Genomic DNA, 56,824 nt, shown 5'->3' with positions numbered 1-56,824 from the left:
GATGCGCCTGCTAAGCGTGGAAAAAACCCACCCCGGCGGCGAGATGGATATTCGCACCGAGGCGCTGGGCGTATTTCGGGTGCAGAAATTCTTTCGCCAGGCGCCGGGCAAGCTCTACGCCGCCGGCCAGGTCGAGGAGGTGGTGCAGGATGAGGAAGCGGACCCGGCGCTGCGCGCGGTTATTACCGGGCAGGTGCGCCAACTCTACGAAGCGCTAGGCCTGCGGAAGCTGCTGCTCCAGCTGGACCCCGCCTTTCGAATTTTCGACGTGGCTCACCACATTGGCCTCAGCACCGAGCAGGAGTACCAGCTGCTGGGCACTACGGCCGAGCTGGAGCGCCAGGAGATGGTGCGCGAGCACCTCGAGCGCCTGCTGCCCGCCGTGCTCGAAGCCGAGCGCCTCAAGGAGCGCGTGCGTCTGAACGGGCACTTTAAAAATCTGCTACCCCCGCAGTTTTAGGAGCCGCCTACTGCTAAGCGATTACTTTTATCATCCCAATCAGGGGCTTACTCGTATCTTGGGTTACCTTAGCCACAGTATCTCTTCCCACTCACTTTTACGCAGTTACTTTATGAAGAATCTCTTCTCAACAACGCCTCACGTACGCCGGCTAGCCTTAGTGCTGGGGGGCCTGCTGGCCGGCCCGGTCGGGGCGGCGGCTCAAACGCCCCCTATGACGATTTTCGCGCTGGGCACGGTAACACAGACTTATTATACGCTGCAACCCGGCACTCAGATTATCGCTCAGTTAAATCCCGCCAACCTGAGCAATACCAATTCTTTGCTCGCGGTTCAGCCCGTGCCAGTGACGGGGGTAATCGCTGGCCAGCAGCTGGTGGGGCTAGATGAGCGGCCCAGTACCGGGCAGCTCTACGCCCTGGGTTACAATACTGCCACCCAGGCGGCCCAGCTTTATGTGCTGGACGGCACGACGGGCGTGGCAACGGCCGTGGGCGCCCCCGTGACCGGCCTGAACCTGCAGGATAACGACCGCAACAACACGCGCGGCATTGTGCCCAACGTGGGCTTCGACTTTAATCCGCGCCTTGACCGCGTGCGCATCGTGGCGCCCAATGGCACTAACTACCGCGTGAATCCCAACCTGGGGGGCGCGGCCGTGGCCGATGCCACGCTGGCCTACGCCAGCGGCAGCACCGTGGGCCACGCGCCCTACATCGGCACGGCAGCCTATACCAATTCGGCGCTGGGCGTGACGGGCACTACTCTCTACGACATCGACGTGACGAATACCAACGCGCTGCTCTCTATTCAGGCGCCGCCCAACGCGGGGGTGCTGAATCCGGTGAGCAGCGTCACGTTTATGACCAACGGCAACGGCAATTTCTACCCGCTGACTTCACCTACCGTTGGCCTGGACGTGGATGTTTTTTATGACCGCAGCAGTCGTACTAACCTCGCATACCTCATCGAGGCGCGCTACACGGATATTAATAACCAGGACATTAATAACGGGGGCACGACCAACCAGTTTTCCTCTAACCTGTGGGCGCTCAACCTAGCCAACGGCCAAGCCACGGGCAAGAATATCTTCGGCCGGATTCCGGTTTTTCTGTCCAACATCGCGGCCATGACGCCCGTGCCCAAGACCTGGACCGGTGCCGTGAGCACGGCCTGGGGCACTGCCAATAACTGGTATCCGGTGGGCGTGCCCACCGCAGCCGACGACGTGGTAATTCCGGGCAATGGCTTTTTCGTAACCGCAGCCAACGTGACGGTGACCAACCAGCCTACCGTGAGCGATGCCCAGCAAGCCGCCTCAGTCAACCTTATCAGCGGTGCCGTGCTGACGACGGCCAACGGCGGCACACTCAATGTGAACGGCGACTTTGTGAACAACGATAGCCAGGTAGCGGGGAGCGGCACCGGCACGGTGGCGCTGGTAGGCAGCGCCGCGCAAGACATCAGCGGCAATAGGGCCACCACGTTTCAGAATCTAAGCGTGAGCACGGCCAGCGCAACTACCAGCCAGGCGGTTTCAATAGTGCGCGCCCTTACCGCGACGGGCAACCTGGCCATTGGGTCGGGCCAGCCCTTCACGCTGCTCTCCAACAGTGCGGGCACGGCCTACGTAGTGAACAATGGCGGCGGCGCCGTGACGGGCACGGCCACGGTGCAACGCTACATCACACCTACCAACGCCGGGGCCGGCTACCGCCACTACAGCACGCCGGTGAGTGGCAATACGGTAGCCGACTTTGCTACCACGGGCTACTCGCCGGTAGTGAACCCGGCTTATAACTCCAGCGCCACGCCGCCCGCCGTCACACCCTTCCCCAACATTTATACCTACGACCAGGCGCGCCTGAGCCTCACCAACTCGTCGCCCGAGTTCGACAAGGGCTTCCAGTCGCCCGCCACGACCGCCGACCCGCTTACGGTGGGCCTCGGCTACACAGTGAACATCGGCGCGGCAGAACTGGTCGATTTTATGGGCACGCTCAACAACGGCAACTACTCGCGCACCGGTTTGGCTCGGGGGCCGCAGGCTACGGCCGGCTGGCAGCTGCTCGGCAACCCCTACCCCGGCGCCATTAGTTTCACGACCTTATTCGGCGCCTCATCGGGCATTGAAAACGGCTTGTACGTGTTTAAAAGCAACGGCCAGTACACGGGTGCCTACGCAGCCTACGTGAATGGCACCGGCACAAACGGGGGCAGCGACAACGTGCCGCTGGCGCAGGGCTTCTTCGTGCGGGTAGCCGCCGGGCAAACCGGCACCGTCAACTTCACCAACGCGGCCCGCACCAACGTGCCCGAAACGGCGCTTTTCCAGCGCACGGCCGCCGACCCCCGCCCGGCCCTGGCCCTTACGCTGCGCAACGCCAGTGCGGCCAACCAGACGCGGGTGTATTTTGAGCAGGGTGCCACACCGGCGTTCGACGTGAAGTACGACGCGCACTACCTGCCCGCCACCCACGGCCTCGACCTGGCCAGCGACATCAGCACCGAGGCCCTGGCCATCAATGGCCTGCCCAAGCTGACCGGCGCCGTGACGGTGCCCCTGCGCGTGCACGCCCCCGCCGCCGGCACCTACACCCTGGCCGTGGATGAGCTCAATAACCTGCCCACCGGCTACCACGCTTACCTGAGCGACGCCACTACCGGCACCTACACCGACCTGGCGACCACGCCCAGCCTCAGCCTGAACCTCAGCTCGACTGACCCGGCCACCGGCCGCTACGCCATCGTGTTCAGCGCCAACGCGCCGCTGGCTACGGCTTCGGCTGCCCTGTCGGCCCAGGCCAGTCTGTACCCCAGCCCAGCCCACGGCACCGCCACGCTGGTGCTGCCGCAGGCCCTGCGTGGCACTAGTGCCAGCACGGTGCAGCTACTCAACGCCCTAGGTCAGGTGGTACTGACCAGGACGATGGCGGCCGGCGCCGCCCCCAGCCTGGAGCTGCCCCTGTCGGGCCTGGCGGCCGGCATCTACACCGTGCGGGCCACTACGGCCGCCGGCCTGGTAGCCAAGCGATTGGTGGTACAATAATTTAACTTGCCAGGCTAGCCTGTTCTGCCTTAAAAAAGCACCCCGTCGAAAATTTTCGGCTGGGTGCTTTTTTGTATTACCTATTCTATTCTTCTAGCTTAAGTCAGTCGAAAAACCGCCGGGTGCCAGGCCAGAGCACTGGCAATAAAATCATAACCGGCAGCGGCGACACGATAAAATCGATGATGCGCCGCCCCAGGTTATACACTCCGGATGCATTGCCACCCAGCCGCCCCACCAGCATCAGGATGATGTAGAGCCCCAGCAGCCCCAAGTAGACCTGCGCGGCCCAGCGGGTGCGCTGGCCGTCGCGCAGCAGCACGTGCAGCAGCAGCAGGCACAGGCCCACGTAGAGCAGGCTATAGGTGACCACAGCCGGCAGGCTGCGCGTGGTAACCAGGCTACTGGTGCCGTGCTGCATGCGCGCCAGCCAGCTTCCCAGGCCTGCCAGTTCGAATAGAGTCTGCCAGGCGCGCGTGAGCGCCGCAAAGACGGTATCGGATTCTATCCCCAACAGAAACAAAACCAGAACCAGCGCCGCCGCCAGCAGCCAGCGAGCGGGCGTGAGGGACTGGCCGGCACGCGAAAACTGCGGGCTCATGCGTCGGTGGCAGCGGGCAAGCCATACCAGCGCACCCACTGCACCCAGAGCAGGCAAATAAAGGCATACACCACGAAGCTGAACGTATAGTGGTGGTTGAAATCAACTGACCGGTGGGCGTAGTGCTGATTGAGGGCCAGGGCTCCTACCCGCACGATATTAAGCAGATACAGCGCCAGGACACCCAGCGGAATAAACCACAGCTTGGGCCGCGGCGGACCTGGAAATGCCACGATAAACCCCGCAAACAAGGCGTAGAGCACCAGCCCATCGCAGGGCGCGCCCACTATCACGGCGGGGCGACCATCCATCAGCAGCAGCGAGTTGGGTGCCGTGCTGGCGGTGAAACCTAACAAGCGCAGCAGCCCCGCGCTGGCCGCTGCAATATTGGTCGATAGCCAGGTGTCGAGCCGGCCGTCGGGTCCGATAAAGCCTTCGTAGCCAATCAGCCAGACCAGGTATAAGCCAGCGGCTACGAGCAAAAATTGCCAGCGCGGGGCTAGCCGGTCCCAGCGGGATGGGGCATTGGGCGTGAGGTGAGGAAGCATAGGCACAAATATATCCGGCCCGCGCCAAGCTGCCGCTAGCCCACTACGGCTTCAGGCCGCCCGGAATACCCTGAGGATAAACTTCCTGAATGTCTTTTTGCAGCTCTTCGATGCGGTTGCCGGGGTTGGGGTGCGTGCTCAGAAACTCGGGCGGGTTGCTGCCGCCGGCCTGTTTTTCGAGCATCTGCATCACGTTTATCATGGCGCGGGGGTCGAAGCCAGCCTGGGGCGTGAATTTAACGGCAAACTTATCGGCCTCCAGCTCGTCGTTGCGGCTGAAGCGCAGGCTCACGAGCTTGGCCACCATCGCGGCGGCGGCGGCGCGGGCGGCGCTGCTGCCGGGGCTATTAGGGTCGTAGGCCGCAATGGCGGCGGCGCCGGTGAGGCCCTGCGTAAGCTGGCTCTGGGCTACCTGCTCGGCCGAGTGGCGGGCCACGACGTGGCCTACCTCGTGGGCCAGCACGCCGGCTAGCTGGGCTTCGCTGGTCAGGTTTTTAAGCAAGCCCTGCGTAATAAATACCTGCCCGCCGGGCAGGGCAAAGGCATTGATAGTCTGGTCGTCGGCCAGCAGGTGGAAGCGGTACTGGTACTGGGTTTTTTGGGTCAGGCCGTTGGCCTCGACAATGCGCTGGCCCACCTGCTGCACGGCGGCCGTGGCGCGGGGGTCGCGGCTTTCGCCGCCGTATTGCTGCTCCATTTGGGGGGCAGCCTGCACACCCAGGGCTATTTCCTGGTCGGCCGTCATGTTCACGTGCTGCTTCTGGCCCGTGACGGGATTAGTCGAGGTATTGAAGAAATAGCCCAGCAGCGTAACGACTGCGATAACAAGGCCAATAATAACGCGAAGATTTAGGCGCATGGTCAGAAAGAAGGGAAGAGTGAAGAAAACCGGGCACCAGCCCTCTGCAAGCCAGGCCCGGCCGAATGGGGTCTGTAACGGGGCCGGGCGGGCTAGGTTATACCGGGGCGCCAGGGCCACCCGGTCGATGTCCTTTTTCCGCCCTAGCTTCGTTCCCGCTGGCCCGGCCATCCGCGCCGGGCAGCTGCTTCCCATGACTTTGCTCGCACCTTATTTCTTGCGCCCGCGCTGGCTGCTGCTGGCGGCCCCGCTGCTGGCCGGCTGCGGCCACGCGCTGCCCGATATTCCGGGTTTTGCAGCGCCCGCCTGGCGCGCCGACCGCTATGCCTGCGCCGGGCGCCGAGCGGCCCTGCTGCCGCCGCTGCTGGCCGCCCGCCCCCGCCTCTACGAGGCCCGTGCCAACGACGTCACCACCCTGCTAGGCCCGCCCGACGAGGAAGAATTGCTCGCCAACACGGAGAAAGCTTACCACTACTACCTGATGCCCGGCCCGCAGTGCGGCCCGCGTCGCCCCCACTCCGCCGGCCCGCGCCTGAGCATTCACTTCGGGCCGCTCGGCACCGTCACGGAAGTACAATCCGACCCCGTGCCGCAGCGCTGACTACCTTAAAAAAGCCGGCCGGAATACTTCCGGCCGGCTTTTTTAAGGTAGTCAGCGCTGAATGAGGCTAGCCGCCGCCCGCAGTAGTACTTTGGTTTTCATCTTGCTGCAGCTGGCTTAGCTGCGAGGGCGACATAATACGGCCGCACTCCAGCTCGTACTGCGATTGTAGCTCGGCGAGCTGGCCGCTGCGGGCCGTCAGGTCGCTTTTGGTGGCCTGCTCAATCTCTTGCTGGCGCAGCTGCCGGGTGCGGTTCAGCGTCAGAAGCTTCACAAACTGGCCTTCGTTGAGCTGCAGGCGGCTGCTCATTTCGCGGGTCAGCTCAGTGGGAGTTTGGGGCGGCGTGGTTTGCGCCTTGCCCGAAAACGCCAGCAGCAGGGCTAGCGGTAGCAGGCGGAAAGAAGTTGTGTTCATAGGGTGATGAAGAGAATGTGCAGGTAGTTCTTGAAATTCTACCAGTTTGTAGGCCAAACCTAGCTTCGCGGCTCGATAGTTCCAATTTGGCTTATTTTCCTGCCTCGGCAGCCGCCCTACCTTCGCGGCCCGCTTCGCCCTCCTATGCTCACCTGCTTCGCCCCCGACCTGCGCCCCGACCAGCCCACCTACCTGCTCTCCGAGGAGGAAAGCAAGCACGCCGTGCGCGTGCTGCGGCTAGCCCTCGGCGCCCCCGTGCTGCTCGTCGATGGCCACGGCACCCTGGCCACCACCGTGGTCGAAGATGCCAACCCCAAGCGCTGCACCCTGCGCCTCACCGGCCACGAGCTGCGGCCCCCGCGCCCCACCTACACCCACGTGGCCGTGGCGCCCACCAAAAACCTCGACCGCATGGAGTGGCTCGTCGAAAAAGCCGTGGAAGTCGGCATCGAGCGCCTCAGCTTCCTGCGCTGCGCCCGCTCCGAGCGCCGCGACCTTAAGCTCGAGCGCCTGGAGAAAATCGCCGTCAGCGCCCTCAAGCAGAGCGGCCAGGCCTATCTGCCGCAGCTTGATGAATTAATCGACTTCGACAAGTTTATCGCCGAAATCGACCCCGCCACCACCTTCATCGCCCACCTCGAAGCCGGCGAGCGCACGGCCCTGGCCCAGGTTATCGGGGCCGCGCCGCGCTGCTGCGTGCTCATCGGCCCCGAGGGCGACTTCTCCCCCGCCGAAATTGAGCTGGCGCTGAGCCGGGGCGTGCGGCCCGTCACGCTCGGCAGCGCGCGCCTGCGCACCGAAACGGCCGCGCTGGCCGCCGTGTTCACGGCGCAGGTCGTGCGGGAGCTTTAGCAATTCCTACTATTTCAGGTAAGCGTAGAGCCTTAGGTTTTCCTCAGTTAATTCCAACTGGAATTGACCCACTTTACTGAGCAGCAACTCAATGGCTTCTAAATCTTGGGAGACAGGTTCAGCCTTCCCTTTCGTCGTTATAAAGCGAGGGAAATCCAGCCATTCTATCTCTTTGTAAGCATACCAGCCTCTCGGGTTTCCAGATACCATCGACTCCATTGCGCTAGCATAGTAGTCAAAGTCATAGTAGGTATTCTCATCAAATAGCAAGTGCCTAGTGGGCTCTTGCTCTTCCCATATTGGCTTAACCAAGCATTCTCTGATAATAGCTGCGTTAGCAACTAGCGTAGCAAGGAGTTTCACCCACTTGCTGTCGCTCATTAAAAATGAGGAAAATTTCTGCTGGATTAGCTTATCCAAGTAGAAATCTTGGCGCTGATGAATAGGCACGACGTATTTCATATCTTCTTCTCCTGCCGCTTCTTCACGCGCCAGGGGGCGTTTTTCTCCCAGTCGCCGGCCATGATGCAGCCGTAGGGCCGAATCTCGTCCACGGTGCGGGCTAGCCGGAACTCGGCAATCTGCTGCTGCACCTGGACGGCGTTTTTGTAGGCGCTGGGCAGCTCCGAAATGTCGATTTCGTTGAAGAAAAAGCGAGCGTCGATGCCCCGCGTTTCTTCGTCAAACCACTGCTGCTGGGTTTTGCTGGCCTTGCTGTACTTGTGGCGGGTGCGGCTGAGGTTGCGGCCCGCGCCGTGCGGGGCAAAGCCCAGGTTGTTGGCGGTAGTTTCGCCCTCCACGATGAGAATCGGCTCGGCCATGTTCAGCGGAATGATGCGCGGGCCGGTGATGTCGGGCATAAATTGCGGGTCGAGCGGCGTGGCGCCCTTGGCGTGGTAATACAGCTCGCCAGCCCGAAACACGAAGTTGTGCTCGTTCCAGAAGCGCTGCTGCACCGGCGCTTGCAGGCGCTGGGCCACATCGTCGTGCAGGCAGAGGTGGTTGAGCTTGGTCCACTGGCGCACGAGCTGGAGCGCCGCCCAGTACGCTTCGCCCTCGGGCGAGTCGGCGGGCAGCCAGGCATTGGCCGGGGCGGTTTCGGGCGAGAGCTGCTGGCGGAAGCGCTCGGCCACCTTCATGCCCTCGGTGTAGAGGCGCGCGCCCACGCCCCGCGAGCCGTGGTGCGTCACGAGCACCGTGTCGCCGGTGGCGGCCGAGGTGCCCACGTACAGGAAGTGGTTGCCGTCGCCCTGCGTGCCCAGGTGCTCCTGCGCCAGGCTCAGGGTTTTCTCGGAGCTTAGAAATGGGTTAGCGGCAAACTCGGCTCGCAACGCAGCGGGCAGCGCGTACTGGCGCTCGGGCAGCCGCCCGCCCGGCCCGAAGTGCGTCACCTGCTGGGCCACGTCGAGCACCGTTTTGGGGTCGAGGCGGCCCAGGTTGGTCAGCATCACCGAGCAGCAGATGTCGGCCGAGTGCATACCGGGGTGAATGGCCTGGCGCGCCACCACCACGCCACCCACCGGAATGGTGCCCACCGGCCCGGCCGGGCAGGCATCGGGCATCACGGCGCCCGTCACCACGGTGGGCGTGCGCATGAGTTGCTGCATCGAGAGCCGCACGGCGTCGATGTTCTGCTGCTCCACGGCCGTTTCGGCCCGGATATTCTCGAAGTAGGGCAGCGGCGCGGGCCGCAGCGGCAGCTCGGCCGGCGGCTTCACGGTGTCGAGGTAGGCTAGCCGGACCGCGCCTTCCAGCCCGTGGGCGTTGATATGCGCCAGGGCGTCTTTAAACCACTTGCCCGATTTGAAGCCGAGGTCGAGGAGGTCTTTGCCGGTGGTCATGTTGGTTTAAGTGCTTCTGTAAAGTCAAACCCTTCCAAGTAGGTAATTCTCCATTCCCCGTTTTCTTTTACCGCTCTAAATTTATAGGAAAAGTCTTTCCAGCCCGGGTCGGCGTCTACTGGCAGTTTCCCCCAGTGCCACGTTGCCTCTACCGTGTTCGGGCCTTTGCTAAGCACGTTTACTTCTACAAAATCATAGGGATTTGGCTTATCATAAGGCACATCCTGGCACCCGCACCACGCATTAACATCTCTAGAAAAGCCAAAGTCTGGCTGGTCGCCATCTAACCATCGCTGCGTGCCATTTCTAAGTCGCTTGTCAATCGTCAAAATAACCTTGTTGTAATTTTCTATAAACTCGGCCGCAAACAAACCGCTTGTGCGAAGTTTGGCCAGGTCTAGCCTGTGCGTGCTAAGGTTTAAGCTGGTAATGGCCTTCTTTTTAGTATCGACTACCCCAGGGAGCAACCCAACCTGTAGCGAGTCGCCCCACTTAAGAACTTTCCTGATGAGGGTTTGAATTTGTTCTTTATCATCCGCCGGCTTTGCTGCTTTTTTCGCTGTTGCCAAGGTTGCCTTCGTAGTGGCCGAATTCGTGTCGCTCTTTGCACCCGCGTCCCTTTTCTCTGTTACCAAAACTGGCTTCGTACCAGTTTGATTGCAGCCGAAAAGCAGCAATCCAGATAGTAGCGATACTGATTTAATCCGCTTCATTTTTTTGCTTTTCTCTCGTTGCTTTTATGCCCTACCGCATCGAGAGTTGCACGGCGTCGATGTTCTGCTGCTTCACCGTGTCGAGGTAGGCTAGCCGGGCCGCGCCCTCCAGCCCGTGGGCGTTGAGGTGCGCCAGGGCGTCTTTAAACCATTCGCCCGATTTGAAGCCGAGGGCGAGCAGGTCTTTACCGGTGGTCATGGGTAGTATTTGATGAATGTTTCGCCCGCAAGGTCTTTAAAGTAAAAGATATCAAAGGTGATGCGGGCTAGCTTATGCTGAAGTGCCTGCACGTCTTCTAAGGTCGAATACGGTGCAAATAGCATCAGTTTATCTTTATCGTCACACAACTTAAAGCCCAGCCGCATGAAAGCTTTGATTTGTCGCTTCTCTAGCGTGCACTCTTGCTTATGGCGGCGAACCTCCGGAATTGTCAGCATGAGTGTTTTTCTAACCAGTCTGATGTAGCAGTTAAGGCGCTGCGAATCCTGAAGCACCAGTATAAAACTTGTAATTTCTCCGGCTAGCACCTTGCCCAAAACATTACGCACTGAATAACCAGTTGTTTGCTTGGAAACAGCGGCAAGAGTGAACTTCGCTAACTGCTCTTTTTCTTCGGCTAGGCGCTCAGCAAGGTAGCGGCGCATATATTCCTTCTCACCAATTATTTTTTCTTCCAGAAATTTAATCGAATGTCTTAGCTGCTCTTTCTCATCGTGCCCACTATCCTGAAGGTTGTATAGCGTTTGCAGCTGTTGATTTACTCTAGCCAGAGTCTTGAAGAATAAACGAGCTTTTCCATAGTCCATCTCGGCCACGCATTCTTCCATTTCAGTGGTAAGGCTAGCGCGCTCCGCTTCATAGGCAGCTAGCAGCTTTTTGAGTTTCGTACTCATCAGGCACAAGTGGGCTTAGCTAGAAGTCTGACGCGGCTGAACCACCATTTTCGGCAAGATGTCTTTGCTCTACCTGGTAGCTTTGGTCTCTGCCACCGCTTTCTTGCAAACCTAATTAGCAATTCCTAGAATACATAAGCTTCGGCCCGCAATTATGCTAAAATCCTTATTACTGACGCTCGCCGCTAGCCTCCTGCTCACCACCACTGCCGCCGTGCCGCCCGCCGCGCCCAGCTACCAAATCGCCAAGCTGCACTACGGCGGCGGGGGCGACTGGTACGCCAACAAAACGAGCCTGCCCAACCTCATCGGTTTCTGCAACCAGGCGCTGCACACCAACATCGCCCCCGACGAGGCCACCGTGGAGCTCGACGCGCCCGAGCTGCCCAGCTACCCCTTCCTGCACATGACCGGCCACGGCAACGTGAGCTTCACCCAGGCCGAGGCCCAGAACCTGCGCAAGTACCTGCTCGGCGGCGGCTTCCTGCACATCGACGACAACTACGGCCTCGACAAGTTCATCCGCCCCCAGATGAAGAAGGTCTTCCCCGAGCTGGAGTTCGTGGAGCTGCCCTTCTCCCACCCCATCTACCACCAGAAATATCAGTTCCCGCGCGGCCTGCCCAAGGTGCACGAGCACGATGGCAAGCGCCCCCAGGGCTTCGGCCTCGTGTATAAAGGCCGCCTGGTGTGCTTCTACACCTACGAGTGCGACCTCGGCAACGGCTGGGAAGACGTGGGCACCTATCCCGAAGACACCCCTGCCGTGCACGACGCGGCCCTGCGCATGGGCGCCAATCTGGTGGCTTACGCCCTCACGCAGGACTAATTTTTTCATCTTAAATAGAAAATAAAAACGTCTGTCATGCTGAGCTTGCCGAAGCATCTCTATCGCACCGCTAGGGTGTCGTTCAGTAGAGATGCTTCGGCAAGCTCAGCATGACAGACGTTTTTTGTTTTGAATTTGCGGCTAGCCCTACCGCACGCCCTTCTCCGGGAAGCGGCCTTTTTTAGTGCGGTAAAAGGCTTTAATTTCTTCTAAGTCCTTCTCATAGTCGCCGGTGGGCCAGAACACCGGCCCCACGCCGGCCTCGCGCTTAGAGTAGTCGAGGAAGCCTAGCACGATGGGTACGCCGGCCTCCAGCGCCGCGTAGTAGAAGCCCTTGCGCCACTTGGGCTGGTAGGCGCGGGTGCCTTCGGGCGTGATGAGGATAACGAGCTCATTGTGCTGGTTAAAGAGCTGCACCATGCCATCGACGAGGCTGTTGTTGCGGCTGCGGTTGACGGGCAGCGCGCCGATGGCCTTTACCAGCCAGCCTAGCACGGGGTTTTCGGTCCACTCGCTCTTTACCGTGAAGCGCACGTCCACGTCCATAATGTAGAAGGCGGCGCGGGCCATGATGAGGTCCCAGTTGCTGGTGTGCGGGGCCGCAATCATCATGCACTTCTTGATTTCGGGCGGAATCTGGCCGGTTTGCTTCCAGCCGGCCACGCCTAAAATTGCCTTAGCGATGTAGTACCAGAACGTAGAGGTTTTGCGCGCAGCCATAAACGATAAAAGGGCGGAAAGACCGCAAAGCTAGCCAGAAACGGCGGCCGATGCCGCACCCGCCGCGGGCAGCAGCGCCCGCAGCGCGGCCCCCTGACTCAGCGTGTAGCGGTAGCCAATGTCAAATAGTTCGACGGATTTGCGGTAGTCGAGCGGGCGGTAATTGAGCAGCGCGGGCGGCTCCAGCAGCAGGTCGCACTGCGCCTGCCGGGCCAGAGTGTTGGAGTTGATGGCTAGCTGCAAGGTGCGCTCCAGCACCCGGCGCAGGGTGGGCAGGGTAGCCTCCCGGTTGAGCGGGTTGCAGTGCACGCCCACCACCGGCGCGCCGCCGGGCCTAGTGAGCAGCGGCTCCACGGGCAGGTTATTGAGCAGGCCGCCATCTACAAGCAGCTTGCCCTGATACTCGACCGGCCGGTAGATAATCGGCACTGCCGACGAAGCCAGCAGCGGCGGCAACAGTGGCCCCTGGCTGAAGTACACCGTTTCGCCCGCCACCAGGTCGGTGGCCGCCAGGGTCAGCGGCAGGCGCAGGTCTTCAAACCGCAACCCTGGCCCCAGGTGCCGGGCCAGCAATTGCTCCACGGCCTCTAGCCCCAGCAGGCCGCGCTGGCCGAATATCGGCCGCGTGAGCCGCACCACGTTCACGGCCTGAAACAGCTTCAGTACTTCGCGGGGTGCCACGCCCGCCGCGTAAAACGCGCTCGCGATGGCCCCCGAGCTCACGCCCGCCAGCCGGCCCACCGGCAAACCCAGCTCATCGAGCGCCGCCAGCACGCCCAGGTGCGCAATGCCCCGCGCCCCGCCGCCCGATAGGGCTAGCGATAAGGTAATGGGGAGCGACTCAGCAACTGGCGGCATAGGCATGGCTGGCAAATCAGCTTATAGCTCGCTGAGGCGCAGTGTTTCGCTCAGGCGGATGCCCTTGTCGGTGAGCTGCACCGTGCAGGCTTCGTGGTTAGGGTCATGCTCCAGCAGCAGCACCCAGTTTTCCTCGGCGGCGCGGCGCAGCACGGCTTCCTTCTCGCCTAGCGTGAGCAGCGGGCGCACGTCGTAGCTCATCACGTAGGGCAGCGGAATGTGCGCCGCGCTCGGCAGCAGGTCGGCCATGTAGGCCAGCGTGCGGCCTTTATACTGCATCAGCGGCACCATCATTTTTTCGGTGTGGCCGTCGGCAAACAGAATGTCGCTGAACTGCGGCAGCGCATCGGGCACCCCGGCGCCAGGGTCAATGAACTTCAGCTGGCCACTTTCTTGAATGGGCAAAATATTCTCGCGCAAAAAGCTAGCCTTTTCGCGGGCGTTGGGCTGCACGGCCCACTGCCAGTGCGCCTCGTTGCTCCAATAGGTAGCGTTAGCAAAGGCCGTTTGCAGCGCGCCATCGGGCCGGCGCACCACCGAGCCGCCGCAGTGGTCGAAGTGCAGGTGGGTAAGGAAAACGTCCGTCACGTCGGCGCTCGTCAAGCTCAGCTTTTGCAGCGACCTCTCCAGCGAGTCATCGCCGTGCAGGTAGAAATGGCCTCGAAATTTCTCGTCCTGCTTCTCCCCAATGCCGTTGTCGATGAGCACCAGCCGGTTGCCATCCTCAATGAGCAGACAGCGCATGGCCCAGGCACACATATTGTTGGCGTCGGGCGGGTTCAGCTTTTGCCACATGCTCTTGGGCACCACGCCAAACATGGCGCCGCCGTCGAGCTTAAATAAACCGGTATCAATCGGGTGGATTTTCATACGTGACTGTCATGCGGCGCCTGCGAAGCATCTTATCAAGCTAGCGCCGCAAGTTTTAGTAAATCTGAGGAAAACAGCCAAGAGCAGATGCTTCCTTCGGGTCGCAAAGTGCGCATGACCGACGTTATTCCACCACCACGCCCATCGCCGAAAACTTGTCGATGCGCTGCGAGATGCGCTCCTCGGCGGGCAGCGCGGCCAGCTCCCTGAGCGTGTCAATGAGCGTTTGCTTCAGAGTAGCAATCATTTGCTCGGGGTTGGTGTGGGCACCCCGAGCGGCTCCTCGATAATGCCATCGACCAGGCCGGCCTGCTGCATGTCGGTGGCCGTGAGCTTAAGCGCCTCAGCGGCCTGCTCCTTGTAATCCCAGGAGCGCCACAAAATGCTGCTGCACGACTCAGGCGAAATCACCGAGTACCAAGTATTTTCCAGCATCAGCACGCGGTCACCGATGGCGATGCCCAGCGCCCCGCCGCTAGCTCCTTCGCCGATGATGACGCACACCACCGGCACTTTCAGCATAAACATCTCCTTCAGGTTGCGGGCAATGGCCTCGCCCTGCCCGCGCTCCTCGGCCTCCAGGCCCGGAAACGCGCCGGGCGTGTCGATGAGCGTCACCACGGGCACGTTGAATTTCTCGGCTAGCTTCATCAGGCGCAGGGCCTTGCGGTAGCCCTCGGGGTTGGGCATGCCGAAGTTGCGAAACTGCCGCTGCTTGGTATTATGGCCCTTTTGCTGGCCGATAAACATCACCGGCTGTCCGTCGAGCTCGCCAAAACCGCCCACCATCGCCTTGTCGTCGGCCACGGTGCGGTCGCCGTGCAGCTCCACAAATTTGTCGGCCATGCCGCCGATGTAGTCGAGGGTGTAAGGCCGCTCGGGGTGGCGCGAAAGCTGCACCCGCTGCCAGCGGGTGAGGTTGGCGTAGGTTTCCTTTTTGAGGGAATTGATTTTGGCCTCCAGGGCCACTACCGCCTCCGTTACATCAACGTCGCTCTCGGCCGCCAGCTTCTGCATTTCCTGCAATTTGCCTTCCAGCGCGGCGATGGGTTGTTCAAAGTCAAGCAGCATAAGTCAGGTCTGAGGTTCCTGTTTTCTGAAGAATAATTGGGTAGACATAGCAGGAAGCAACCCGCCAACTGGCGCCCGCTGCCGGTCCGCTAAATGCCGGGCGGCAAAGGTAAACCCAAACTCCGGCAGCTAGCCCGCCCCAAAATAATGAGCCTGAAAAACAACCTACAACGTTTGCCGGGAGCGCCAAAAGCCGCTTTTTTGCTCCCTCGGCTTGTATGAGGCTTTTGGCTAGCCCTACCTTTGCAGCACCAAAGCGGAAAACGGTGACGTTTTCTGGTAAGGCAAAACGGTTTGGTAGTTCAGTTGGTTAGAATGCCGCCCTGTCACGGCGGAGGTCGCGGGTTCGAGTCCCGTCCAGACCGCTCCGTTTAAAAAAGGCCCCTCCTGCTCCCGGGAAGGGCCTTTTGCTTTGCCGGCTACTGCCGGGATGATGCTGCCCGATTAAGTACTTTTTTCAACTCCGGCTTGTGAAAGCCAATTTTATTTCCTTACCTTTGCAGCACCAAAGCGGAAAACGGTGACGTTTTCTGGTAAGGCAAAACGGTTTGGTAGTTCAGTTGGTTAGAATGCCGCCCTGTCACGGCGGAGGTCGCGGGTTCGAGTCCCGTCCAGACCGCTCCGTTTAAAAAAGGCCCCTCCTGCCCCCAGGAAGGGCCTTTTGCTTTGCTACCCGGTGCTAAGTTTCTGCAAAGGTGCCTGGCCTAGAGTCGTTTCTAAGGCGGTGTACAGGGTGGCCAAAAGCCGACCACACCGGAGAAGCTGTATCCTGAGTTGGAAACCGCCTTAAATAGCGGCTGGCTCCAAGTGCATAAATACTTGTTTGCCAAGCAAAAAAGCGCATTGGCCTGGCTTTTTTGTTTATTGGACGAAAAAAAGGAAGCTGAACTGCACGCCATGCCCTAACTTTAGGGCATGAACTATCCCACCCCCGCTCTTCAACCGCTCCCCGTTTCTTCGCTTGTTACGGAGCAAAGCCGCCAGCGCTTAATAACGGCCATTATTTCCGTCACCAACGGCATAGCCTATTATATCGAGCCCTACCAGCAGCAATTGCTTGACCGCTATACGCGTGGTCGCATGACGCTCGATGAAGTTGTATATTCCCTGGAAGCGGCTGCATCTTTCCGGACTACTGCCAGGTAGATAGCCCCCTATTAGGGCGTGTTTTTTTTACAATCTACCTGCTGCCAGCCAGCAACAATAGCGCAGTCGCCTCTAACGCTAGTAGGCAGCTGCGCTATTGTTACTCTGGGGTATTTTATATATTAATTTATTATATTATTTATCGATAATTTTTATTAAATTGCAAACGGTACAAGATGCAGTAAAAATCCCCCTTGGGCACCCGGGCTACGGCTGGGCAGCGACAACTGGAAGGGCTTTGCGAAACACGACTTTGTCGGTACCCACCGCGTAGAACTCGCGGATGCGCGCTTCCTGCTCGTAACCAGCGTGGCGGTACAGGGCGCGGGCTGGCTCCTGGTCCTCATCGCCCGAGGTTTCAATCAAGAGCAGCCGTCCGTTGCGAGCGGCTAGGGCAGCTTCCACAACTTGCAGCAAGGCCATCGCCTGCCCCTGCCGGCGGTGGTCGGGATGCACCCCGATAAAATACAGGTTCCAGGTGCCCTGCGCCATCCGCTCAGGCGCGTAATAGACAGCGCCGGCCAGTTCGGTGGCGCTTTCTGCGACCAGCCAATGGTCGTCGGGACCGGCCGCTCCCGCAACGTAACGGGTAAGCAGCGCGTGCATTTCTCTCAGCCCCTCCGGGTCAAACAGGCCCACGGCTTGGAGCAGCGCCAGCAGCGCCGGCAAATCGGCGGGCCCGACTGGCCGAATGGTCGCGCCAGGAGTATAAACCGGCGGGGTATGGCTGGGCGTGTCTGCGGCTTGGGACTTAGCGGGGAGGATATCGTCCTGCATCGTGGTTTAGGGAAAAAAATTAAGGCATTGACGAGCAAGTGCTACTCGCCTGCCACCGCCAGACTATCCGGCACCTGCCCAAGCAGGCGGCGTAGCGCTGCCCCTAAAAAAGTAGGGGCAGATTTTAGGGGCAGATTGGCTTCTGACCTGGCCTGACCTGTCGAAGCGAAACCGCTCTAGCACTAGCGGGAAGGCAGGTAAGCCCAGTTAGAAAAGCATAGGCACAAAAAAAGGCCGCGCCACCCGGCACGACCCTTTCCAAACCCGGACGCAGCGAGAATTCCCACCCAGCGCTGGTCCGTGGCTCCAACCCAGTGGCTAGTGCCGGAACAAAAGTTCGCGGTACTTCACCAAGGGCCAGTCCTCATCGGCCACAAGCAGTTCGAGCTTGTCGGTCGCGCGGCGGATAGCCGCGAATTTTTCCTTTACCGTGTCGCAATACAGGATGGCGCGCTCACGGGCATCTTCTACTCTATTGGCCACTTTGCGGGCTTCTACCATCGCATCGACCGTCGTTTTAATAGTCGACACGTAGCGCGAGATAGACTTAATCATTTCTACCGTCACCTCGCTGTTTTCGTCGAGGCCCAGCTCACGCAGGCCGCGCACGTTCTGCACCAGCTTATTCTGGTAAGCTAGCGCGGTCGGGATGACGTGGTTAACGGCCAGGTCGCCGAGCACGCGGCTCTCAATCTGAATCTTTTTGGTATAGTCTTCGAGCAGGATTTCGTGGCGGGCGTGCAGCTCGGTGTGCGACAAGATGCCGTGGCGGGCAAACAGTTCGGCGGCGTTGTCGCGCACCATCGCGTCGAGGGCTAGCGGCGTAGTGGGCACGTTGGCCAGGCCGCGGCGGGCGGCTTCGTCCTTCCACTCATCCGAGTAGCCGTTGCCTTCAAAACGGATGTCTTTCGACGAGATTACGTAGCTGCGCAGCACGTCTACGATGGCGACTTCCTTCTTCTTGCCCTGGGCGATGAGCTCGTCTACTTCGGTTTTGAAATCGATGAGCTGGTCGGCCACGATGGCGTTGAGCGTGGTCATGGCCGATGAGCAGTTGGCCGACGAGCCCACGGCGCGCAGCTCAAACTTATTGCCGGTGAAGGCGAACGGCGAAGTACGGTTGCGGTCGGTATTATCGAGGATAATGGCCGGAATCTTATCGATACCCAGCTTGAGGTAAATGTTGTCGCCTTTGTCGAGCGGCAGCTTGGCGGTGCGCTCCAGCTCATCGAGCACGCCGTCGAGCATCGAGCCCAGGAACACCGACATGATGGCCGGCGGCGCTTCGTTGGCGCCGAGGCGGTGGTCGTTGCTAGCCGAGGCGATGCTGGCGCGCAGCAAGTCGGCGTAGCGGTGCACGGCCTTTACCGTGGTGATAAAGAAGGCCAGGAACTGGAGGTTCTCCTTGGGCCGGCGGCCGGGGGCTAGCAGGTTCACCCCGGTGTCGGTGCTCATTGCCCAGTTGTTGTGCTTGCCCGAGCCGTTGACGCCCGCGAAGGGCTTTTCGTGCAGCAGCACTTTGAAGTTGTGCTTCAGGGCCACGCGCTCCATCACATCCATCAGCAGTTGGTTGTGGTCGATGGCCAAGTTGGCATCCTCGAAAGTGGGGGCGCACTCGTACTGGTTGGGGGCTACCTCGTTGTGGCGGGTGCGCAGCGGAATGCCGAGCGCGTTGGCTTCTTCCTCAAACTCAAGCATGAAGCCGTGCACGCGGGGCGGAATCGAGCCGAAATAATGGTCTTCGAGCTGCTGGCCCTTGGCTGGTGCGTGGCCGAAGAGCGTGCGGCCGGTCATCACGAGGTCGGGGCGGGCGTCGTAGAGCGCCTTGTCAACCAGAAAATACTCCTGCTCAATGCCGAGCGTGGTATTCACGCGCTGCACGTCCTTATCGAAGTACTGGCACACGTCGACGGCGGCTTTTTCGAGCACGGCCAGCGACTTAAGCAGCGGGGCTTTGTAGTCGAGGGCTTCGCCGGTGTAAGCCACAAAAATTGTGGGAATGCAGAGCGTCTTGGCGCCTACCGTTTCGATGATGAACGCGGGCGAAGTGGGGTCCCAGGCGGTGTAACCGCGGGCCTCGAAGGTGTTGCGGATGCCGCCGTTGGGGAATGACGACGCATCGGGCTCCTGCTGCACGAGAGCCGAGCCTTTGAAGTTCTCAATCGGCCGGCCGTCCGAGTTCAGGTCGAAAAACGAGTCGTGCTTTTCGGCAGTGGCGCCGGTGAGAGGCTGAAACCAGTGGGTGTAGTGGGTAGCCCCCTTAGCCATGGCCCAGGTTTTCATGGCCGAAGCCACGGCGTCGGCTACGTTGCGCTCAACGGGCGTGCCGTGCTTGATGGCCGCTTGCAGCTTTTTGAAATACTCGCCGGGCATATTCGCCCGCATTGCCTCGAGATTAAATACATTTTGCCCAAACGAGTCGGACCGGCGGGCCGCGAAGGGCTTTACAGTCAGCGCCTGGCGCTGGTCAACGAGTTCGAGAGCTTTAAAGCGGAGAATGGCCATGAAATTGAGGATGGGTATCTGATTTCAAGGCAAAAATACGGAGGAGCGGATGATTTTCCGCAGCTGCCCCCTTCAGTTTGCAGATTTCCTGGGTAAATAGCCCTAATTAATCGGCTAAAGGGGTAAAATTGCCAGTCAGGATTTTTACCGGTTTTCGCCGATTACGCACCTAAAGTACTAAGCATCTAAGCACTAGTCGGCAAGCACAATTGAAATAGCTGGCGGCTACTATTTGGCAACCAGCAGCCTGAATTTATTACCCTAACTCAGGCGACGAGTGCAATTTGGCGTAGCCCGTAACTTTGCGGCCATGCTTGGCACTTTGCTCGCCCGCTTTCGCCAGTTTCGCCGCCAGCGTCGGCAGCAGCGCCACCTGCATCAGTTGAGCCGCCTTGATGCGGCGGCCCTCGCCAGCCAGGCGCCGCCCGATGCCAGCCACGTATTGGTAGTGCGCAACGACTCCATTGGCGACTACCTATTATATCGGCCCTGGCTGCGCCGCCTGAGCGCCGAGGCGCACCGCCGGGGCCAGCGCCTCACGCTGGTGGCCCATGCGCTGTGGGCGCCGCTGGCCCGCGCCTGGGATGCCGACTTATTTGCGGAAGTACTCGCCGTTGATTTTAAGCGCTTTACTACCGACCTGGCTTATCGGGCCGAAACAGTGCGGGCGGTTGGCGCGCTCGGTGCGGGCGAAGTCATTTATCCGGTGCATGTGCGCGAGGCAACGGCCGAAAACTTTATTCGCTTCCTGCAGGCGCCGGTGCGGGTGGCTTGCCAGGGTGAGCACCACAAGGGGCCGTGGTTTGCCGCGCTCGACGCGGGCTACACCCGGCTGCTGCCCAGCACCCCCGCGGTACTGTTTGAGTACGACCGCAACCGCGAGTTTTTCGAGCACTGGCTAGGGGCCGGCACTACGCCCGTCGCTGAAGCGCCGCTAGGCTTGCCTGCTTCCGTGGCCAGCGCGGCGGCAGCCATGCAGGCGGCGGGGCCGTATATCGTGCTTTTTCCGGGGGCCAGCGCCCGGCAAAAGCGCTGGCCCACCGGGCGTTTTGCGCAGCTAGCCAAGCGCCTGCAGCAGCACTATGGCCCTCAGTATAGACTAGTAGTGGCCGGCAGCCCCGCCGATGGCCACCTGGCCCGGCAGATTCAGCAGGCGGCCGGGCCAACGGTACCCCTGGAAAACTGCTGCGGGCAGACCGACCTGCCGGGCTTGGCGGCGCTGGTGGCGGGGGCTAGCCTGCTCGTTAGTAATGACACCGTGGCCGCCCACCTAGCGGCGCAGGCCGGCACGCCCTGCTTGGTGCTGCTGATGGGCGAGAACTACGGCAAGTTTTTTCCTTATCCGCCGGCTCTTTTGCGGGCGCCGTGCCAGTGCTTGTTTCCGCCCAGCCAGGAGGCGCGGTTTGCGCACGGTGATTTCAGCCCGCCCGCGCAGGACCCCGACATCAGCCAGATTGCACCGGCGCGGGTGCTGGCGGCAGTTGTCGAGCTGGTAGGCCCTGCTGCGCGCTAGGCGCCGGAGCAGCCGTATCTTTGCAGGCTCATGACTCCCCAAACCGTTGCTTTTTATACGCTGGGCTGCAAGCTCAATTTCTCCGAATCGTCGGCTCTGGGCCGGCAGTTTGAGGAGCGCGGCGTGCGCCGCGTCGAGTTTGAGCAGGGCGCCGATGTGTACGTGGTGAATACCTGCTCCGTCACCGACCACGCCGACCGCAAGTGTCGGCGCGTGGTGCAGCAGGCGCTCAAGCACAATCCGCAGGCCTTCGTGGCCATTGTGGGCTGCTACGCCCAGCTCAAGCCCGCGGAAATTGCTAACATTCCCGGCGTGGGCGCCGTGCTGGGCGCAGCCGAGAAATTCCGGCTGGCCGAGATTCTAACCGAGCTGGAATTGCCAGAGGCTGGTGCCACCGGGCCGGGTCGGGTATTTGCCTCGCCCATCAGCGCGGCGCACGAGTTTCACCCGGCGCAGTCGCTGGGCGAGCGCACGCGCACCTTTTTGAAGGTGCAGGATGGCTGCGACTATTCGTGCTCATTCTGCACCATTCCGCTGGCGCGGGGAGCTAGCCGCTCGGGTAGCGTGGCCTCGGTGGTCGAGCGCGTGGAAAAGCTGGCTGGCCAGGGCGTGCAGGAAGTAGTGCTCACGGGGGTAAACCTGGGCGACTTTGGCCTGCAAGGCCCCGAGCGCGAGCGCCGCGAAAACTTTACCCAACTGGTGCAGGCACTAGAGAAGGTGGAGAATATGCGCCGCTACCGCATCAGCTCGTGCGAGCCTAACCTGCTGACTGACGAGGTTATCCAGACCGTGGCGGCGTCGCGGCGCTTTATGCCGCACTTCCACCTGCCGCTGCAAAGCGGGTCGGATAAGATTTTGGGCCTGATGCGCCGCCGCTACCGCCGCGCGCTCTACGCCGACCGCGTGGCCCGCATCAAGGAATTAATGCCGCACGCCGGCATCGGGGTCGATGTAATTGTAGGCTTTCCGGGCGAAACGGAGGCCGACTTTCTGGAAACCTACCAGTTTCTCAACGAGCTGCCCATCAGCTACCTGCACGTTTTCCCCTACTCGGAGCGGGCTAATACGCTGGCCCCCACCCTGCCCGGCCGCGTGCCCGAGCGCGTGCGCACCGAGCGCACCACCCAGCTGCGCAGCCTGTTGGAAAAGAAGAAGCGGGCTTTCTACGAGCAGCACACCGGCCTCGAAACCGAGGTATTGTTTGAAGATGACGTGACCGATGGCCGCGTGGAAGGCTACACACCCAACTACATCCGCGTGGCGGCCAAGTACGACCCGCTGCTGGTGGGCGAAATCCGGCCGCTGCGCCTCACCCAGGTGAATGCGCTAGGACTGATGGAGGCCGAGGAAGTAGGTCTGTTTGCCTAAATCACGTATTTAGCTAATTATTAAATAATTACACGAATTTTGAAGCCATCCTAAACCAACAAGGCCACCCCCACGGGTGGCCTTGTTGGTTTAGGATGGTTATTTGCCTTCACTGGCGGGGGCTAGCCAATGACACAAAAATAATTGTCTCTAAAATCCGCTGAATCCGAAGCATCCGCGGTTCAGACATTTCGTTGCAGCACCGCTACGAGCTGCTGCATGAGAGCTTGCTGTTCGAGCAGGTGCTGGTTGCGCTGCTCGGCCAAGGCTAGCTGGTGCTGGAGATACTGGGTTTGGAGCGCAACCGTGAGGTAGGCCGGGTCGGGTGCCGGCGCTGTCGGCGCGGGGCTAGCCACTGGCATCGGCGGCGCTACGGGGGTTGCCGCCGCTGAGGGCGCCGGGGCCACCGGCGTGGGCGTCGGCGCTTCGGCTGCTACGGGGGGCACAGCGGCTGATGCAATTGCTGGCTGGGGAGGGGCAAACAAGTCGGCGGCCGGGGGCGTGGAAGCAGGCGTAGCAACGGGGCTAGCCGGCTCAGCAGGGGCTCTCTCCGTCACCAACATTGGTCCTTGGCCGAGCAGCAGCCAGTCTTTCGACACATTTGGGTACGTTTCGAACACCTTACACAGTAGGTCATAGCCGGGCTTGTTGCGCTCGTCTACCAGGTGTTGAATAACAGTGGCTGTCTTATCCAGCGACTGCGCAAAGGCATTTTTACTCATTCCCAGCTGTTGAATGAGCTGGGTAAAACGTTGGCCGATGGACTCAGGAGCAGGCATTTGCACAAATGGTAAGTTGCACAAATGTAAAAGCTAAACGCTTCCCGACTTAACTCCTTCCTTCTTACTGGCTAGCATTCGCATACCGGCGGCGCAGGTCGCGGGCCAGATTGTTGAACACGTATTCGTGCTCTTGCCTGATGCCTAGCACTTCGAGCGGCTGCCAGTACCGACGCGGCCTAAGAACCGAGGTGTAGATGGTAATGCGCGTGAGCTTGCAGCTATTGCTACCCAGGCTATCAAAGTAGTAATTGGCGGCGCGGAAGCCGAGCCATTTACGGCCGACCAGATTATAATCTATTACTTTCATCTCCAGAACCTTGCCTTTTTTCAGGGCTGTTATCTGCTCGGTAATGGTGCCACCGCCAAAATCGCGGTTGCTTAGGTTGCCTCCCTTAAAATAACAGGTGCGCCGCCCGCCAACCGCTTCTTTTTCCAGCACGCACCGGGTGGGAATAGGCAGGTCGAGGTGCATGAGTAGCGGCTTCGGGGCATCGAGGGTGTCCACGGCTTTGATGCACTCATAGACCTGCCGGGGCGAGTAGGCAAATACCTGTTCGGTTCTGACGGCCACGGTAGCTGTCGCGTCTTTGGTGAAGTAGGTTTCGGTGGGCGCGGCTACCAGAAACAGGCCAAGCGGCAGCACCAGTACCGGCAGCCTGCTAGTGCCCTGCAGCTGCCGATAACGCCGTGCCAAATGCGAGACGACGTAACCCAAAAAGATGAGCGGCACCATAAGGGGTAGCACCATAACGATGCAGAGCAGGCCCGATAGCCCGGGCACGAACGAGGCCAGCAGGGTAAGCAGGGTGGCGGCCAGGGCACCCCCCAGCGTGTATTTTGCTTTTGGCATAGCTCCGAGGGCTACCCCTAGCACGATGGGCAACAGTACGAATAATACTATCCCATACTGCGCCAGCCCCCCGAACAAAAAAATAATTCCGGTTCCGAAAAAGAAAAAGGTTAGGCCAATGGCCAGTCGAAAGCTCTTATCACGTAATACTTCGTTCATGGCCGGGCGTTACCAAAGGCTTGGAAAAAGGAAACGGATAAGCTACTCGTAGCGCAGGCTATCAATCGGGTCGAGCGCGGCGGCTTTGCCGGCCGGATACGAGCCGGCCAGCAAACCCACCGTTACGCAGATGGTGAGCCCCAACCCTACCCAGCCCCAGGGCACGAAAAAGGTCTTGCTGCCCGCCAGCACCGCCACGCCATTGCCGGCGCCCACCCCTAGCAGAATGCCAAACAGGCCGCCCAGCACGCAGATAACGATGGCTTCGAGCAGAAACTGCAGCCGCACCTGCCGCGCGGTAGCCCCCAGCGCCTTGCGGATGCCGATTTCGCGGGTGCGCTCGGTCACCGACACCAGCATGATGTTCATGAGCGCGATGCTGGCCCCGAGCAGCGCCAGAAAGGCGATGATGCCGCCGGCTAGCTGCATCTTGCCGGTGAGCGAGTCGAGCGTGCCGGTGAGCGACTCGGGGCTTTCGATGTCGAATGAGTCTTCCTGGCCCAGGCGGTCGTTGCGCACGGCGCGCATCACGCCGGTGGCCTGGCTTTGCAGAAAGGCGAGCGAGCCGGCCGTGGGCGTGGCCGTTTTCACGTCGTAGGTGAGGGCGCCGGTGCGGGGTAGCTGGTTGCCGGTTTCGAGCGGCACCAGCAGCAGGCGGTCGGCCCCGCCCGAGCCGCCCATCGTGCTGCCGCTCTTTTCGAGCAGGCCCACTACCTGAAAGCGCTTGCCCAGGGCGTAGATATACTTGCCGACAGGGCTAGCCTGCGGAAAGAGCTTCTCCTTCATTTCCTGGCCGATGACGGCCACGTTGGCCCCGGTGCTTAGCTCGGCCGGCGAGAAGGTGCGGCCCTGCGTGAGGGCGTAGCTCTGGATGCGCAGGTAGTTTTCGTCGCCGGCTACCACCTGCATGTTGGGGTTGGTTTTCTGGCCGTTGGCCTTGATTTCGGTGGCTCCGCTGATGAAGGCCGACACGCCTACCACCGTGCCCGGCTCGCGGCGGGTCAGCTCTTTTTTATAAAGCGTGGCTTGCAGGTAGCTCAGCGGCGGGTACTGCTTGCCCTGCACGCCGCCGCGCCGAAAGCGGTTATTATAGCCTTTGGCCTTGATTTCAAAGGCATTAGCCCCGAGGCTAGCGAAGGTATCGCCCAGCGAATGGCGCATGGCGTCAATGGCCGTGAGAATACCCACCAAGGCCATTAGCCCAATGCTCACGATGAGCGCCGTGAGAATGGTGCGCAGCAGATTGCCGGAGATGGAGCGCAGCGCCTCGCGGATATTTTCCAGAAAACTCATAAAATCGCAGATTGGGCAGATTGGGCAGATTTCACCGATGCGGGCGGCTAGCCGGTGCTGGCACCGCAAAGTTCAGCGACCGCGCCTTACCTTGAACTACGGTTGCGGCCGGCCCGTTGGGCAGCTAGGCCCTTAGTCCTCAAAAGTATGTTGCTGAAGCGTCTTGCCCTGTTGTTGGCGTTGCTGGCCCCGGCCCTGGCGGCCCGCGCCAACCATATTTTCATCCCGATGGATAACACCCAGAAGGAACATCTCAAAGCTTATGGCCTGTGTTACTGGGCGTTGAGCAAGCAGATTGAAATTGATTGGCTGCTCAATTACCGGGGTGGCTCCTTTGCCTGCGAGGCGCAGCCGGCCCTGGAAAACGAGCTAAGCGTGCGCGGCATCACGTTCCAGACCATTTCGGAGGCGCAGTACACCGGCATTTTGCAGCAGATAGCCGACCCCAACGCCAACATGGACGTGATGAAGCTGGAGAAAGTCCCCAAAATCGCGGTGTACACGCCCAAGGGCAAGCAGCCCTGGGACGACGCCGTGACGATGGTGCTCACCTACGCCGAGATTCCCTATGACAAGATTTACGACGACGAGGTGCTCTCGGGCGTGCTGCCCAAGTACGACTGGCTACACCTGCACCACGAGGATTTTACGGGCCAGTACGGTAAGTTTTATTCGGCCTACCGCTACGCGCCCTGGTACCAGCAGCAGCAGCGCGAGGCCGAAGCCGCCGCCAAGCGCAACAACTTCAAGAAAGTGAGCGAGATGAAGGCGGCCGAAGCCGTGAAGATGCAGGAGTTTATTGCGGGCGGCGGCTTCATGTTTGCCATGTGCTCGGCCACCGACAGCTACGACATCGCCCTGGCCGGGCTAGGGGTCGATATGGTGGAAAGCATGTACGACGGCGACCCCGCCGACCCCAACGCCCAAAGTAAGCTCAACTTCAACCGCACGCTGGCTTTCCAGAACTTCCAGCTGAAAACAAACCCGATGGAGTACGAGTACTCCAACATCGACATGCAGCCGTATGAGCGCGGCCTCTACGAGCAAAACGATTATTTTCAGCTTTTTACCTTCTCGGCCAAGTACGACCCGGTGCCGACCATGCTGACCCAGAACCACGAGAAGACCATCCACGGCTTCATGGGCCAGACCACGGCGTTTCGCAAAAGCCTCATCAAGCCCGATGTTATCATTATGGGCGAAACCAAGCAGGACGGCGAGGTGCGCTACATGCACGGCACCCTGGGCAAAGGAACCTGGACTTTCTACGGCGGCCACGACCCCGAGGACTACCAGCACCTGGTGGGCGAAGAGCCCACCGACCTCTCGCTGCACCCCAACTCGCCCGGCTACCGCCTGATTCTGAACAACGTGCTCTTCCCGGCGGCCAAGAAGAAGAAGCAGAAGACCTAAGCGCGAGGTTGCGCTTAAAACGACAACTGGTCCCAGAACACCACTTGGCCATCCTGGTTGTGCACAAACTGCACGTTGCCATCCTGCGACACCACAATGGCCAGGCACTCGGGCGCCGCCAGGCACAGGCGGTAGGCGGCCCGGTGGCGGGTGCCGCCGTGGTCGGCGGGCACCGCTTGAAAGCTGGTGCCTTCCACGTTCAGGGCCCGGTACACGGAGCTGAGCGGCACCTGGGTAGCCTGAATCTCGACCCCAAAACCCACAATATCAATTTGCTGGGTGAGCACCAAAGCGCCATCGACGGCCGTCATGCCCGCGATATAATCGGAAAAGTGGTCGATTTGGGTCGTGAGCACGCGCAGTTCTTCATCGGGCGAATTTTGGAAGTAGTCCCAGCCGCCGCACCAGCGCCTGCACCACGGCCCGGTAGCGCGGGCCAGCGCCGGCGGGCACCAGCCGGTACTTGGGGCGCAGCACGCCGCCCGGCGCAGTAAGGGCGGCTACCCGGTCGGTGGGCACCAGCACCACCAGCCCCCCGTGGCCGCTGGCCCGCAAGCGGGTGAGGGCCCGGCGCTGCATGTGCAGCACGAGCTGCACCATCAGCTCCTCCTGGGCGGCCGGCAAAGGCGCATTGCCCAACAGCCCCGCCAGCAGGTGGTTTTCCACGAATCGCCCTTCGCCCCAGGCCATCGGAAACTGCAAAAAGCCGTGCCCATCAATGCGCCCCCGCTGCAACGTGAGCACGCGGCGGGCGCCGTAATAAAATATTAGGCTGCCCGGCCCGCTTACTTGCACCAGCAGCGCCTGGGGTGCCGCTAGCTGCACCCGGCCCGGACTATCGAGTACCTGGTCCCACTCGTGCTCGCTAAATAGCATACCCCACACCTGCAACTGCCCGCCAGGGGCTTGCTCTACGGTCAGCAGGCTGCTCGGGTGCTGCACGGCGGGGCTCAGCCGCCGCAGTTCCTGCTCGTTCCAGGCGCGGGGCGCGGCAAAGCGGGCGAGGTGAAAATCCAGCAGCGTCACGGGCTGCGCTTCCAGCTGCGCCTGGGTAGCCCACACCACGTGGCACTCCACCGCCCGGCCCTCCTCAAACAGCAGGCTAGCCTGGTAAAGCGCCGAAATGAGCTGCGTAAGCACGTCGGTGGCGGGCAATGGCAGCGCTTCGGCAGGCCAGCGCTGGTGCAGGGCGGCGGCCAGGTCGCTAGGGTAATAATGGGTAGATGTCATGCGAATTACCAGCTTACGAAAAAATATCATTCCGCGTCCGTGAGGAATCTCATTCACACCGCCAGAATTAGCCAAGCGGGGTAGTGAGATTCCGCGCAGACTCGGAATGACGTTTTTTCCAGGCAATTATTATGAACCTTATCCCTTCGCTGTCAGCGTAATATACGGGATAATGCACTCCTCCAACGACACGCCGCCGTGCTGGAACGTGTCCTTGTAATAATTCACGTAGTAATTATAGTTGTTGGGATAAGCGAAGAAATAGTCGCCGAGCGTGAAAACGTAGGCCGTGCTCACGTTTTCGCGGGGCAGGAAAATGCTCTCCGGCTTGCGCACCACGTAGATGTCGCGGCTCTCGTCGAAGCCCAGGTTGCGGCCGTGCTTGTAGCGCAAGTTGGTATTCGTATTGCGGTCGCCCACAATCTTATACGGCCGTTTCACGCGGATGGTACCGTGGTCGGTCGTAATGATAAGCTTGCCCTTTTTCTCCGAGATGGTTTGCAGCATTTCGTAGAGCGGCGAGTGCAAAAACCACGAGCGCGTGAGGCTGCGGTAGGCGCTTTCGTCGGCGGCTAGCTCCCGTATCATCGCCATGTCGGTGCGGGCGTGCGAGAGCATATCCACGAAGTTGTAGACGATGACGTTGAGCTTGTAGTTGTTATGCAGGTTGCTCATCTTGCCCAGCAAGTCCTTGCCCGCCTGCAGGTTAGTTACCTTGTGGTAGCTGTGCTTGGCCTTCTGGTTGTTGCGCTGGAAATTGATTTCCATGAACTCGGCCTCGTGCAGGTTCTTGCCTTCTTCGTCCTCGTCCCACACCCACAGGTTGGGGTATTTTTTCTGGACTTCACCCGGCATCATACCCGCAAAAATGGCGTTGCGGGCGTAAGCCGTAGTAGTGGGCAGAATGCTGTAATATAGTTCCTCCGAATCAACCGTAAACAGCTCGGCAATAATGGGTTCGAGCACTTTCCACTGGTCGTAGCGCAGGTTGTCGATGAGCACAAAGTACACCGGCGTGTCGCCGGTCTGCTTCATCAGCGGGAATACTTTTTCCTTGAAGAGCTGGTGCGACATGAGCGGCGCGTCTTTGTCGCGGCCGTTTACCCAGTCCTCGTAGTTCTCAATAATGAAACGGCCGAAATACGTATTGGCCTCGTCCTTCTGCATGTTGAAGACCTCGGCCATGCTTTTGCCCTCGGTTTCGTTGATTTCCAACTCCCAATACGTCAGCTTCTTGTACACATCCACCCACTCCGAGGGCGAGAGGCGGTCGGAGAGCTGCATGCCGAGCTGGCGGAAGTCACGCTGGTAGCCCGAATTGGTAGCTTCCGTCACCAGGCGCTTGTTATCCAGCACCTTTTTCACCGACAGCAGAATCTGGTTCGGGTTGACGGGCTTGATGAGGTAATCGGCAATTTTGGCCCCGATAGCGCCTTCCATAATGTGTTCTTCCTCGCTCTTGGTAATCATCACGACGGGCACCGTGGGGCGCACCACCTTGATTTCGTTGAGTGTTTCGAGGCCGGTGAGGCCCGGCATATTTTCATCGAGAAAAACCAGGTCGTAAGTGTTTTCCTGCACCTCTTCCAGGGCATCGGCGCCGGAGTTAACACCGGTTACATCGTAGCCCTTCTCCTTGAGAAACAGAATGTGCGGCTTGAGCAGGTCAATTTCGTCGTCGGCCCAGAGAATGGAGTATCGTTGCATAAGCAGGGGCGCGAAGGTGGGTTCGCGCATCAAAAAAAAGGTTGCGGTAGCGGTTCTAACGGTGGCTAGCCCGCCCGTAGTATCGGTGGGGTGAAGGCAGGCCGTCCGTAGCTTTACCGGAAAACCGGGGTTTGGGTTCCTGCTACCCGCAGCTTAGTCGGCCAACCGGCCCCAAATCCCGGCCAACGCCCCCTAGCCCGCTCGCCGGGCCGCGCCCCGCCTGCGATGAATAAAAAGAAGATTTTCAACGACCCCGTATACGGGTTCGTCACGGTGCCCACCGAGCTGCTGTTCGACCTCATCGAGCACCCCTACTTTCAGCGGCTGCGGCGCATTCAGCAGCTCGGGCTCACTAACTTCGTGTATCCGGGGGCGTTGCACACGCGCTTTCACCACGCGCTGGGGGCCATGCACCTCATGCAGCTGGCCCTGCGCACGCTCAAGGACAAGGGCGTAAAAATTTCGGCGGCCGAGGGCGAGGCGGCCCAAATTGCCATCCTGCTGCACGACATCGGCCACGGCCCCCTCTCGCACGCCCTGGAAACCAGCATCTTCCAGGATGTGCCCCACGAGCAGCTGTCGCTGTACCTGATGGAGCGGCTGAATAAGCAGTTTGGCGGCCGGCTGAGGCTAGCCATCGAGATGTTTCAGGGCAGCTACGGGCGCGAGTTTTTTCACCAGCTCGTGAGCTCCCAGTTGGATATGGACCGGCTTGACTACCTCAACCGCGACTCGTTCTACACCGGCGTGGCCGAAGGCCGGCCGGGCGCCGACCGCCTCATCAAGATGCTGCAAGTGGTGGATGAGCGCCTGGTGCTGGAAGAAAAAGCCGTGTACTCGGTCGAGAACTTTCTGGTGAGCCGCCGCCTGATGTACTGGCAAGTGTATCTGCACAAGACCGTTACGAGTGCCGAGCAGATGGTTATTCGCACCATGCAGCGGGCCCGCGACCTGGCCCGCGCCGGCGTGGCCGTGCCCGGCAGCAGCTGCCTCACGTTCTTCCTGGGTCGCGCCGTGACCCTAGCCGAGTTTGAAACCAATTCTGCTATTCTCAATCATTTCGTGGAGTTGGACGATACCGACGTGTGGGCGGCCATCAAGGGCTGGAAAAGCTACCCCGACAAGGTGCTGAGCTTCCTGGCCAAGAGTCTGATAAACCGCCAGTTATTTAAAATTGTCGTTAGTCCCGAACCCCACGATGAAGAGTTTCAGCTCGGCATCGTGGAGCTGATTGCCGAGCACTTCAGTCTGCGCCCCGAGGAGGCTAGCCAGCTCATGATAACCGGCCGCCTCAGCAATACCGCCTACGACCCGTCCAGCAACGAAACCATCAATATCCTCACCAAGCTCGGCAAGGTGGTGAACGTGGTGGAAGCCTCCGATTTGCCTAATATTCGGGCGCTTAGCCAGAAAGTGCAGAAGTATTACATCTGCTACCCGAAGGAGATTTTGTAGGGCGAACTTTGTAGTCCGCGCTATTTATTTCTGCACGAACTTCTTGCGCAGCTCGGCTATCTGGTCCTTGAATTTTTTGTCGGAATCAATCAAATCCGATACCGTTTGGACCGAGTGGATAACGGTAGCGTGGTCGCGGCCGCCGAAGTGGTAGCCGATGGTTTTGAGCGAGTGGTTGGTGTGCTCCTTGGTGAAATACATGGCCACCTGCCGGGCCGTAACTATCTCTTTCTTACGAGTTTTCTCCTTCAGCAGCGCCACTGGCACGTTGAAAAAGTCAGCCACCGTTTTCTGGATGAAGTCCACGTTGACTTCGGCTTCCACTTCCTCAATGATGTGGCGCAGGGCGCCTTTGGCCATCTCCAAGTCGATGTCGCGGCGCGTGAGTACGCTCTGGGCTAGCAGGGTGGTGAGCACGCCTTCGAGCTCGCGCACGTTGGTGGGCACCGAATGCGCCAGGTACTCCACTACCTGCGGCGCGATTTCCATGCCGTCCTGCTGGGCCTTGTTCTGGATGATGGCGATGCGCGTCTCGAAGTCGGGGCTTTGCACGTCGGCGGTGAGGCCCCACTTGAAGCGCGAGAGCAGGCGGTCTTCGAGGCCGCTGAGCTCGCGCGGGGGGCGGTCGCTGGTCATCACAATCTGACGGCCGCCCTGGTGCAAGTGGTTGAAGATGTGGAAGAACATCTCCTGGGTTTTGCCCTTGTTGGCCAGAAACTGCACGTCGTCGAGGATGAGCACATCGACGAGCAGGTAGAAGTTGGCGAAGTCCTGCACGGCGTTGCGCTGCAGGCTTTCGATAAACTGGTTGGTAAACTTCTCGGCCGACACGTAGAGCACGAATTTCTCCGTGTTCGTGGCCTTGATGTGGTTGCCGATGGCTTGCACGAGGTGCGTTTTGCCCAAGCCCACGCCGCCGTACACCATGAGCGGGTTAAAGGCAGTGGTGCCGGGCTTGTTGGCCACCGCCAGGCCGGCCGAGCGGGCTAGCCGGTTGCAGTCGCCTTCGACGTAGTTATCAAAGGTATACGTGGTGTTGAGCTGCGAGGGCACGATGTTGCGGTCCATCGTTTTAACAGCCTCGAAGGGGTTGCGCAGGGTAGTGGCAGCCACCTGGGCCGCCGTGGCGGTGTTGCCGCCGGGCACCAGGTGGCGGGCCGGAGCTACCGGGCGCGCGGGCTGGATGCCGCCGGGCGCCGTGCCGTAGTTGGGGCCGGCGCTGCGCTCGGGCGCCGGGGCGCTGGGCGCGGCCTTGCGGGCGGGCGGCAGGTGCATGGCCTTGGGCGGCGCCTGCGCGTTGCCCTGGTCCACGACTACACTGTATTCGAGGCGGCCTTCGGGGCCCAGCTCCTGGTAGATGGCGCGCTTGAGCTCCTCGACGTAGTGCTCTTCGAGAAATTCGTAAAAATAGACGCTGGGGACCTGGATGGTGAGCACCTTGCCTTGCAGCTCGACCGGCGCAATGGGCTCAAACCACGTCCGAAAGCTCTGCTCCCCCACCTCGGCGCGGATGACGCGCAGGCAACTGGCCCAAACGGTGCGGAAATCCTGCGACATGGAGGTGAAAAAAAACGAGCTTGGGCGAAGGACCCGCAACGAAAAAAAAGCCCTCCAAGTTGAGCCGATAATTTAACCGGCCCGACTTGGGGGGGACAAATTTGCGCATAAACCAGCAGACAAAAAAGCCCGCAAATGCTTGCTTTTATGAAGCCGCTAGCAGGTAGCGCGAACGGGCAGCACCAGGGCCCCGGTGGCCCGTACGGGCTGAGCACCACGGCGCATATCATAGTCGATACGGCCCAGGTTAATGCCCGACCAGCCCACTTGGTTTATCAGCGTAACGTGGCCCTGGGGGCCGGTAATGGGCTCGGGAGCGGGCATGAAGGTATGGGTGTGCCCCCCTAAAATCAGGTCGATGCCGCCGACCTGGGCGGCTAGCTTGCGGTCGTCAAGCTTCTCGCTTTCATACTTATAGCCGAGGTGCGAGAGGCAGATAACCATATCGCAATGTTCGCGCTCGCGCAGCTGCTGCACCTGGGCCCGGGCCACGGTCACGGGGTCGAGGTACTGGGTAGTGCCAAAATTTTTATCGGCCACGAGCCCTTTTAATTCGATACCCAGCCCAAAGACGCCGATGCGGGCGCCGGCTTTTGCAAAAACCTTGTAGGGCGCGAAGCGGCCGGCCAGCGGGGTGCCGCTGAAATCGTAGTTGGCGATGAGAAATGGGAAGCCAGCGTTGGGCAACTGCTTCTGCAAGCCTTCGAGGCCGTTGTCGAAGTCGTGGTTGCCGAAGGTGCTGGCGTCGTACTTCATGCGGCTCATCAGCTTGTATTCCAGCTCGCCCAGAAAGAAGTTGAAATAGGGCGTGCCCTGCCAGATATCGCCCGAGTCGAGCAGCAGCACGTTGGGCTCCTGGCGGCGCACGCTGTCGATGAGGGCCTCGCGCCGTGCCATGCCCCTAGCCCGGCCCACTGCGGGGCATTGTCGGGAAAGGGCTCGATGCGCGAGTGCATGTCGTTGGTGTGCAGAATAACGAGCCGCGACGAGCTGCCGGCGGCATTAGCCACGAGGCTAGGGCCGAGCAGGCTGAGGCCGGCCGTGCCAACTAGAGATTTCTGGAGAAAATCGCGGCGCTGCATAGTATTAGTGAGCAGTTAGCAATGAACAGATGGTAGACAAACAACATATCAATGACTGTTCACTGCTCACTGATACTTGTTCACTGATTAATTAGCGGGCTTCACCCGGCCCTCGACCCTAGCCGTGACGGGCTGGCCGGCGGCAGTAAGGCCCTTGATGTGGTCGATGATGACGGTGCGCAGCAGCAGCCCGGTGTGGCGCAGCTTGGCCGCCTTGAGAAACTCCATGTGGTCGCCGCCGCCGGCCAGGTAGTCGGAAATGGCGATGCGGTAAGTCTTGGCCGGGTCGAAGGGCTGGCCGCCGACAAGAATCTGCTGGGGCTTTTTATCGGGGCCTACGGTGTAGACGGCGCCCGACACGGCCATGCCGAGGGGCGCCGCGTAGTCGAATAATTGCTGCACCACGGGGCCGGGCGCGTCGAGCACCAGGAGCTCATTCTCGAAAGGCATGAGCTCGAACACGTTGCCCAGCGTGACGGGCCCGGCCGGTAGCGCATTGCGCATGCCGCCGTTGGTCATCACGCCCAGCTCGATGGGCTCGCCCTTGAAATACTGGCTGGCGGCGGTGCGCTGCAAGTCGGCCACGAAATTGACAATGGGATTTTCGCCGGGGTTTTTGCCGAGCGCCACCGGGGCTTGGCCAATAACCTGCTGCATCTCGCTTACCACCTTATCGTGATAGGGCTTGATGTAGTCGGCCGCGCCGGCATCGGGCACGATGGTGCCGCCCACGGGCTGGCTGGTGGCGGCGGGCAGGCGCGCCGTAGCCAGCAGCGGGCCGCGCTGGCAGCCGGTGGCCAGGGCCAGCGCGAGCAGGCTAGCCGCAACGGGACGAACGAAGCGCATCAGATTCGTAACAGGTAAAGGAGCAAAGCACTGGAACAGCAGGCAGCCCGGCGGAAACCAGCGGGAACCACAAAAGTAAGCAGTAGGTGCAGCTGCCCGCGCCTTTACCCCGGCCAACACTCCGGCCCCATGCCTGCCGGGGCGGTATCTTGCGGGCCGCGTGGGCTGGCTACGCCACCACGGCGCCTAGCTGAAAAAGTATGACTGACTCTTCCCTCCCCCCACCCCGCCCGTTTCTTTTTCCGAGTTTGCGCCCGTGAGCACCGCGCAGTGGCAGGCGCAGCTAGCCCGCGAGCTAAAAGGCGCCGACCCGGCCAGCCTGCGCTGGACGCTGCCCGACGGCTTGGTGGCTGAGCCCTTTTACCACCACGAGGCCCTGGCCGCCCTGGGTGGGCCGCCCGCCCCCTGCCGCCGCGCCCCGCGCCCTGCCGCAACGTGGTGGCGCTGGCCGTGCCCGCTGGTACCGACGGCCGCCTCCAGATAGAGCAGGGCGCCGATGCGCTGGCGCGCGGGGCCGCGGGCCTGCATTTTCACTTCCAGGGCGACTCGGCCAGCTTTGCCGTGGGCGAACTGGCCGAGCGCCTGCCGCTGGCTACTACCTGGCTAGGCTACACGGTGTCGCAAAGCCCGGATGCCCTGCTGGAAAGGCTGCGCACCGCCGGCAACGGCCAGCCGCTGCAAGGCTACCTGCGCTACACGCCCACCACCCTGCCCGAAGGCGCCGAGCTGCTGCCATTTCGGACCACCCTGCGGCGCTGCCTGGAGCTGGCGCGCGGGTGGCCTGCGTTTACTACCTTGGCGGTCAATGGCATGTACTTTGGCAACCGCGGGGCTACGCTCACCCAGCAGCTGGCTTTCAGCCTGAGCACGGCCGCCGCCATGCTAGAGGTGCTGCCCGATGAGGCTAGCGGCCTCACTACGGCCGAGGTGGCGCGGGCGCTGCACCTCGATTTTGCTATTAGCCCCAGCTACTTTCCCGAAATAGCCCGGCTGCGGGCCGCCCGGCGGCTGTGGGCCACGCTGCTGCACGCCTTCGGGCTGCCGGCGGCGGGGGCGGCCACGCTAGCCATTCACGCGGCCACCTCTACCTGGACGCAAACGACTCTCGACCCGCACACCAACCTGCTGCGCCACACCACCGAGGCCATGAGCGCCGTGCTCGGCGGGGCCGACTCTATTCAGGTAGCGGCGTTCGACTGCCTCTACCAGGCACCCAATGAGTTTAGCGCCCGGCTAGCCCGCAACCTGCCCGTTATTCTGCAAGAGGAAGCTCACCTCGACTGGGTGGCCGACCCGGCGGCCGGCTCCTATTTTATTGAAACCCTGACTGATGAGCTGGCCCGCGCCGCCTGGGCCGAGTTTCAGGCCCTCGAAGCCCAGGGCGGCATGGCGCACGCCCGCAGCCGCGCCCTGGAAGCCGTGAGCCAGTCGGGCCTCGAAAAATTCAAGCGCATCGCCACCGGCCAAGATGTGGTGGTGGGCACCAACCGCTTCCAGAATCCCCAGGAAAAATTCGATTTTCAGCCCAAGCAGCTGCTGCGCTCGCGCGACTTCGACACCACCCGCGCCACCTACCCTAGCGAGGTGCTGCGGCTGGCCACCGCCCTGCACTTCGAGCGCCGCGCCAACCAGGACAAGCAGGCCACGCTGGTGCTACTCGGCAATGCCCGCGTGAACGAGGAAATCGCCGAAGCCTTCTGGCACCTGCTGCACCCGAGCGAGCGCACGGCCACCCCGCCCCGCCTCGACTTAGCGCCTGACTCCTACTCGGTGCTGTTTTCAAAGCCTGAGGAAGCCACCCTTATGTACGCCACGCCCGCGCAGTTCGACCATCTGGCGCGGGTGGTGCAGCAGGTACCCGTGGGTCACACCTTCGATATCCCTTCACTCATCACCTCCGACCTGGCTACCCTGCTGGAGGCCGTGCGGGTGTTCGGGTTCAAGGAATTTGTGGTGGAGGGCCACCGCACGGAAGAAGTATTAGCGCGCCTGCAAGGGCGCTAGAACAAGCTGCGCCTTCTGCGTACTCCTCTGCGCCCTAATGTCGTTGTGACGGTTTTAGCCCGCAGAGGAGTACGCAGAAGGCGCCGAAAACCAATAGTATTATGCGCCCCGACTTTTCCACTATCGCCTACGACGCCGCTAGCCTCCCGGCCCCGGCCAAGCCTGCCGACTACCCCAGCGCCGGCCCGGCCATGTACACCGCCGCCGATGCCGCGCACCTGCCGCACCTGGGCTTCGGGGCGGGCATCGCGCCCTACCTACGCGGCCCTTACGCCAGCATGTACGTGCGCTCGCCCTGGACGGTGCGCCAGTACGCGGGCTTCAGCACAGCCGAGGAATCGAACGCTTTTTACCGGCGCAACCTAGCCGGCGGGCAGAAAGGGCTGAGTGTGGCCTTCGACCTGGCCACGCACCGGGGCTACGACTCGGACCACCCGCGCGTGGTGGGCGACGTGGGCAAGGCCGGCGTGGCCATCGACTCGGTGAAGGACATGAAAATCCTCTTCGACCAGATTCCCTTGGGTGAGATGTCGGTGAGCATGACCATGAACGGGGCCGTGCTACCGGTGCTGGCCTTCTTCATCGTGGCGGCCGAGGAGCAGGGCGTGCCGCCCGAGAAGCTGACGGGCACTATTCAGAATGATATTCTGAAGGAGTTTATGGTGCGCAACACCTACATCTACCCGCCCGCGCCGAGCATGCGGCTCATCGCCGACATCTTCGCCTACACGGCGCAGCACATGCCCAAGTTCAACAGCATCAGCATCTCGGGCTACCATATGCACGAGGCCGGCGCCACTGCCGAGCTGGAGCTGGCCTACACCCTAGCCGATGGCTTGCAGTACGTGCGCGCCGGGCTAGCGGCGGGCCTGAAAATCGACGATTTTGCCCCGCGCCTCTCCTTTTTCTGGGGCATTGGCATGAACCACTTTCTGGAGATTGCCAAGCTGCGCGCCGGCCGCCTGCTGTGGGCTAAGCTCATTAAGCAGTTTGACCCGCAGAGCGATAAAAGCCTGGCTTTGCGCACGCACTGCCAGACCTCGGGCTACTCGCTCACCGCCCAAGACCCGTTCAACAACGTGACCCGCACCACCGTGGAGGCCCTGGCGGCGGCCCTCGGCGGCACCCAGAGCCTGCACACCAATGCGCTGGATGAGGCCCTAGCCCTGCCCACCGACTTTTCGGCCCGCATCGCCCGCAACACCCAGCTTTACCTCCAGTACGAAACCGATATCACCAAAGTAGTGGACCCCTGGGGCGGCTCCTATTATGTAGAAAGCCTCACCGCCGACCTCGCCAACCAGGCCTGGGCCCTGATGCAGGAAGTCGAAGCCCTCGGCGGCATGGCCGCCGCCATCGAAACCGGCCTGCCCAAGCTCCGCATCGAGGAAGCCGCCGCCCGCAAGCAGGCGCGCATCGACACCGGCCAGGAGGTCATCGTGGGCGTGAATAAATACCCGGCGCCCGAAGGCGAGGCCCCGCTCGACGTGCTGCAAATCGACAACGACGCGGTGCGCGAAAGCCAGGTAGCCCGCCTGCAAAAAATCCGCGCCGAGCGCAACAACGACGCCGTGCAGGCCGCCCTGGCTGCCCTCACGGCCGCTGCCACCGATACCTCCCAAAACCTGCTGGCCCTGGCCGTGACGGCCGCCCGCGCCCGCGCCACCCTCGGCGAAATCTCCGACGCGCTCGAAGCCGCCTGGGGCCGCCACCAGGCCACCAGCCGCACCGTGCAGGGCGTGTATCAGCAGGGCATGACCGACAACGCCGACTTTGCCCAGGCCCGCCGCGCCGCCGAGGATTTTGCCGCCCGCGAGGGTCGCCGCCCCCGCATGCTGGTGGCCAAAATGGGCCAGGACGGCCACGACCGCGGCGCCAAAATCATCGCCACCTCCTTCGCCGACGTGGGCTTCGACGTAGACCTGGCGCCCCTCTTCCAAACCCCCGCTGAAGTAGCCCGCCAGGCCGTGGACAACGACGTGCACGTGGTAGGCGTGAGCAGCCTAGCCGCCGGCCACAACACGCTGCTGCCTCAGCTCATTGCAGAATTGAAAAAAGAAGGCCGCCCTGATATCCTCGTCATCGCCGGCGGCGTCATTCCGCCGCAAGATTACCAGCAGCTCTACGACGCGGGTGTGGCCGGCATCTACGGCCCCGGCACCGTCATTGCTAAGGCTGCGCTGGAGATTTTGGGGAAGTTGGGGGAGTAAGCTAAAGTACTTTTGCAACTAATTGCTTTTCAATATGCCTGTGTCTGATTGTCAGTTTATTATGCTTCCGCTCCTAAAACCATCACAGAGGTGTAGTACTCCCCAAAAGTTGGACCGTTGCTGGCGGCTAGCTTAGGCAGCGCCCTGAACCCGAAATGCCCCCGTTGCCGCCTCCCTACTGAGTGCAACGCAGAAGTTGCGTTAGCCGCCGCGACGGTCGGGGCCGGGCGACTGGCAATGCCTTTCTCGAACAACTCTGGCGCACGCTTAACTGGGCGCCTATTATCCCTACCCCGCCAACGATGACCACCACCTACACCACCACTTGCAGGCGTACTTTGCCTACTGCAAGCACCGGTGGCCCCACCCAGGCTGAGGTGGGCAAACACCGGCGCCAGGCTTCAGTAAATTCTCTATTTATCCAACCAGCTATTTATTACTTGCTACCCCCCGCGGCAGTGCCCAGTTGTTGGGGAGTAGCACATAAGTACTAGCTACGGTTTGGCCGCGCCCGCTTTTGTAGCTACTTTTGCAGGCCCGCACCGGGTCTCGTAGTACAACGGATAGTATAGGAGCCTCCGAAGCTCTAGATTTAGGTTCGATTCCTAACGAGACCACTAAAAAGCCCCTCACGCTAGCGTGAGGGGCTTTTTTTATTTATACGGAACCAATTTTTATTGAGAATTTTCAAAATCCCGGCCTTGCGGCTTCTCCGCTAGCTGCTCTTGCGGAGCCAGCCTATACGTTTCCCATTCCGTAAGCTGGCTGGTCGCAGAAGTTGAGCAACTTTGACTGCTGCCCATTTATAAGACCGCTTGAGAATGGCTTCGTAGTGGCGGCAGTTAGTCATCAGCTCATTGGGCGCGGGCTTCTGCAACAAGCTGTGGCGTCGGAAGCCAGTATATGTCTGGCGCCAGTACCCGATTTTCTCTACTTTAGCCTGGCTTGGGTTAACCGGGGAAGGTAAGCGGAGGCCCTGGACCAGGCAAAGGCTTACTAATCAATGAATTTTTATTGAATTTTCACTTTATTTTTAAGTGAAAAAGCCTCTACCGTTTCGGTAGAGGCTTTTTGCATTTAGCCATTATTTTATTGCTGAGCCAGCACAGGGAATTTTAGGGTTTATTTCTCTCCTACCCTATGAATCTAAGACATTTATGCACTGCTCCACACGTAAAGGTTTATTTTGATTCTTGGAATAATTGGCTTTACATCGAGTGGGAGGGCGCGCTGACCTTGCCGGCCGTGCAGTACGCCTGCCTGGAAGTAGCGCAGTGCTTTGTCAAGCACGCCTACCCGCGCGTGCTCAACAGCGATGCTCAGGTAACCAGCCTGCCCTGGGAAGTTGTGCCCTGGCTAACCAAGCATTTTTTTCCTTACCTGGAGCTAGCCGGCATCGAGCAGCTAGCCTGGGTGCACGCGCCCGTCGTGCGGGCTTTTGGCCTGTCGGCGCAGGTGCGCGAGCAACTCCCCTACCTCAACATCGGCGTCTTTGCCGACTTGGAGAATGCCACCAGCTGGCTCCAGCAAACGAACCCGGCCTACGAGGGCAGCCACGTCCCATTGCCACGCCCCGTGGCCGGAGAAACCCTGCTTGCGCAGGCCGTAGTGCATTTTAAGCAGGCCTTGGCGCATCAGGGTATCGATGCCGAGCTTGCTGCCCGTCCGTGAATTGCCTGGGGTAGCCGGACGAATTTCCCGGGCCTATTTTCGATATTTCAAATACAAGCTATTGATTGTCAACCGAAATTCTCAGCGCTGATACACGCGCACGTAGTCGATTTCGTAGCGGCTGGGCAGGGTGGTGGGGGTGAGCGAACCGCCGTTGTCGCCCCCTAGCGCCAGGTTGAGCAGCAGGTAGTGCGGCTGCCGCATGGGGTTGAAGCCGGTGCCATCCTGATTGACGGTTTGCGTGAGCAGGGTTTCGTTCAGCAGCAGGTCATCGACGTAGAGGCGGATGGCCTCGGCATCCCAGTCCAGGCGCCAGATGTGGAACTGGCTAGCCCACCCGGGGTCGGCGAAGCTGGCCAGCGGCTTGGTTTCGCTGTGCCACCTTGGCGTGTTGGGCCGGGCCGTGCCCGAGGCCACGTTGGCCAGAATTTTACCCTGATAAAACTCCATAATGTCGATTTCGCCGTTGCTAGGCCAGGCTTTCGCTACGCCCAGCGTCCAGAAGGCGGGCCACAGACCCGGCTGCGTATCGAGGCGGGCGCGCAGCTCAAAGCGGCCGTACTGCCACTGGTGCTTGCCGCGCGTGTTGAGGCTAGCCGAGGTGTAGTCGATGGTAGGGCGGCGCGCTTGCCAGTCGGGGCTACCGGCTTTATACCCAGGATTGGGGCGCGATTCTTTTTTTGCTTCCAGCACGAGCAAGCCATTTTCGCAGCGCGCGTTTTCGGGCTGGTACCACTGCGCCTCGTGGTTGCGCACGAAGCCGGTTTCGTAGGCCCAGTTGCCCGGGTCGGGCCGGCCTGCCTGGTCAAATTCATCAGCCCACACCAGGCGGTAGCCCCCGCTGGCCTGGGTGGCGCCCGGGGGGGCGGGCCAGCGGGCAGCGCGGCTAGGGCAGCAGGCCGCACCGGCTGGCCCGGCCGCCAATCGAGCACGTACACCGGCTGCGGGGCCAGGTTTTCGAGGGTTTCGCCGTCGCCCTGGCCGGTGCGCTGCACAAAGAGGCTGAGAATGTGCTCGTTTTTCCAGCGCTCGGTGTCGTAGCTGGGCTCCCAGTTGCCGACCGGGCTAGCGGTGAGGTCGGCGGCCGCCCACTGCGGGCGGGTGAGGTCGGGGCAGTGCAGCACCGAGGCGCGGTCCTGGCGCTCGGCATCGCGGAAGAGCAGGTAGGCGGCCGGGTGGCCTTTAATAGTAGCAACCACGAGCTGCGGGCGTGAAATCGGGATTTTCTTGGTGCCCGTGCCACTCAGGCTGAAGGGCGCGGTGCGCTGGCCCACCTGCGTAGTTTGCCAGGCTTTGCCGGCCAGGCAAACCAGCTGATACTGGGGCACCTGCGTGCCCTGGGGCCGCCAGTAGGTGGCAATGTAGGGCGTGCCCTGGGCATCGGTGGTGATGCTGGTTTGGTTTATCAACTCGCTGTTTTGCGGAATGCGGGCCGCGTACTCGGCCGTGGCCTCGGTGATGGGCAGGTGGTAGCTTTCCCCGGTGCTTTTTTGCCAGGTGCGGCCGCCGTCCGGGGAGCGGGCGTAGGCCAGGTCGTGGTTGGAGGCTACGTTGGGGCTCTCGCGCCACACCCAGGCTATGTGAATGATGCCTTTGGTATCGAGGCAGGCCTGCCAGTAGGCATTGCGCTGGCCCTGGCCATCGATGAGCACGTCGTGCAGGCGCGTCCAGCGGCGGGTTTTCAGGCTGTAGCGGTTCAGCACCAGGTTGCCGTTGCCCGAGCCGCCGTCGCGGTACATAAACAGCAGATTACCATTAGGGAAGCGGTAAAACTCGGGGTAGCTGACTTTCTGCTCCTGCTGGCCAGTCATGGGCTCCAAAGCATTCATTTTCAGCGAGCCGGGCACTACGCTGCGGCAGTAGTGCAGCGGGTTATTATGGTGGTCGAAGGACAGGTGCAGGTAGCCTGCGCCATCCACCATCAGGCTGATGACGTTATGAGCGTCTTTTACATTACCTTGATAAGCAGTACGCTGCACCTGCCACGGTCCAGCTGGCAGGCGGCGCTTGGCTAGGGTCACGTAGCCCGCCGAGTCGTAGTAGGCCACGTACTGGTCGCGGCCCAGGCTCACCACTGAGTTTTTGCGGAAGACCGCGCCGTTCACGTTGTTTTTGGCCCAGCCCAAGCCTACGGGCGACGCCGTTTGGGCTAGGCTTACTCGCGCGGCGCAGGCCAATAAGCTCAAGACCAGATAAATTATCAAACGCATACACTATCAGCTGGTTATCTCATGACTAAGAGTACCATTCGGGATGAGGGCTAGCCAGCCCGAATGGCCCCGGGACTGGATGACCGACTACTTCAGCTCCAGCACTACCACCGACTTGGCGGGCAGGGCCACGGCTAGCTTATCGCCGCGCTTTTTGGCCCCGGTGAAGGTGGCTAGCCTGATGTTGTCGGGCTTGTCGAAGGTATTGTAGTCGCTCACGCTGGCCGAGGTGAGCACGCGGCCGGTCACCGTTTTCCAATTCACGCCGGGCAGCGCGGTTTCCAGGGTCAGGGTCTTGTGCGGGTCGAGGTTGACGAGCGAGATGTGCACCGCGCCGTTCTTATCCTTGGTGGCCGAGGCGTTCAGGGCCGGGATTTTCTCGCCCCCGAGCACGTAGTCGGGGCTAGCGAACTGCAGGGGCAGGTACTCGGCATCCTGGTGCACCTGGTAGAGGTCGAAGACGTGGTAGGTGGGCGTGAGCAGCATCTTCTCTTTATCAGTTAAGACCAAGGCTTGCAGCACGTTCACGGCCTGGGCCAGGTTGGCGCCGCGCACCCGGTCGCAGTGGTTGTTGAAGATGTTGAGGGTAGTGCCGGCCACCAGGGCATCGCGCAGCGAGTTTTGCTGATACAGGAAGCCGGGGTTGGTGCCGGGCTCCACGTCGGTCCACACGCCCCACTCATCTACCAGCAGCGCCACTTTTTTGTCCTTATCGTACTTATCCATGATGGCCGCGTGCCGGGTCACTATCTCGTCCATTTTCAAGGCGTTGCGCAGCGTGTTGAAGTACTCCTGCTCGCCAAAGCCGGTGGCTTTGCCCTTGCTGCCGCTCCAGCTGCCGGTGGGCAGCGTGTAGTAGTGCAGCGTGATGCCCCACATTTTGCCCGGCCCGATATTTTTCATGCAGGTTTCGGTCCAGTTGGCATCGTCGCCGTTGGCGCCGCTCACGATGCGCTTGAGCCGGGTGCCGGGGTAATCGTGGGCGAAGGTGGCGTAGCGCTTGTACACGTCGGAGTAGTACTCGGGCGTCATGTTGCCGCCGCAGCCCCAGCTTTCGTTGCCGATGCCCCACCAGCTCACGTGGTAGGGCTCGGGGTGGCCGTTTTTGCGGCGCTCCTGCACCAGCGGCGTGTCCTCGTTCGAGTTGAGGTATTCCATCCAGCCGGCCATTTCCTGCACCGTGCCGCTGCCCACGTTGGCGGCCAGGTAGGGCTCGGTGCCCAGTAGGCTGCACAGCTCCAGAAACTCGTGCGTCCCGAAGCTATTGTCTTCCAAGGTATTGCCCCACCACAAATTCAGCATTTTGGGGCGCTGGGCGGCGGGGCCCACGCCGTCGTGCCAGTGGTAGGTATCGGCAAAGCAGCCACCGGGCCAGCGCAGGTTGGGCACGTGGATTTTTTGCAAAGCCTGCACAATATCCATGCGAATGCGCCCCTGCTTGGGCACGTTCAGGCCAGGGTCGACCCAGAAGCCGCCGTAGATATTGCGCCCCAGGTGCTCGGCAAACTGCCCCTGAATGTGCTTGCTAACAAGGAGTTTGGGGTCGCCGGGCTGCACGGTAAGCTGCACGGTTTGGGCAGTAGTGGCGAGCGGCGCGGCGAGGGCTAGGGTGGCGATAAACGCCCGGAGGTGGGACATGGAAAAAAGAGCTTGAGAATGCCGTAAAGTTGGCACCATTTACACAAACGATTGTGTAAATCCGTGAAAAAAATTAGCCCGAGCGCGGCGCTTCCTGGCAAAGAACTCCACCCGGCAACCAGATTGACCTACTTTACTCACTAAACAACAACTGTTTGCGGCTACCATCGGCCATTGTCGCCGTTAGGTGGCCGGCCGCCGGGGCTAGCTGCCGCACCGGCAGCAACTCGGCATCGGTCCAGGGCGTGCCCGATTTTTTCCAGAGCAGCAGCGTGCCATAGTAAACCGGCTGGCTAGCCCCGGGCACGAACGTGGCGGCGGCGTTGAGCAGGGTGCTGGCCGGCTTCACGGGGTTCAGGCCGTTGGTATCCAGCGTTTCCAGCTTGTCCCAGCCGGCCAGGCTCACCATTGCCAGCTGGTAGGTGCCGTTGTCGATGATGCGCACCTCGTGGCCCTGCACCCGGCGGGTACTGCGCCGGATGGTGCCCGTGAGGTTGGGCAGGGCGTAGTGGCCTAGCCGCACGGCCGTAGCCTCGGTGCTGGCATTCTGGTCTACGCGCAGGATGCCGTTGGGCAGCGGCATTTCGGCCAGGTGCAACCGCAGGCTGGGGCTGCTTTCGAGGGCGGCGTCGCGGTAATACACGCCGTCTTCGTACTTCTTGAAAGTGTAGAAGCGCAGGGCCTCCCACTTGTCGTCCTTGTTTTTTAAGACGTAGCTCATGGCCACCTCCCCGTTGGGGCCGTCGGCCTGCCAGGGGAAGGCGGTGTTGTAGCTCAGGCGGTTGTAGTTCTCGTTGCCGCGGTTGGCGTCGCCGGCGGGCTGGTGGGGCGCATCGCGCAGTTCCGCCGCGCCGCTATTGGGGTAGTCGGTAACGAGGATGTTGGGGCCCGGCTCGAACTTGTTGACCACCGTGCCAGGCTTAAGCTCGCTCGCCCATGGCCCTTCGTTTTCGGTGGCGGTCCAGAAGGGATTGTCGGCCGGCACGAGCAGGCCCAGAAAAGCCTTGGCCAGCCAGAACACGCTGCCCCGGCAGCTATACGCCTGCACGGCCGGGTCGAAGGGCCCGTAGAAGCCTAAAGTGGGGATGTTATCCTGCAAAAAATCAGGATTTTGCAAAAACTGCAGGAGCGCGCCCGAGGCAATGCGCCGCATCCAGCCGAAGTTGGTGGCCGGGTCGGGCTGCAGGCCCATGAGCGGAAAAGGCACCACCGCCGCAAAGCGGTAGGTGATGCTGCGGCCCCACATCAGCATGGTGCCATCACGCCCAAACTGGTAGGGGTAATTATCCTTGAGCGGCGCGAAGTTGGTGGCCAGCTGCGCGGCCACGGCGGGGTAGTGCTGGCGGCCGTAGTACTCACTCCACAGCCGGCCATACATCTGGAAGGCCCACATGCTGTAGTAGTCGAAGGTGGGCGCGTCGTCGTACCAGCCTTCGCCCTTGTAGTGCGCGAGCTGCTTTTGCAGATATTCTTCGAGCAGCTTAGTATTGACTTGGTAGCCCCGGCTCTGGTAAAAGCTGAGGATGAAGATGTTGAAGTAGCGCCAGTTTTGGGGCACGGTGGGGCCGTCGCCGTAGCTGAGCATGGTGGCGGCCAGGGCCTTTTTGGTGGCCTCGGGCAGGGGGTCCCACAGGATTTCGGGCGCCGCAAACAGGGCTACTGACAGGCCGCCAAACTCCACCAGGTTCTGGCTCGGGCCGCCGCTGGGGGCGCGGGGCACAATGTAGCTGGGGCTGGCCGGGTCCACAAGGCTAGCCAGCTGGTGGCGGTAGTAGTCGCCCACTTTCACGCCGTTCAGGGTCAGGCCGGGGTTTTCTTTGAGCAGCGGCGCGGCCATGAACAGCGTGCGGCACAGGCCTTCGAGCTTTTCGGTGGGCACCTGGCTAGGGGTGCGCGGGTAGCTTTTGCCCGGCAGCTTCGGAAACTGCATGGGGTCGTCGAGGGTGCGCACGTAGCTGAAGGCGCCGCCGAGCAGGTAGCGGGCGGCATCCTGCCAGTGCCGGCGCGTCATGCCCGTGAAGGGACTCAGCCGGCGGTCCGGGCTCTTCACCTCGAAGAGCGGCAGCCTGGTGGCGGCGGGCGCCACGTGGGTATCGAAAAAAGCCGGTGTGCCGGCGGCCTGCCCCCAGGCCTGGCCCAGGGGCAGCAGCGCGAGCGCACCAGCCAATAACCAATTATTTTTCATTGCATTAACTAAGCCGAAACAACACCAAGAGGCCGGAACCTGTCTTTCCCACAAACAGGCCCCGGCCTTTGCCCTCACCTCCCCTAGCGGCTAGTAGCCGGGGTTCTGAGTAAGGTTGCCGTTGGTATTGAGGTCGATGGTGGACTGCGGAATGGGCAGCAGCAGGTTCTTGGCACTCAGGCCCGTGATGGATGCCCCGTTGAGGCGGGTGGCCCGCTCGACGAGCGTGCCGGTGCGCACCAGCGTGAGGCGGCGCTGCTCCTCCCCTATCAGTTCGCGCACGCGCTCATCGAGGATAAAGTTGAGGTCAACCTGGCTGGCCGTGACCTGCGCGGCCTTGGCGCGGGTGCGCAGCACGTTGATGCTGGCGGCGGCCCCGGTGGGGTTGCCTTGCTTAAACTGCGCCTCGGCCAGCAGCAGGTAAGTTTCGCCCAGGCGCATCATGGTCAGGTCCTTGATGGTGCCGTAGCCGAAGGGGTCGGCCGGGTTGTACTGGTTCCACTTGGTGGTGTAGGGCGTGATGAAGTAGATGGTATCGGTGCCCTTGAGGCCGGTGACGCGCTTGCCGAAGAGGGCCGTTTGGGCCGGGTCGTTGTAGTAGAAGCGCCGGTGCAGATTATACTTCGAGTTGCGCAGGTCGGTGCTGCCGCTGCTCGTGTACAGTTGGTAGTCAACCCAGTTGCTGAGGCGCATGCGGCCGATGCCGCGGCCCCCCAGCGAGTCGGCGATTATCATGCCCTTGATGTTGTAGTAGCCCGGCACCCACATGCGGCGCTGCTGGGCGTTGGTGGTGGCGCCCGGCATGTTCAGCTGCTGCTCAATGCCCCAGATAAGCTCGGTGTTGCCCTGGTTGCGGCGCTGGTTGCCCACGATAAACATGTCGGCGAAGTAGTCGCCGGGCGCGCTGGCGTTCACGCCGTAGCGGGCCGTAATGAGCTTGTACTGGCCGCTGTTAATTACGGTTTGCAGGGCCGTCTGGGCCAGGTCATTTTTGCCCATGCGCAGGTATACCTGCCCGAGCAGCTGCTGGGCGGCGCCTTGCGTAATGCGCCCCGAAGCGGCTTTGCTGGCGGTAAACAGGCTGGGAATGGCCGTATTCAGGTCACTGACGATGAAGTCGTTAACGGCCGCTACCGGATTACGCGTAAAGTCGGTGCGCGGCGAGGTCACGGGCGTGTCAATCAGCGGCACGTCGCCCCAGAGCGTGGCCAGGAAGTCGTAGGCGTAGGCGCGGAAGAAGCGGGCTTCGGCCGTAATGCGGTTTTTGTAGCCCTGGCGCAGGGTGCTGGGCGCGGCGGCCGCCCCGGCAATAATCTGGTTGGCGTTGTTGATGGTGCGGTAGGCCCAGCTCCACCAGTAGGCGGCGGCCCCATCCTGCGAGTTCAGCAGGTTGTAGTTGTAGTAGGGCACTTCAATGCCCTGCACCTGGCCCGGAATGCACACATCGGTGCCTTCCTGCATCACGCCCAGCAGCCCCTGGGCGCCGTCGTAGGTATACTGCTCACGCACTACCGATTGCAGGCCGGCCATCGCGGCCTCGAAGCCTAGCGAATCGACGAGCACGGTCTGGGGCGTGTAGAGCGAGGGCGGATTTTCGTTGAGGTACTCTTTTTTGCAGGAGCTGAACAGCTGGGCCGTGCCCAGCAGGCCCACAAAAGCTAACGCGAGGCGTTTCATATCGTCAGGTACTAAAATCGGGTGGGAAGAAAGGTTAGCGCAGGCTCACGTTGAGGCCGGCTACGAAGGTGCGCACCTGCGGAAAGTTGGTGCCGCCGTTGCCGGTGCCGTTGCCCACGGTGTAGGTTTGCTCGGGGTCCCAGCCTATCCAGGGCGTCCAGGTGTAGAGGTTGCGGCCGCTCACGTACACGCTCAGCGTGCCCAGGTGCCACTTTTCGGTCAGCCCGGCCGGGAAGCTGTAGTTCAGCGTCACGTCTTTGAGGCGCGTAAAGCTGGCGTTGCTGGCGTAGCCGTAGTTGCGGGGGTTGGTGTAGTTGAGGCCGGGGCGGTCCTGGCTCATGTTCTGGGGCGTCCAGTAGCCGATTTCCTGCGGCACGTTGATGCGGCCGCCCAGGTCGACATAGTTCAGGTTGCCGTTGTTGCGCAGCACCCCTTGCACCGTCTGGAAAAACACCCGCAGGCTAACGCCTTTGTAAGTGAAGGTGTTGGTGATGCCACCCTGCCAGTCGGGCAGGTTCGACCCCAGGTAGGTACGGTCGAGGCTGGTGATGGTGCCGTCGCCGTTGAGGTCGGCAAACTTCAGGTCGCCGGGCTTGGCGCTAGGGTCGGTTTTGCTCACGTCTTCGCCCTGCTGCCACACGCCGGTTTTCACGTAATCGTAGATGCCCCGCAGCGGCCGGCCGATAAACAGGTTGTTGCCGATGTCGTCGCCGCCGGTGCCGTATATCTGCAGCAGGCGATTGCGCACGGCCGAGGCGTTCAGGCTGGTTTCCCAGGTAAAGCTGGGCGTCTGCACGTTCACCGTCGTCAGCACGCCTTCCACGCCCTGGTTGCGCACCGAGCCCACGTTGTCGAGAATAGAGCCGTAGCCCGAGATAATCGGAATCTGGCGATTCAACAGCAGGTCGTTGGTCGTGGCATCGTAGTACTCTACCGTACCCGTAATGCGGTTTTTCAGGAACCCAAAGTCAATGGCGTAGTTGGCGCTGGTAGTTTGCTCCCACTTCAGGCCAGCGTTGCCCAAGGTGTTAGCCCGCAGGCCCACCGTAGTCACGCCGCTGTAGGCATACTGCAGTTGGGCTAGCCCCGTGATGGTCTGGTAGGGGTTAATGCCCTCGTTGCCGGTGGTGCCGTATGAGAAGCGCAGCTTCAGGGCCGTCAGCACGCTGTTATCTTTCAGGAAGGCCTCGTTGGCCACGTTCCAGCCCACGGCCAGCGACGGGAAGATGGCGTATTTGCTATTGTTGACGCCAAACACCGTCGAGCCGTCGCGGCGGGCGGTCAGGGTCAGCAGGTAGCGGCTATCGTAGTTGTAGTTGAGGCGGGCCATCTGCGAAACCAGCGCCCGGCGCTCGCTGTACGAGCTGAGCGTGGGCGTGAGCGAGCCACCCCCGATGCCATTGAAGCCAATCTGGTCGTTGATAAAGCCACTGCCGTTTTCGGTCGTGGTGAAGTACCTGTTCTCCTGCGCGCTGTAGAGCCCCGTGAAGTCGACGTGGTGCTTGCCAAAGTCGTGGGCGTAGCTCAGAATATTCTCCAGGGTATAGTTGTGGCGCTCGTCGTTGGTGAGCTGGGCAAAGCCGTTGAGGTTGCCGAAGGAGCGGCCCTCGTAGTAGGCATAGCGGTAGGGCCGGTAGCCATAGGTGCCGTTGAGGCGATACTTCAACCCTTCCAGGAAGGGGAAGGCTACCTCGGCGTAGCCCGTGCCGATGAGCTGGTTTACGCGGCTCTCGCGGGTGTTGGTGAGCGAAGCCAGCGGGTTCTTAATCAGCAGCTCGGGCAGCTCGGGATACACGGTGTAGGTGCCGTCGGGGTTAAACTCGCTGCCGTAGGGGCTGGTCACCTGGGCCAGGGTGAGGTCGGCCCGGCCACCGCTGTCGTTATTAGTTGAGAAGAACGACGACGTGCCGACGCGCAGCCAGGGCGTGAGCGTAGCGTCGATATTCGAGCGCAAACTCACGCGCTGAAACTGGAAGCCTTTGAGCGTGCCGCGCTGGTTGAAGAACTCGCCCGACACGAAGTACTTCACGTTGTCGGTGCCGCCCGAGATGGACAGGTTGTGGTCCTGAATCGAGCCCTGCTGCTTGATTTCCTTCATCCAGTCCACCGTTTGGCCGGCCTGCAGGTTGGTCACCTCCGTGTAGTTGGGCAGCGGCTGGGTGGGCGTAAAGCCGCGCTGGGCCGCATAGTCCTGGTACTTCTGGGCGTAGGCCGGGCCGCTGAGCGGGTTCAGGCGCTGAATCAGGTACTCGGGGCCGGCGTAGCCGTTGTAGCGAATCTCGGGCTTGCCGGTTTTGCCGCGCTTCGAGGTGATGAGGATAACCCCGTTGGAGCCGCGCGTGCCGTAGATGGCCGTCGAGCTGGCGTCCTTCAGAATCTCAATCGAGGCAATGTCGTTGGAATTGATGTCGTTGAGGCTACCCGGAAACGGCAGCCCGTCCACAATGATGTAGGGGTCGGTGCTGGCCGTAATCGAGCGCACGCCCCGGATGTTGATGCTGGGCTGCGCGCCCGGCACCGACGAGCTGGTGGTGATATTGACGCCCGGCACCGAGCCGGCCAGCGCCTGCGCCACGTTGGAAACCGGTATTTTCTCCAGGCGGTCCTGCGGCACCGACACCACCGAGCCCGTCACGTCGGAGCGCTTCTGGGTGCCGTAGCCCACCACCACTACCTCGTTGAGGTCCTGGGTATTAGGGGCCAGGTTTACGGTAAAGCTGGTGCGGCCGTTTACCGGAATTTCCTGCCGCACGTAGCCCACCGACGAGATAACGAGCGTGGGGCTAGCCGTGCCGTCGGGCACGCGCAGCGTAAAGTTGCCGTCGGTGTCGGTCGAGGTGCCGAGCGTGGTGCCCTTCAGCACCACCGTCACGCCGGGCAGGCCGGCCTGTTTTTCGTCGAGCACCTTGCCCGTCACGACAATATCGGCGAGGGCGGCCCGGCTGGTCGCGGCCGGCTGGCCGGGCACTCGCGGCGCGGCGAGCGGGGCGGCTACCACGGCTGCGGGCAGTAGCGCCCCACAGAGGAGAATAGACTTAGCCTGCATAGAAGAGGAAGCTAGCGGCTGCCGAAGCAGCCAGGGTGGGAAAATTGCGTAATCAGCACAAGTCGGCCGTGGGCCCGGCCGCCGGGGCTGGCCGCTGCTGGTAAAAGCATTGGCCAGCGGCGGGAGGCAGCCCAAGAACCGAGTCAAAAGTACCTGAAGTCGGGGGGCAGGCTCAGGGGCATTTTCAGCAAAAAGCCGGGGTGAATTTGCTGCCTACTCCCGCAAACGTTTGGGACGGCTGGGGCAGAGATTATTGCTACAACCCTTAGGTACAAGCCGTTGGCTGGCGTAAATTAGCAGGGGTTGTTACTGGCCGGTGGCGGGGTTACACACCAGCGCAGCGCTGCACCGCCTGCCTAAACCGACCCTAGCCCCTGCCCTACTGCGCCGCGCCCGCAGCCCGGGGCCGGTCAAACACGCCGAGGGTCCAGCGGTCGGCCCAGTGCAGGCGGGGCTGGTCGCCCTCGAAGCTGAGCGGCAGCCAGATGTAGCCACCGTCGATGGGATTCTTGGGCGTCCAGCGGTCGGCCATAAAAATGAAGGCGTCCTGCTTGCCGGCCACTGGCAAGAGGTAAGTACTCTGCGAGTGGTAGGTCGAGTCGGCATCGGCGCCGGTGGCGGGGTTATCGAGCTGCCGCCACGGCCCCCAGATGGAGCTAGCCACAAACGAGCGGGCCGCATTGGGCGCCCAGCCGGTGCAGCCCGAGGTGATGAGGTAGTACTTGCCGCCACGCTTGCACAGGGCGGGCGCCTCGTTGTGGCCGGCCGGCGCAATGGTGCTCCACTTACCGGTAAATCCTTGGTAGTCAGCAGTCAGCTCAGCCAGATGCAGCGTCAGGTTTTCCTCCGATGAGGCAATGTGGTAGGCCTTGCCATCGTCGTCGACGAAAATGGTCATGTCGCGGGCCATCTGGCCCTTGTCGAAGTCGCGGCGCACAAACAGGCCCTGGGCCACGGCCGTGCGCCACTCGGGTGTCCACCACTTCAGGGCGGCCTCGCCGGGCTGGGGGTGCTTCCAGGCTTCCTGGAACCCTAGCGGCCACTGGCCGGCATCGGGCCGGAAGGAGTGCACGTATTTATACGGCCCGGCGGGCTTGCTGCTTACGGCCACGGCGGTGCGGGCGGCGGCGTAGCCCTGGCCCTTTAGCTCGAGGTGAAACCACATCACGTACTGGCTGGTCTTTTTGTTGAACACCACTTTGGGCCGCTCCAGCACGCAGCCTTTCTCGATTTCTGAGCCCGAGCCGGCGGGTGCCACGGCCAGGGCAATGCCCTCGTCCTGCCAGTTGTAGAGGTCTTTGGAAGAATAGCAGTGCACGCCCACCTGGGCGCTGTTGCCGGCGGGGCCAGCTATTTTGTGCTCGCCAAAGAGGTAGTAGCGGCCGTGGTCGTAGAGCACGCCCGCGCCGTGGGCGTTGAGGTGGGTGCCGTGGTTGTCGGGCCAGGGCTGGCCGGGCTCGAAGGCGGTGCGCTGCTGCGCCTGGGCAAGGCTAGCCAGCGCCAGCAGCGCACCCAGAAAGGATACTTTTTTCATAATGAAAAGCCTACTTACTAACTGGTTGCAACTCACTCAGGATGGGATGGTCGAGGCTGGCCAGCGTGGCCTGCTGCGGCTTGAGCAGCTCCAGCACCGTCACTTCATTCGGGCCTTTGCGCAGCCATTCGGCGGGCACGTAGACGGTTTGCTGGGGGCCGATGGCCCAGTAGCGCCCCAGGTTGTGGCCGTTTACCCACACCACGCCTTTGCCCCACTGGCGCATATCGAGGTAGGTATCGGCGGGGCTAGCCACCGTGAAGCTGGCCGTGCGCAGCACCGGGCCGCCGGTGGCCGCCGGGGCCGCGCCGGTGCTCTTCGCCACGGCCGGGGCCTGGTCGAAGGGCAGGCCAAACTGCTGCCAGCCGGTGAGCGCCTGGCCGCCCAGCGTCACGCTTTGGGTAATGCCTTTGGTGTTCTGCAACAAGTACTTGCCGTAATTGATACGACCCAGATTTTCGACCAGAATATCGAGCTGCACCGCCTTGCCGGCGGGCAGGGCTAGCCGCAGGCTGTCCTGGCGCAGGCGGCGGTCGAGGGTGCCCACGCGCCGGCCGTTGACCATTACCACCGCGTAGTCGCGCAAGTCGCGGATTTTGAGCAATTTCTCGCCGCCCCCGGCCACGGTGGTGCGGTAGAGCACGAAGCCGTAGGCCTGCTTGAGCTTCTCAAAGGTGAGCGGCTGCGGGCTAGCCACCGGCGCGGGCAGGCGGCCCAGCAGGCTAGCGGTGCGCGTGAGCTGCAGGGCGGGCAGCGCCACGCTGGGCTTGGCGGCGGGCACGGGCGGCAGGGCCGGGGCGCCGGCGGGCCGGTACTTGGCAATGACCTCGCGGAAGGCGCGGAACTTGGCCGTGGCGTTGCCGGCCTCGTCGAGGGGCGCGTCGTAGTCGTAGCTACTCACCTGGGGCTCGTAGTCGGTGGTGGGGCCCTTGTAGTTGGCGCCATTCAGAAAGCCGCGGGTGGTGCCGCCATGAAACATGTACATGTTTATCGAGAGGCCGGCTTTCAGCACCGAGTCGAGCGGCGCAACGTATTGGGCGGCGGGCACGGTGTGGTGAGGGGCGCCCCACCAGTCGAACCACGCCGGGTACCACTCGGCGATGTAGTAGGGCCCTTGGCCATCGTGGTTGGCCTGCACGATTTTACGCACTTCGCGGGGCTTGTCGAGGCCATTGACGGCGGGCAGCAGGCCGGGCAGGTGGCCGGCGGCCACGTCGGGGGCGGGGTCGCAGGTGTAGAGCAGGCCGTCGAAGCCCGCGTTGATGAACAGCTGCTTGTTCTGGGCTAAATATTGCTTATCAGCGCCATACGAGCCGTATTCGTTCTCGACCTGCACCATCAGCACCGGCCCGCCGTGGTTGACTTGCAGCGGGGCCAACTGCTTGCCCACGGCCTGCAGGTAGCGGGTGTAGGCGGCGATGTACTGCGGCTCCTGGCTGCGCACTTTCAGGCCGGGCACATTCTGGAGCCAGTAGGGGTAGCCGCCAAATTCCCACTCGGCGCACACGTAGGGGCTGGGGCGCAAAATCACCCAGAGACCTTCTTCCTGGGCCATCTTCACGAAAGCGGCCACGTCGTTATTGCCCGTGAAGTCGTAGTGGCCCGGCTGGGGCTCGTGCACGTTCCAGAACACGTAGGTACCGATGGTATTCAGGCCCATGGCCTTGGCCATGCGGAGCCGGGCCCGCCAGGCCTCGCGCGGAATGCGCGGGTAATGCAGCTCGCCCGATATCAGCTGCAAAGGCTGGCCATCGAGTAAAAACTGGTTGGGACCCAGCGCGAACGTGTGCGCCGGGGTCGGGGCGGGCGCCGGGCTGCCCAGCAGCAAAGCAGCAGGCAGTAAGCCAAAAAGAAACCGCACGTAGAAGAAATAAAAGGTAGGAAATATCGGGAACGCAGCAGTAGCACCAGCGGCCGGCCGCCCACTGGCCCGCCAGGGGAAAGCCAGAGAAAAGCCAGGAAGACCAGGCAAAACTACCGGCCGCCGGCAGGGGCCGGCGGGGGCATATTCACCAAAAGTGCGGGCCAGACTAGGCGGGGCCAGCGGGGGCGGGCTCAGCCTAGCCCGGGTGGCGGTGGGTACCGATTGCCGCCGTAAATTGGCGGCCTGCCTTCCGCTTGCTATTTTTCTGCTCCCCACCCATGCGTTGTTGTCTAAGACTTTGGCTGTTGCTGTTGCTGTGCTGCCTGGCGGCCGGGCTGGCGTGGCCCGGCTACGCCCAGGATACGGCTCCCAGCGACTTCCGCTTCGAGCACCTTACTGTGGACCAGGGCCTCTCGCACAGCGATGCGATGGCCGTGGCCCAGGACCGCGCCGGCTTTATCTGGGTGGGCACCAACCACGGCCTCGACCGCTACGACGGCTACGAGCTGAAGCAATACTGGCTGCCGATTAACACCAACGGCGTTTCGGGCAACCGAATTAAGGCGCTGCACGCTGCTCCCGATGGCCGCCTCTGGGTGGGCACCGAGCGCAGCGGCCTGGGCCGCTACGACGCGGCCACCGACCGCCTGGTGCTGCTGGCTCACTTGCCCGCCCCGGCGGCAACCCACCCCCTGCTGCAACTGCTGGCTACCCAGAGCGTGACGGCGCTCGCCACCGATGCACAGGGGCACTTGTGGGTGGGCACCATACGGGCCGGCTTGTTTCGGCTGCGCTTCGATGCGCAGGGTGGGCTAGCCGAGCTGCGCCAGGTGCCGGTGGCGGGCCCGCCTAGCGGCGCCCGTCCGGAAATAATCACCCTGGTGCCCGATGCTGAAGGCAATATCTGGGTTGGCACCGGCAATTTTGGCTTGTGCGTGGTGCACCCCGAGGGCCTGGCGGCCGAGCCCACGGCTTTCCAGACCACCGTGCGGGCGCTGCACCTCGACCGGCGCGGCGACCTCTGGATTGGCAGCGACCACCAGGTATTTTGGGTGAGCGCGGCCAACCGGCGCACCGTGCGCGAGCTTACCGCCCACCCGCAGGCCCAAACTTACCCGCAATTACAAGCCCTGCAGCTCGACTCGTTTGGCCGGCTGTGGGTGGGTACTATTTACGGCCTGTATGTGTGGGAAGCCGGGGCCGTGACGGGCACCGCCCCGCCGCTGCGCCCCGCTCCTACCCTGCTGCTGCCCAGAGACGGCGAGCAGTTTGGCATCAACTCGGAGCGGGTGCACCAGATTTTTGAAGACCGCACCCAGGTGATGTGGCTGTGCGCCTCGGCCGGCGGCCTCAACCAGGTCGATTTGCGCCAGAAGCCCTTTGGCCGGCTGCGCCGCCAGCCCGCCGGCCGGGTCGCGCTCCCCAACAGCTACATCAATGCCGTGTATAAGGAAGAGGCCACCAATACGCTGTGGCTAGGCACCCGCAACGGCGTATCGGCCTACGACCTGGTCCGCCAGACGTATCGCAACTACTTGAGCCAGAACGAGGACGGCCTGACCCGCGGCGTCGATGTGTCGGCCATCTGCCAGACCCACAACGGCGCCCTGTGGTTTGGCACCCGGGGCCGGGGGCTGGTGCGCCTCACGCACCAGGGTGGCCACGAGCAGCTCACCACCTACGACCAGCTGCCCGGCGGCCGGCGCCTGCGCAATGCCAGCATCGAGCGCCTGGCGGAGGACCGCTACGGCACGCTCTGGGTCGCCACCTTCGACCAGGGCCTGCTGCGCTTCAGCCTCGACGGCAAGCTGCTGGGCGCGTATGGCAATGAGGGCAACCTGCTGCCTACCAATAACTTCACCTTCCTGCTGGTAGATGCGCAGCGCGACGTGCTCTGGGCCAGCACCACCAATGCCGGCTT

General features: G+C 61.7%; 45 protein-coding genes, 3 tRNA genes and 2 pseudogenes (2 of these 50 cut by a window edge). 18 read left to right on the top strand and 32 right to left on the bottom strand.

What is annotated here, in order from left to right; all coding sequences use genetic code 11:
* Both GKZ68_RS06655 and GKZ68_RS06650 read left to right on the top strand, forming a co-directional pair.
* Window positions 1–460: the 3' portion of an LON peptidase substrate-binding domain-containing protein gene (locus tag GKZ68_RS06655; protein WP_173112272.1), read on the top strand. Its footprint begins 173 nt before the window's first position; only the last 460 of its 633 coding nucleotides appear in the window; its start codon lies beyond the left edge, outside the window; its stop codon occupies window positions 458–460.
* A gap of 112 nt (window positions 461–572) precedes the next feature.
* A complete protein-coding gene (locus GKZ68_RS06650; protein ID WP_173112269.1) occupies window positions 573–3,509 on the top strand; it encodes a DUF4394 domain-containing protein in 2,937 nt (978 codons plus the stop codon).
* 103 nt (window positions 3,510–3,612) lie between these two features.
* On the opposite strand, the gene GKZ68_RS06645 is transcribed toward GKZ68_RS06650, so the two are convergent.
* From GKZ68_RS06645 to GKZ68_RS06635, 3 genes are read right to left on the bottom strand one after another with little or no spacing between them, the layout of a single operon-like run.
* Window positions 3,613–4,110 carry an XrtX-associated membrane protein gene (locus tag GKZ68_RS06645; RefSeq protein WP_173112266.1) on the bottom strand — a complete coding sequence of 166 codons (498 nt, stop codon included), beginning with the start codon at window positions 4,108–4,110 and terminating at the stop codon, window positions 3,613–3,615.
* Complete coding sequence (gene xrtX, locus GKZ68_RS06640; RefSeq protein WP_173112264.1) at window positions 4,107–4,658, bottom strand: exosortase X; 552 nt, start codon at window positions 4,656–4,658, stop codon at window positions 4,107–4,109. The genes GKZ68_RS06645 and xrtX overlap by 4 nt, the downstream gene beginning before the upstream one ends.
* A gap of 43 nt (window positions 4,659–4,701) precedes the next feature.
* Window positions 4,702–5,517: a M48 family metallopeptidase gene (locus GKZ68_RS06635; protein WP_173112261.1), complete on the bottom strand. Its 816-nt coding sequence runs from the start codon at window positions 5,515–5,517 to the stop codon at window positions 4,702–4,704.
* Window positions 5,518–5,710: 193 nt separating this feature from the next.
* On the opposite strand from GKZ68_RS06635, the gene GKZ68_RS06630 reads away from it, so the two are divergent.
* Window positions 5,711–6,118 (top strand): hypothetical protein, encoded by a 408-nt coding sequence (locus tag GKZ68_RS06630; RefSeq protein ID WP_173112259.1) that lies wholly within the window; start codon window positions 5,711–5,713, stop codon window positions 6,116–6,118.
* 67 nt (window positions 6,119–6,185) lie between these two features.
* Here the strand turns inward: GKZ68_RS06630 and GKZ68_RS06625 are convergent, their stop codons facing one another.
* Entirely contained in the window at window positions 6,186–6,533 is a 348-nt protein-coding gene (locus GKZ68_RS06625) for a hypothetical protein (RefSeq protein WP_173112258.1), read from the bottom strand.
* Window positions 6,534–6,677: 144 nt separating this feature from the next.
* On the opposite strand from GKZ68_RS06625, the gene GKZ68_RS06620 reads away from it, so the two are divergent.
* Window positions 6,678–7,385, top strand: a complete 708-nt coding sequence (locus GKZ68_RS06620) for a 16S rRNA (uracil(1498)-N(3))-methyltransferase (RefSeq protein ID WP_173112256.1) — start codon at window positions 6,678–6,680, stop codon at window positions 7,383–7,385.
* A gap of 9 nt (window positions 7,386–7,394) precedes the next feature.
* Here GKZ68_RS06620 and GKZ68_RS06615 read toward each other — a convergent pair whose 3' ends face one another.
* Genes GKZ68_RS06615 through GKZ68_RS06595 form a run of 5 tightly spaced genes read right to left on the bottom strand, consistent with a single transcriptional unit; the run spans window position 7,395 to window position 10,833 of the window.
* Window positions 7,395–7,847: a hypothetical protein gene (locus GKZ68_RS06615; RefSeq protein ID WP_173112254.1), complete on the bottom strand. Its 453-nt coding sequence runs from the start codon at window positions 7,845–7,847 to the stop codon at window positions 7,395–7,397.
* Window positions 7,844–9,226, bottom strand: a complete 1,383-nt coding sequence (locus tag GKZ68_RS06610; RefSeq protein WP_173112252.1) for an RtcB family protein — start codon at window positions 9,224–9,226, stop codon at window positions 7,844–7,846. The genes GKZ68_RS06615 and GKZ68_RS06610 overlap by 4 nt, the downstream gene beginning before the upstream one ends.
* Window positions 9,223–9,939: a hypothetical protein gene (locus GKZ68_RS06605; RefSeq protein WP_173112249.1), complete on the bottom strand. Its 717-nt coding sequence runs from the start codon at window positions 9,937–9,939 to the stop codon at window positions 9,223–9,225. Before GKZ68_RS06605 ends, GKZ68_RS06610 begins: the two co-directional genes overlap by 4 nt.
* Before the next feature lie 31 nt (window positions 9,940–9,970).
* Complete coding sequence (locus tag GKZ68_RS06600) at window positions 9,971–10,138, bottom strand: hypothetical protein (protein ID WP_173112246.1); 168 nt, start codon at window positions 10,136–10,138, stop codon at window positions 9,971–9,973.
* Window positions 10,135–10,833, bottom strand: a complete 699-nt coding sequence (locus tag GKZ68_RS06595) for a hypothetical protein (protein ID WP_173112243.1) — start codon at window positions 10,831–10,833, stop codon at window positions 10,135–10,137. Before GKZ68_RS06595 ends, GKZ68_RS06600 begins: the two co-directional genes overlap by 4 nt.
* Before the next feature lie 154 nt (window positions 10,834–10,987).
* Here GKZ68_RS06595 and GKZ68_RS06590 point away from each other — a divergent pair, with 154 nt between their 5' ends.
* Window positions 10,988–11,662 carry a DUF4159 domain-containing protein gene (locus GKZ68_RS06590; protein WP_173112240.1) on the top strand — a complete coding sequence of 225 codons (675 nt, stop codon included), beginning with the start codon at window positions 10,988–10,990 and terminating at the stop codon, window positions 11,660–11,662.
* Window positions 11,663–11,809: 147 nt separating this feature from the next.
* Here GKZ68_RS06590 and GKZ68_RS06585 read toward each other — a convergent pair whose 3' ends face one another.
* The 4 genes and pseudogenes from GKZ68_RS06585 to GKZ68_RS06570 all read right to left on the bottom strand — a co-directional run bounded on the left by GKZ68_RS06585 (window position 11,810) and on the right by GKZ68_RS06570 (window position 15,181).
* Complete coding sequence (locus tag GKZ68_RS06585) at window positions 11,810–12,382, bottom strand: 1-acyl-sn-glycerol-3-phosphate acyltransferase (RefSeq protein ID WP_173112237.1); 573 nt, start codon at window positions 12,380–12,382, stop codon at window positions 11,810–11,812.
* Window positions 12,383–12,412: 30 nt separating this feature from the next.
* A complete protein-coding gene (locus GKZ68_RS06580) occupies window positions 12,413–13,240 on the bottom strand; it encodes a patatin-like phospholipase family protein (protein WP_173112235.1) in 828 nt (275 codons plus the stop codon).
* A gap of 21 nt (window positions 13,241–13,261) precedes the next feature.
* Window positions 13,262–14,110: an MBL fold metallo-hydrolase gene (locus tag GKZ68_RS06575; protein ID WP_173112232.1), complete on the bottom strand. Its 849-nt coding sequence runs from the start codon at window positions 14,108–14,110 to the stop codon at window positions 13,262–13,264.
* A 124-nt stretch (window positions 14,111–14,234) separates the two neighbouring features.
* Window positions 14,235–15,181 (bottom strand): annotated as a pseudogene (locus tag GKZ68_RS06570) (acetyl-CoA carboxylase carboxyltransferase subunit alpha).
* Between the two features lie 291 nt (window positions 15,182–15,472).
* On the opposite strand from GKZ68_RS06570, the gene GKZ68_RS06565 reads away from it, so the two are divergent.
* From GKZ68_RS06565 to GKZ68_RS06555, 3 genes are all read left to right on the top strand, one after another.
* Window positions 15,473–15,546, top strand: a tRNA-Asp gene (locus tag GKZ68_RS06565).
* 180 nt (window positions 15,547–15,726) lie between these two features.
* Window positions 15,727–15,800, top strand: a tRNA-Asp gene (locus tag GKZ68_RS06560).
* Window positions 15,801–16,096: 296 nt separating this feature from the next.
* The gene (locus GKZ68_RS06555) at window positions 16,097–16,327 is read left to right on the top strand and encodes a hypothetical protein (protein ID WP_173112230.1); all 231 of its coding nucleotides are present in this window, start codon (window positions 16,097–16,099) and stop codon (window positions 16,325–16,327) included.
* Between the two features lie 207 nt (window positions 16,328–16,534).
* On the opposite strand, the gene GKZ68_RS06550 is transcribed toward GKZ68_RS06555, so the two are convergent.
* Window positions 16,535–17,104 (bottom strand): N-acetyltransferase, encoded by a 570-nt coding sequence (locus GKZ68_RS06550; protein WP_173112227.1) that lies wholly within the window; start codon window positions 17,102–17,104, stop codon window positions 16,535–16,537.
* A 318-nt stretch (window positions 17,105–17,422) separates the two neighbouring features.
* A complete protein-coding gene (locus GKZ68_RS06545; RefSeq protein WP_173112224.1) occupies window positions 17,423–19,609 on the bottom strand; it encodes a glutamine synthetase III in 2,187 nt (728 codons plus the stop codon).
* Window positions 19,610–19,919: 310 nt separating this feature from the next.
* Between GKZ68_RS06545 and GKZ68_RS06540 the strand changes: the two genes are divergently transcribed.
* Both GKZ68_RS06540 and mtaB read left to right on the top strand, forming a co-directional pair.
* Window positions 19,920–21,122: a glycosyltransferase family 9 protein gene (locus GKZ68_RS06540; RefSeq protein ID WP_173112221.1), complete on the top strand. Its 1,203-nt coding sequence runs from the start codon at window positions 19,920–19,922 to the stop codon at window positions 21,120–21,122.
* Window positions 21,123–21,152: 30 nt separating this feature from the next.
* Window positions 21,153–22,490, top strand: coding sequence for a tRNA (N(6)-L-threonylcarbamoyladenosine(37)-C(2))-methylthiotransferase MtaB (mtaB, locus tag GKZ68_RS06535; protein WP_173112218.1), 1,338 nt, complete (start codon window positions 21,153–21,155; stop codon window positions 22,488–22,490).
* 182 nt (window positions 22,491–22,672) lie between these two features.
* On the opposite strand, the gene GKZ68_RS06530 is transcribed toward mtaB, so the two are convergent.
* The 3 genes from GKZ68_RS06530 to GKZ68_RS06520 all read right to left on the bottom strand — a co-directional run bounded on the left by GKZ68_RS06530 (window position 22,673) and on the right by GKZ68_RS06520 (window position 25,574).
* A complete protein-coding gene (locus GKZ68_RS06530; RefSeq protein WP_173112215.1) occupies window positions 22,673–23,269 on the bottom strand; it encodes a helix-turn-helix transcriptional regulator in 597 nt (198 codons plus the stop codon).
* 64 nt (window positions 23,270–23,333) lie between these two features.
* Window positions 23,334–24,281, bottom strand: coding sequence for a polyketide cyclase (locus tag GKZ68_RS06525; RefSeq protein ID WP_173112212.1), 948 nt, complete (start codon window positions 24,279–24,281; stop codon window positions 23,334–23,336).
* 42 nt (window positions 24,282–24,323) lie between these two features.
* Window positions 24,324–25,574: an ABC transporter permease gene (locus GKZ68_RS06520; RefSeq protein WP_173112209.1), complete on the bottom strand. Its 1,251-nt coding sequence runs from the start codon at window positions 25,572–25,574 to the stop codon at window positions 24,324–24,326.
* Between the two features lie 147 nt (window positions 25,575–25,721).
* Here GKZ68_RS06520 and GKZ68_RS06515 point away from each other — a divergent pair, with 147 nt between their 5' ends.
* A complete protein-coding gene (locus tag GKZ68_RS06515) occupies window positions 25,722–26,987 on the top strand; it encodes an asparagine synthetase B (RefSeq protein ID WP_173112206.1) in 1,266 nt (421 codons plus the stop codon).
* 14 nt (window positions 26,988–27,001) lie between these two features.
* Here the strand turns inward: GKZ68_RS06515 and GKZ68_RS06510 are convergent, their stop codons facing one another.
* The 3 genes from GKZ68_RS06510 to GKZ68_RS06500 form a co-directional block, all read right to left on the bottom strand.
* A complete protein-coding gene (locus GKZ68_RS06510) occupies window positions 27,002–27,343 on the bottom strand; it encodes a diadenylate cyclase (RefSeq protein ID WP_173112203.1) in 342 nt (113 codons plus the stop codon).
* 10 nt (window positions 27,344–27,353) lie between these two features.
* The gene (locus GKZ68_RS06505; RefSeq protein ID WP_173112200.1) at window positions 27,354–28,217 is read right to left on the bottom strand and encodes a putative sensor domain DACNV-containing protein; all 864 of its coding nucleotides are present in this window, start codon (window positions 28,215–28,217) and stop codon (window positions 27,354–27,356) included.
* A 138-nt stretch (window positions 28,218–28,355) separates the two neighbouring features.
* Window positions 28,356–29,924 (bottom strand): PglZ domain-containing protein, encoded by a 1,569-nt coding sequence (locus GKZ68_RS06500; RefSeq protein ID WP_173118246.1) that lies wholly within the window; start codon window positions 29,922–29,924, stop codon window positions 28,356–28,358.
* A 225-nt stretch (window positions 29,925–30,149) separates the two neighbouring features.
* Here GKZ68_RS06500 and GKZ68_RS06495 point away from each other — a divergent pair, with 225 nt between their 5' ends.
* Window positions 30,150–31,379 carry an HD domain-containing protein gene (locus GKZ68_RS06495; protein ID WP_173112197.1) on the top strand — a complete coding sequence of 410 codons (1,230 nt, stop codon included), beginning with the start codon at window positions 30,150–30,152 and terminating at the stop codon, window positions 31,377–31,379.
* 24 nt (window positions 31,380–31,403) lie between these two features.
* Here the strand turns inward: GKZ68_RS06495 and dnaA are convergent, their stop codons facing one another.
* From dnaA to GKZ68_RS06480, 3 genes are all read right to left on the bottom strand, one after another.
* Complete coding sequence (dnaA, locus tag GKZ68_RS06490) at window positions 31,404–32,936, bottom strand: chromosomal replication initiator protein DnaA (protein WP_173112194.1); 1,533 nt, start codon at window positions 32,934–32,936, stop codon at window positions 31,404–31,406.
* Between the two features lie 156 nt (window positions 32,937–33,092).
* Window positions 33,093–33,833, bottom strand: a complete 741-nt coding sequence (locus GKZ68_RS06485; protein WP_367949210.1) for a bifunctional UDP-sugar hydrolase/5'-nucleotidase — start codon at window positions 33,831–33,833, stop codon at window positions 33,093–33,095.
* A gap of 272 nt (window positions 33,834–34,105) precedes the next feature.
* Window positions 34,106–34,864: a 5'-nucleotidase C-terminal domain-containing protein gene (locus GKZ68_RS06480; protein WP_173112191.1), complete on the bottom strand. Its 759-nt coding sequence runs from the start codon at window positions 34,862–34,864 to the stop codon at window positions 34,106–34,108.
* Between the two features lie 256 nt (window positions 34,865–35,120).
* Between GKZ68_RS06480 and GKZ68_RS06475 the strand changes: the two genes are divergently transcribed.
* The 5 genes from GKZ68_RS06475 to GKZ68_RS06455 all read left to right on the top strand — a co-directional run bounded on the left by GKZ68_RS06475 (window position 35,121) and on the right by GKZ68_RS06455 (window position 40,749).
* Window positions 35,121–35,348, top strand: coding sequence for a hypothetical protein (locus GKZ68_RS06475; protein ID WP_173112188.1), 228 nt, complete (start codon window positions 35,121–35,123; stop codon window positions 35,346–35,348).
* Window positions 35,300–36,868, top strand: coding sequence for a methylmalonyl-CoA mutase family protein (locus GKZ68_RS06470; RefSeq protein WP_173112186.1), 1,569 nt, complete (start codon window positions 35,300–35,302; stop codon window positions 36,866–36,868). The genes GKZ68_RS06475 and GKZ68_RS06470 overlap by 49 nt, the downstream gene beginning before the upstream one ends.
* A gap of 101 nt (window positions 36,869–36,969) precedes the next feature.
* On the top strand, window positions 36,970–39,078 hold the full coding sequence (gene scpA, locus GKZ68_RS06465) for a methylmalonyl-CoA mutase (protein ID WP_173112184.1): 2,109 nt from the start codon (window positions 36,970–36,972) through the stop codon (window positions 39,076–39,078).
* A gap of 545 nt (window positions 39,079–39,623) precedes the next feature.
* Window positions 39,624–39,695, top strand: a tRNA-Arg gene (locus tag GKZ68_RS06460).
* A gap of 523 nt (window positions 39,696–40,218) precedes the next feature.
* Complete coding sequence (locus GKZ68_RS06455) at window positions 40,219–40,749, top strand: hypothetical protein (RefSeq protein WP_173112182.1); 531 nt, start codon at window positions 40,219–40,221, stop codon at window positions 40,747–40,749.
* Between the two features lie 81 nt (window positions 40,750–40,830).
* Here the strand turns inward: GKZ68_RS06455 and GKZ68_RS06450 are convergent, their stop codons facing one another.
* From GKZ68_RS06450 to GKZ68_RS06415, 8 genes and pseudogenes are all read right to left on the bottom strand, one after another.
* On the bottom strand, window positions 40,831–41,442 hold the full coding sequence (locus GKZ68_RS06450) for a family 16 glycosylhydrolase (RefSeq protein WP_367949209.1): 612 nt from the start codon (window positions 41,440–41,442) through the stop codon (window positions 40,831–40,833).
* Window positions 41,443–42,026: 584 nt separating this feature from the next.
* A pseudogene (locus tag GKZ68_RS06445) lies at window positions 42,027–42,959 on the bottom strand (BNR repeat-containing protein); the annotation flags it as partial.
* Window positions 42,960–43,046: 87 nt separating this feature from the next.
* Window positions 43,047–44,597, bottom strand: a complete 1,551-nt coding sequence (locus GKZ68_RS06440; RefSeq protein WP_173112178.1) for an alpha-N-arabinofuranosidase — start codon at window positions 44,595–44,597, stop codon at window positions 43,047–43,049.
* 133 nt (window positions 44,598–44,730) lie between these two features.
* Window positions 44,731–46,782: a DUF2264 domain-containing protein gene (locus GKZ68_RS06435; RefSeq protein WP_173112176.1), complete on the bottom strand. Its 2,052-nt coding sequence runs from the start codon at window positions 46,780–46,782 to the stop codon at window positions 44,731–44,733.
* Between the two features lie 90 nt (window positions 46,783–46,872).
* Window positions 46,873–48,459, bottom strand: a complete 1,587-nt coding sequence (locus GKZ68_RS06430) for a RagB/SusD family nutrient uptake outer membrane protein (protein WP_173112173.1) — start codon at window positions 48,457–48,459, stop codon at window positions 46,873–46,875.
* Between the two features lie 34 nt (window positions 48,460–48,493).
* On the bottom strand, window positions 48,494–51,505 hold the full coding sequence (locus tag GKZ68_RS06425; protein WP_173112170.1) for a TonB-dependent receptor: 3,012 nt from the start codon (window positions 51,503–51,505) through the stop codon (window positions 48,494–48,496).
* A gap of 379 nt (window positions 51,506–51,884) precedes the next feature.
* Window positions 51,885–53,039 carry a glycoside hydrolase family 43 protein gene (locus GKZ68_RS06420; RefSeq protein ID WP_173112167.1) on the bottom strand — a complete coding sequence of 385 codons (1,155 nt, stop codon included), beginning with the start codon at window positions 53,037–53,039 and terminating at the stop codon, window positions 51,885–51,887.
* 10 nt (window positions 53,040–53,049) lie between these two features.
* Window positions 53,050–54,900: a beta-galactosidase gene (locus GKZ68_RS06415; protein WP_217275323.1), complete on the bottom strand. Its 1,851-nt coding sequence runs from the start codon at window positions 54,898–54,900 to the stop codon at window positions 53,050–53,052.
* Window positions 54,901–55,208: 308 nt separating this feature from the next.
* On the opposite strand from GKZ68_RS06415, the gene GKZ68_RS06410 reads away from it, so the two are divergent.
* A protein-coding gene (locus tag GKZ68_RS06410) for a hybrid sensor histidine kinase/response regulator transcription factor (RefSeq protein ID WP_173112164.1) crosses the window boundary here: on the top strand, window positions 55,209–56,824 show its 5' end (the start). 2,626 nt of this gene lie beyond the right edge of the window; only the first 1,616 of its 4,242 coding nucleotides appear in the window; its start codon is at window positions 55,209–55,211; the stop codon falls past the right edge of the window.

The organism is Hymenobacter sp. BRD128 (assembly GCF_013256625.1).
GTDB lineage: Bacteria > Bacteroidota > Bacteroidia > Cytophagales > Hymenobacteraceae > Hymenobacter.
Note: the sequence above shows the minus strand (reverse complement) of the source record. Positions and strands in the feature narration are given on the sequence as shown.

Excerpts from the sequence above, each read along its gene's own strand:
- GKZ68_RS06650 (WP_173112269.1), top strand. The coding sequence starts at position 573 with ATGAAGAATCTCTTCTCAACAACGCCTCACGTACGCCGGCTAGCCTTA.
- GKZ68_RS06645 (WP_173112266.1), bottom strand. The coding sequence starts at position 4,110 with ATGAGCCCGCAGTTTTCGCGTGCCGGCCAGTCCCTCACGCCCGCTCGC.
- xrtX (WP_173112264.1), bottom strand. The coding sequence starts at position 4,658 with ATGCTTCCTCACCTCACGCCCAATGCCCCATCCCGCTGGGACCGGCTA.
- GKZ68_RS06635 (WP_173112261.1), bottom strand. The coding sequence starts at position 5,517 with ATGCGCCTAAATCTTCGCGTTATTATTGGCCTTGTTATCGCAGTCGTT.
- GKZ68_RS06630 (WP_173112259.1), top strand. The coding sequence starts at position 5,711 with ATGACTTTGCTCGCACCTTATTTCTTGCGCCCGCGCTGGCTGCTGCTG.
- GKZ68_RS06625 (WP_173112258.1), bottom strand. The coding sequence starts at position 6,533 with ATGAACACAACTTCTTTCCGCCTGCTACCGCTAGCCCTGCTGCTGGCG.
- GKZ68_RS06620 (WP_173112256.1), top strand. The coding sequence starts at position 6,678 with ATGCTCACCTGCTTCGCCCCCGACCTGCGCCCCGACCAGCCCACCTAC.
- GKZ68_RS06615 (WP_173112254.1), bottom strand. The coding sequence starts at position 7,847 with ATGAAATACGTCGTGCCTATTCATCAGCGCCAAGATTTCTACTTGGAT.
- GKZ68_RS06610 (WP_173112252.1), bottom strand. The coding sequence starts at position 9,226 with ATGACCACCGGCAAAGACCTCCTCGACCTCGGCTTCAAATCGGGCAAG.
- GKZ68_RS06605 (WP_173112249.1), bottom strand. The coding sequence starts at position 9,939 with ATGAAGCGGATTAAATCAGTATCGCTACTATCTGGATTGCTGCTTTTC.
- GKZ68_RS06600 (WP_173112246.1), bottom strand. The coding sequence starts at position 10,138 with ATGACCACCGGTAAAGACCTGCTCGCCCTCGGCTTCAAATCGGGCGAA.
- GKZ68_RS06595 (WP_173112243.1), bottom strand. The coding sequence starts at position 10,833 with ATGAGTACGAAACTCAAAAAGCTGCTAGCTGCCTATGAAGCGGAGCGC.
- GKZ68_RS06590 (WP_173112240.1), top strand. The coding sequence starts at position 10,988 with ATGCTAAAATCCTTATTACTGACGCTCGCCGCTAGCCTCCTGCTCACC.
- GKZ68_RS06585 (WP_173112237.1), bottom strand. The coding sequence starts at position 12,382 with ATGGCTGCGCGCAAAACCTCTACGTTCTGGTACTACATCGCTAAGGCA.
- GKZ68_RS06580 (WP_173112235.1), bottom strand. The coding sequence starts at position 13,240 with ATGCCGCCAGTTGCTGAGTCGCTCCCCATTACCTTATCGCTAGCCCTA.
- GKZ68_RS06575 (WP_173112232.1), bottom strand. The coding sequence starts at position 14,110 with ATGAAAATCCACCCGATTGATACCGGTTTATTTAAGCTCGACGGCGGC.
- GKZ68_RS06555 (WP_173112230.1), top strand. The coding sequence starts at position 16,097 with ATGAACTATCCCACCCCCGCTCTTCAACCGCTCCCCGTTTCTTCGCTT.
- GKZ68_RS06550 (WP_173112227.1), bottom strand. The coding sequence starts at position 17,104 with ATGCAGGACGATATCCTCCCCGCTAAGTCCCAAGCCGCAGACACGCCC.
- GKZ68_RS06545 (WP_173112224.1), bottom strand. The coding sequence starts at position 19,609 with ATGGCCATTCTCCGCTTTAAAGCTCTCGAACTCGTTGACCAGCGCCAG.
- GKZ68_RS06540 (WP_173112221.1), top strand. The coding sequence starts at position 19,920 with ATGCTTGGCACTTTGCTCGCCCGCTTTCGCCAGTTTCGCCGCCAGCGT.
- mtaB (WP_173112218.1), top strand. The coding sequence starts at position 21,153 with ATGACTCCCCAAACCGTTGCTTTTTATACGCTGGGCTGCAAGCTCAAT.
- GKZ68_RS06530 (WP_173112215.1), bottom strand. The coding sequence starts at position 23,269 with ATGCCTGCTCCTGAGTCCATCGGCCAACGTTTTACCCAGCTCATTCAA.
- GKZ68_RS06525 (WP_173112212.1), bottom strand. The coding sequence starts at position 24,281 with ATGAACGAAGTATTACGTGATAAGAGCTTTCGACTGGCCATTGGCCTA.
- GKZ68_RS06520 (WP_173112209.1), bottom strand. The coding sequence starts at position 25,574 with ATGAGTTTTCTGGAAAATATCCGCGAGGCGCTGCGCTCCATCTCCGGC.
- GKZ68_RS06515 (WP_173112206.1), top strand. The coding sequence starts at position 25,722 with ATGTTGCTGAAGCGTCTTGCCCTGTTGTTGGCGTTGCTGGCCCCGGCC.
- GKZ68_RS06505 (WP_173112200.1), bottom strand. The coding sequence starts at position 28,217 with ATGACATCTACCCATTATTACCCTAGCGACCTGGCCGCCGCCCTGCAC.
- GKZ68_RS06500 (WP_173118246.1), bottom strand. The coding sequence starts at position 29,924 with ATGCAACGATACTCCATTCTCTGGGCCGACGACGAAATTGACCTGCTC.
- GKZ68_RS06495 (WP_173112197.1), top strand. The coding sequence starts at position 30,150 with ATGAATAAAAAGAAGATTTTCAACGACCCCGTATACGGGTTCGTCACG.
- dnaA (WP_173112194.1), bottom strand. The coding sequence starts at position 32,936 with ATGTCGCAGGATTTCCGCACCGTTTGGGCCAGTTGCCTGCGCGTCATC.
- GKZ68_RS06485 (WP_367949210.1), bottom strand. The coding sequence starts at position 33,833 with ATGGCACGGCGCGAGGCCCTCATCGACAGCGTGCGCCGCCAGGAGCCC.
- GKZ68_RS06480 (WP_173112191.1), bottom strand. The coding sequence starts at position 34,864 with ATGCGCTTCGTTCGTCCCGTTGCGGCTAGCCTGCTCGCGCTGGCCCTG.
- scpA (WP_173112184.1), top strand. The coding sequence starts at position 36,970 with ATGCGCCCCGACTTTTCCACTATCGCCTACGACGCCGCTAGCCTCCCG.
- GKZ68_RS06455 (WP_173112182.1), top strand. The coding sequence starts at position 40,219 with ATGAATCTAAGACATTTATGCACTGCTCCACACGTAAAGGTTTATTTT.
- GKZ68_RS06440 (WP_173112178.1), bottom strand. The coding sequence starts at position 44,597 with ATGTCCCACCTCCGGGCGTTTATCGCCACCCTAGCCCTCGCCGCGCCG.
- GKZ68_RS06435 (WP_173112176.1), bottom strand. The coding sequence starts at position 46,782 with ATGAAAAATAATTGGTTATTGGCTGGTGCGCTCGCGCTGCTGCCCCTG.
- GKZ68_RS06430 (WP_173112173.1), bottom strand. The coding sequence starts at position 48,459 with ATGAAACGCCTCGCGTTAGCTTTTGTGGGCCTGCTGGGCACGGCCCAG.
- GKZ68_RS06425 (WP_173112170.1), bottom strand. The coding sequence starts at position 51,505 with ATGCAGGCTAAGTCTATTCTCCTCTGTGGGGCGCTACTGCCCGCAGCC.
- GKZ68_RS06420 (WP_173112167.1), bottom strand. The coding sequence starts at position 53,039 with ATGAAAAAAGTATCCTTTCTGGGTGCGCTGCTGGCGCTGGCTAGCCTT.